The 57671-nt window shown below is 35.8% G+C and carries 52 protein-coding genes and 1 tRNA gene (2 of these 53 running past the window's edge); 24 read left to right on the plus strand and 29 right to left on the minus strand.

Going from position 1 to position 57671, the window contains the following annotated elements:
- A protein-coding gene (lpxB, locus tag J3U63_RS07320) for a lipid-A-disaccharide synthase (protein ID WP_267371125.1) crosses the window boundary here: on the plus strand, positions 1–582 show its 3' portion. It extends 573 nt beyond the left edge of the window; the window shows 582 of its 1155 coding nt (coding positions 574–1155); its start codon lies beyond the left edge, outside the window; the stop codon is at positions 580–582.
- The gene (gene rnhB / locus J3U63_RS07325; RefSeq protein ID WP_267371127.1) at positions 576–1166 is read left to right on the plus strand and encodes a ribonuclease HII; all 591 of its coding nucleotides are present in this window, start codon (positions 576–578) and stop codon (positions 1164–1166) included. The genes lpxB and rnhB overlap by 7 nt, the downstream gene beginning before the upstream one ends.
- A gap of 2 nt (positions 1167–1168) precedes the next feature.
- Here rnhB and J3U63_RS07330 read toward each other — a convergent pair whose 3' ends face one another.
- Together J3U63_RS07330 and J3U63_RS07335 are read right to left on the minus strand one after the other, a co-directional pair.
- Positions 1169–1768: a YiiX family permuted papain-like enzyme gene (locus J3U63_RS07330; protein WP_267371128.1), complete on the minus strand. Its 600-nt coding sequence runs from the start codon at positions 1766–1768 to the stop codon at positions 1169–1171.
- Between the two features lie 103 nt (positions 1769–1871).
- Positions 1872–3161 carry an NAD(P)/FAD-dependent oxidoreductase gene (locus J3U63_RS07335; RefSeq protein ID WP_267334020.1) on the minus strand — a complete coding sequence of 430 codons (1290 nt, stop codon included), beginning with the start codon at positions 3159–3161 and terminating at the stop codon, positions 1872–1874.
- A gap of 338 nt (positions 3162–3499) precedes the next feature.
- On the opposite strand from J3U63_RS07335, the gene J3U63_RS07340 reads away from it, so the two are divergent.
- The 5 genes from J3U63_RS07340 (at position 3500) to rraA (ending at position 8333) form a co-directional block, all read left to right on the plus strand.
- Complete coding sequence (locus J3U63_RS07340) at positions 3500–4471, plus strand: HlyD family secretion protein (RefSeq protein ID WP_267344471.1); 972 nt, start codon at positions 3500–3502, stop codon at positions 4469–4471.
- The gene (locus tag J3U63_RS07345; protein WP_065633777.1) at positions 4453–5592 is read left to right on the plus strand and encodes an ABC transporter permease; all 1140 of its coding nucleotides are present in this window, start codon (positions 4453–4455) and stop codon (positions 5590–5592) included. Before J3U63_RS07340 ends, J3U63_RS07345 begins: the two co-directional genes overlap by 19 nt.
- A gap of 58 nt (positions 5593–5650) precedes the next feature.
- Entirely contained in the window at positions 5651–6766 is a 1116-nt protein-coding gene (locus J3U63_RS07350) for an ABC transporter permease (protein WP_416379604.1), read from the plus strand.
- An 87-nt stretch (positions 6767–6853) separates the two neighbouring features.
- Entirely contained in the window at positions 6854–7756 is a 903-nt protein-coding gene (locus J3U63_RS07355; protein WP_416381300.1) for a 1,4-dihydroxy-2-naphthoate polyprenyltransferase, read from the plus strand.
- 85 nt (positions 7757–7841) lie between these two features.
- Complete coding sequence (gene rraA / locus J3U63_RS07360; RefSeq protein WP_267334102.1) at positions 7842–8333, plus strand: ribonuclease E activity regulator RraA; 492 nt, start codon at positions 7842–7844, stop codon at positions 8331–8333.
- Between the two features lie 86 nt (positions 8334–8419).
- Here the strand turns inward: rraA and dprA are convergent, their stop codons facing one another.
- A complete protein-coding gene (gene dprA / locus J3U63_RS07365) occupies positions 8420–9523 on the minus strand; it encodes a DNA-processing protein DprA (protein ID WP_267371133.1) in 1104 nt (367 codons plus the stop codon).
- Between the two features lie 159 nt (positions 9524–9682).
- On the opposite strand from dprA, the gene def reads away from it, so the two are divergent.
- On the plus strand, positions 9683–10195 hold the full coding sequence (def, locus tag J3U63_RS07370) for a peptide deformylase (protein WP_065633774.1): 513 nt from the start codon (positions 9683–9685) through the stop codon (positions 10193–10195).
- A gap of 36 nt (positions 10196–10231) precedes the next feature.
- On the opposite strand, the gene grpE is transcribed toward def, so the two are convergent.
- Positions 10232–10816: a nucleotide exchange factor GrpE gene (gene grpE, locus J3U63_RS07375; RefSeq protein ID WP_267334015.1), complete on the minus strand. Its 585-nt coding sequence runs from the start codon at positions 10814–10816 to the stop codon at positions 10232–10234.
- A 153-nt stretch (positions 10817–10969) separates the two neighbouring features.
- Between grpE and nadK the strand changes: the two genes are divergently transcribed.
- A complete protein-coding gene (gene nadK, locus J3U63_RS07380) occupies positions 10970–11848 on the plus strand; it encodes an NAD(+) kinase (RefSeq protein ID WP_267371136.1) in 879 nt (292 codons plus the stop codon).
- A gap of 107 nt (positions 11849–11955) precedes the next feature.
- Here the strand turns inward: nadK and J3U63_RS07385 are convergent, their stop codons facing one another.
- A complete protein-coding gene (locus tag J3U63_RS07385) occupies positions 11956–12459 on the minus strand; it encodes a phosphatidylglycerophosphatase A (RefSeq protein ID WP_267334013.1) in 504 nt (167 codons plus the stop codon).
- Positions 12460–12553: 94 nt separating this feature from the next.
- Positions 12554–13564, minus strand: a complete 1011-nt coding sequence (gene argF / locus J3U63_RS07390) for an ornithine carbamoyltransferase (protein WP_267371138.1) — start codon at positions 13562–13564, stop codon at positions 12554–12556.
- Positions 13565–13831: 267 nt separating this feature from the next.
- On the opposite strand from argF, the gene carA reads away from it, so the two are divergent.
- The 3 genes from carA to J3U63_RS07405 are packed head-to-tail and all read left to right on the plus strand — an operon-like array spanning position 13832 to position 19097.
- Positions 13832–14992: a glutamine-hydrolyzing carbamoyl-phosphate synthase small subunit gene (gene carA, locus J3U63_RS07395; protein WP_267371141.1), complete on the plus strand. Its 1161-nt coding sequence runs from the start codon at positions 13832–13834 to the stop codon at positions 14990–14992.
- Position 14993: 1 nt separating this feature from the next.
- Positions 14994–18209 carry a carbamoyl-phosphate synthase large subunit gene (carB, locus tag J3U63_RS07400; RefSeq protein ID WP_267371143.1) on the plus strand — a complete coding sequence of 1072 codons (3216 nt, stop codon included), beginning with the start codon at positions 14994–14996 and terminating at the stop codon, positions 18207–18209.
- A gap of 42 nt (positions 18210–18251) precedes the next feature.
- Positions 18252–19097, plus strand: coding sequence for a fumarylacetoacetate hydrolase family protein (locus tag J3U63_RS07405; protein ID WP_267371146.1), 846 nt, complete (start codon positions 18252–18254; stop codon positions 19095–19097).
- Between the two features lie 43 nt (positions 19098–19140).
- Here the strand turns inward: J3U63_RS07405 and J3U63_RS07410 are convergent, their stop codons facing one another.
- The 5 genes from J3U63_RS07410 to J3U63_RS07430 all read right to left on the minus strand — a co-directional run bounded on the left by J3U63_RS07410 (position 19141) and on the right by J3U63_RS07430 (position 23135).
- Entirely contained in the window at positions 19141–19638 is a 498-nt protein-coding gene (locus J3U63_RS07410) for an NADAR family protein (protein WP_267334008.1), read from the minus strand.
- Positions 19639–19763: 125 nt separating this feature from the next.
- Positions 19764–20183, minus strand: a complete 420-nt coding sequence (locus J3U63_RS07415) for a GFA family protein (protein WP_267371148.1) — start codon at positions 20181–20183, stop codon at positions 19764–19766.
- 139 nt (positions 20184–20322) lie between these two features.
- Positions 20323–21582 (minus strand): MFS transporter, encoded by a 1260-nt coding sequence (locus J3U63_RS07420; RefSeq protein WP_267344485.1) that lies wholly within the window; start codon positions 21580–21582, stop codon positions 20323–20325.
- Between the two features lie 73 nt (positions 21583–21655).
- Positions 21656–22306, minus strand: a complete 651-nt coding sequence (gene eda / locus J3U63_RS07425) for a bifunctional 4-hydroxy-2-oxoglutarate aldolase/2-dehydro-3-deoxy-phosphogluconate aldolase (protein ID WP_267344486.1) — start codon at positions 22304–22306, stop codon at positions 21656–21658.
- 22 nt (positions 22307–22328) lie between these two features.
- Positions 22329–23135 (minus strand): IclR family transcriptional regulator, encoded by an 807-nt coding sequence (locus J3U63_RS07430; protein WP_267344488.1) that lies wholly within the window; start codon positions 23133–23135, stop codon positions 22329–22331.
- Positions 23136–23318: 183 nt separating this feature from the next.
- Here J3U63_RS07430 and J3U63_RS07435 point away from each other — a divergent pair, with 183 nt between their 5' ends.
- Both J3U63_RS07435 and J3U63_RS07440 read left to right on the plus strand, forming a co-directional pair.
- Complete coding sequence (locus J3U63_RS07435) at positions 23319–23897, plus strand: AAA family ATPase (RefSeq protein WP_267371151.1); 579 nt, start codon at positions 23319–23321, stop codon at positions 23895–23897.
- Between the two features lie 175 nt (positions 23898–24072).
- A tRNA-Met gene (locus tag J3U63_RS07440) sits at positions 24073–24149 on the plus strand.
- Positions 24150–24172: 23 nt separating this feature from the next.
- Here the strand turns inward: J3U63_RS07440 and metF are convergent.
- The 3 genes from metF to J3U63_RS07455 form a co-directional block, all read right to left on the minus strand.
- Positions 24173–25048 (minus strand): methylenetetrahydrofolate reductase [NAD(P)H], encoded by an 876-nt coding sequence (gene metF, locus J3U63_RS07445; RefSeq protein WP_065633764.1) that lies wholly within the window; start codon positions 25046–25048, stop codon positions 24173–24175.
- 110 nt (positions 25049–25158) lie between these two features.
- Positions 25159–27432 carry a 5-methyltetrahydropteroyltriglutamate--homocysteine S-methyltransferase gene (metE, locus tag J3U63_RS07450; protein WP_267334006.1) on the minus strand — a complete coding sequence of 758 codons (2274 nt, stop codon included), beginning with the start codon at positions 27430–27432 and terminating at the stop codon, positions 25159–25161.
- A gap of 188 nt (positions 27433–27620) precedes the next feature.
- Positions 27621–28172 (minus strand): YagU family protein, encoded by a 552-nt coding sequence (locus J3U63_RS07455; protein ID WP_267344490.1) that lies wholly within the window; start codon positions 28170–28172, stop codon positions 27621–27623.
- Between the two features lie 407 nt (positions 28173–28579).
- On the opposite strand from J3U63_RS07455, the gene J3U63_RS07460 reads away from it, so the two are divergent.
- The 6 genes from J3U63_RS07460 to J3U63_RS07485 all read left to right on the plus strand — a co-directional run bounded on the left by J3U63_RS07460 (position 28580) and on the right by J3U63_RS07485 (position 35060).
- Positions 28580–29932: an Nramp family divalent metal transporter gene (locus J3U63_RS07460; RefSeq protein WP_267334004.1), complete on the plus strand. Its 1353-nt coding sequence runs from the start codon at positions 28580–28582 to the stop codon at positions 29930–29932.
- Between the two features lie 261 nt (positions 29933–30193).
- Positions 30194–31855, plus strand: coding sequence for a DNA repair protein RecN (gene recN / locus J3U63_RS07465; protein WP_267344491.1), 1662 nt, complete (start codon positions 30194–30196; stop codon positions 31853–31855).
- A 52-nt stretch (positions 31856–31907) separates the two neighbouring features.
- The gene (gene coaBC / locus J3U63_RS07470; RefSeq protein WP_267371154.1) at positions 31908–33131 is read left to right on the plus strand and encodes a bifunctional phosphopantothenoylcysteine decarboxylase/phosphopantothenate--cysteine ligase CoaBC; all 1224 of its coding nucleotides are present in this window, start codon (positions 31908–31910) and stop codon (positions 33129–33131) included.
- Complete coding sequence (dut, locus tag J3U63_RS07475; RefSeq protein ID WP_065633758.1) at positions 33115–33573, plus strand: dUTP diphosphatase; 459 nt, start codon at positions 33115–33117, stop codon at positions 33571–33573. Before coaBC ends, dut begins: the two co-directional genes overlap by 17 nt.
- Before the next feature lie 2 nt (positions 33574–33575).
- Entirely contained in the window at positions 33576–34163 is a 588-nt protein-coding gene (gene slmA, locus J3U63_RS07480; protein WP_267371156.1) for a nucleoid occlusion factor SlmA, read from the plus strand.
- Positions 34164–34223: 60 nt separating this feature from the next.
- Positions 34224–35060, plus strand: coding sequence for a mechanosensitive ion channel domain-containing protein (locus tag J3U63_RS07485; RefSeq protein ID WP_267348591.1), 837 nt, complete (start codon positions 34224–34226; stop codon positions 35058–35060).
- A gap of 53 nt (positions 35061–35113) precedes the next feature.
- On the opposite strand, the gene cysE is transcribed toward J3U63_RS07485, so the two are convergent.
- Both cysE and J3U63_RS07495 read right to left on the minus strand, forming a co-directional pair.
- Positions 35114–35875, minus strand: a complete 762-nt coding sequence (cysE, locus tag J3U63_RS07490) for a serine O-acetyltransferase (protein ID WP_065633811.1) — start codon at positions 35873–35875, stop codon at positions 35114–35116.
- Positions 35876–36051: 176 nt separating this feature from the next.
- On the minus strand, positions 36052–37293 hold the full coding sequence (locus tag J3U63_RS07495; RefSeq protein ID WP_267334000.1) for an oligosaccharide MFS transporter: 1242 nt from the start codon (positions 37291–37293) through the stop codon (positions 36052–36054).
- A 199-nt stretch (positions 37294–37492) separates the two neighbouring features.
- On the opposite strand from J3U63_RS07495, the gene J3U63_RS07500 reads away from it, so the two are divergent.
- Complete coding sequence (locus tag J3U63_RS07500; RefSeq protein ID WP_267348587.1) at positions 37493–38497, plus strand: LacI family DNA-binding transcriptional regulator; 1005 nt, start codon at positions 37493–37495, stop codon at positions 38495–38497.
- A gap of 47 nt (positions 38498–38544) precedes the next feature.
- On the opposite strand, the gene J3U63_RS07505 is transcribed toward J3U63_RS07500, so the two are convergent.
- The gene (locus J3U63_RS07505) at positions 38545–40014 is read right to left on the minus strand and encodes a glycoside hydrolase family 32 protein (protein WP_267371157.1); all 1470 of its coding nucleotides are present in this window, start codon (positions 40012–40014) and stop codon (positions 38545–38547) included.
- A 308-nt stretch (positions 40015–40322) separates the two neighbouring features.
- Here J3U63_RS07505 and J3U63_RS07510 point away from each other — a divergent pair, with 308 nt between their 5' ends.
- Positions 40323–41282, plus strand: coding sequence for an aminoimidazole riboside kinase (locus tag J3U63_RS07510; RefSeq protein ID WP_065633752.1), 960 nt, complete (start codon positions 40323–40325; stop codon positions 41280–41282).
- A 4-nt stretch (positions 41283–41286) separates the two neighbouring features.
- Complete coding sequence (locus J3U63_RS07515) at positions 41287–41841, plus strand: sugar O-acetyltransferase (RefSeq protein WP_267344499.1); 555 nt, start codon at positions 41287–41289, stop codon at positions 41839–41841.
- 8 nt (positions 41842–41849) lie between these two features.
- Here J3U63_RS07515 and ispC read toward each other — a convergent pair whose 3' ends face one another.
- From ispC to miaB, 12 genes are all read right to left on the minus strand, one after another.
- On the minus strand, positions 41850–43028 hold the full coding sequence (gene ispC, locus J3U63_RS07520) for a 1-deoxy-D-xylulose-5-phosphate reductoisomerase (protein ID WP_416381302.1): 1179 nt from the start codon (positions 43026–43028) through the stop codon (positions 41850–41852).
- Between the two features lie 2 nt (positions 43029–43030).
- A complete protein-coding gene (gene deoR, locus J3U63_RS07525) occupies positions 43031–43792 on the minus strand; it encodes a DNA-binding transcriptional repressor DeoR (protein ID WP_267333995.1) in 762 nt (253 codons plus the stop codon).
- Between the two features lie 55 nt (positions 43793–43847).
- Positions 43848–44513, minus strand: coding sequence for a deoxyribose-phosphate aldolase (deoC, locus tag J3U63_RS07530; RefSeq protein WP_267333994.1), 666 nt, complete (start codon positions 44511–44513; stop codon positions 43848–43850).
- Positions 44514–45112: 599 nt separating this feature from the next.
- Complete coding sequence (gene frr, locus J3U63_RS07535; RefSeq protein WP_323849501.1) at positions 45113–45670, minus strand: ribosome recycling factor; 558 nt, start codon at positions 45668–45670, stop codon at positions 45113–45115.
- A gap of 29 nt (positions 45671–45699) precedes the next feature.
- Positions 45700–46434: a UMP kinase gene (gene pyrH, locus J3U63_RS07540; protein WP_065633747.1), complete on the minus strand. Its 735-nt coding sequence runs from the start codon at positions 46432–46434 to the stop codon at positions 45700–45702.
- Positions 46435–46553: 119 nt separating this feature from the next.
- Positions 46554–47414, minus strand: coding sequence for a translation elongation factor Ts (gene tsf, locus J3U63_RS07545; protein ID WP_065633746.1), 861 nt, complete (start codon positions 47412–47414; stop codon positions 46554–46556).
- Between the two features lie 85 nt (positions 47415–47499).
- The gene (rpsB, locus tag J3U63_RS07550) at positions 47500–48237 is read right to left on the minus strand and encodes a 30S ribosomal protein S2 (protein WP_065633745.1); all 738 of its coding nucleotides are present in this window, start codon (positions 48235–48237) and stop codon (positions 47500–47502) included.
- 1058 nt (positions 48238–49295) lie between these two features.
- A complete protein-coding gene (locus tag J3U63_RS07555; protein WP_267371159.1) occupies positions 49296–50477 on the minus strand; it encodes a serine hydrolase in 1182 nt (393 codons plus the stop codon).
- A gap of 14 nt (positions 50478–50491) precedes the next feature.
- Positions 50492–51598 carry a peptidoglycan glycosyltransferase MrdB gene (mrdB, locus tag J3U63_RS07560; protein WP_267333993.1) on the minus strand — a complete coding sequence of 369 codons (1107 nt, stop codon included), beginning with the start codon at positions 51596–51598 and terminating at the stop codon, positions 50492–50494.
- A gap of 2 nt (positions 51599–51600) precedes the next feature.
- Positions 51601–53469, minus strand: a complete 1869-nt coding sequence (gene mrdA, locus J3U63_RS07565) for a penicillin-binding protein 2 (RefSeq protein WP_267371162.1) — start codon at positions 53467–53469, stop codon at positions 51601–51603.
- Between the two features lie 87 nt (positions 53470–53556).
- Positions 53557–54579 (minus strand): PhoH family protein, encoded by a 1023-nt coding sequence (locus J3U63_RS07570; protein ID WP_267333991.1) that lies wholly within the window; start codon positions 54577–54579, stop codon positions 53557–53559.
- 119 nt (positions 54580–54698) lie between these two features.
- The gene (gene miaB / locus J3U63_RS07575) at positions 54699–56126 is read right to left on the minus strand and encodes a tRNA (N6-isopentenyl adenosine(37)-C2)-methylthiotransferase MiaB (RefSeq protein WP_065633739.1); all 1428 of its coding nucleotides are present in this window, start codon (positions 56124–56126) and stop codon (positions 54699–54701) included.
- Positions 56127–56750: 624 nt separating this feature from the next.
- Between miaB and J3U63_RS07580 the strand changes: the two genes are divergently transcribed.
- Positions 56751–57671, plus strand: the 5' portion of a protein-coding gene (locus J3U63_RS07580; RefSeq protein WP_323849460.1) for an N-acetylmuramoyl-L-alanine amidase. It continues 315 nt past the right edge of the window; only the first 921 of its 1236 coding nucleotides appear in the window; it begins with the start codon at positions 56751–56753; its stop codon lies off the right edge, out of view.

Below are 57671 nucleotides of genomic sequence, written 5' to 3' on the forward strand. Positions count from 1 at the left end.
TGTTTAGCGCTATTGCCGGGAAGCCGCCATGCTGAAGTCACGCTATTATCGGCGCCTTTTTTACAAGCTGCTCAGTTGCTAGAGCAACGTTTTCGGGATTTACATATTGTTGTGCCTTTAGCAAATGCAAAAAGGCGACAAGAGTTTGAACAAATTAAAGCGCAAATCGCCCCTAATCTTAAGGTTCAATTATTCGATGGTCAGGCGCGTGAAGCAATGATTGCAAGTAATGCAGCTATTTTGGCATCAGGAACGGTTGCTTTAGAATGTATGTTGGCTAAATGCCCAATGGTGGTTGGGTATAAAATGAAAGCCTTTACGTTTTGGCTAGCTAAAAAATTAATCAAAACTCCTTATGTTTCATTACCTAACATTTTAGCCGGTAAAGCGATTGTACCTGAATTACTTCAGCATGACTGTACACCCGAAAATATCGCTAATCACGTTATTCCTCTCTTAGAGAGTGATAATACAGAATTGAAAGCAACCTTTTTATCATTACATAAGCAAATTCGTTGTAATGCCGATGAACAAGCCGCTCAAGCAGTACTTGATGTTTTAGAGGACTCACCTTGTTGTTAGAATTTACCTACCCTGATGCCACATTAATTGCCGGTGTTGATGAAGTTGGACGAGGACCATTATGCGGGGATGTCGTTACCGCGGCGGTTATTTTAGATCCCAATAAACCGATTAAGGGATTAACAGACTCCAAAAAACTGTCAGAAAAAAAACGCGAACAACTATTTGACATTATTAAAGAAAATGCATTAGCTTGGTGTGTTGCAAGGGCATCTGTTGAAGAAATAGACAAGTTAAACATTTTACACGCTACCATGTTAGCTATGCAACGAGCTGTAGATGGATTATCGATTAAACCCAATTTTGTTTTGGTAGATGGTAACCGTTGTCCTAAATTCGGCATTCAAACACAAGCCGTGGTTAAAGGTGATTTACTTGTTGCTGAAATTAGTGCTGCGTCAATTCTTGCAAAAGTGACGCGTGATCGTGAAATGGTTGAATTAGACAAATTGTATCCACAATATGGACTGGCTCAGCATAAAGGTTATCCAACTAAAGCCCATTTAATTGCCATTGAAGCGCACGGTATTAATCACTTATACCGAAAAAGCTTTGCTCCGATAAAAAAATTACTGTTAGTTTAACACTACCAATGCTTATCAACAGTAATCAATAATGGCGAGTTAAACATAGCGACAGGCGAAATCACTTTTTCTTGATAAGGAATATTATTCCCATAGCGCTCTTTCAATTTTTGTTTAACTGCTGGTGCTGACAGATTAAAATCTTTAATTCTTTGTAATTGTCCAATTTTCAACGCTAATGCTCGGTCATAAATTTTCCAAACTAATTCTGAGCAATAAATATATGTATCATCCCAACCAAACCAAATATCATAAGGCTTATTTTCAAATGAATGAGCAACTTGTTTTAAATGAGAAATTTCTTGCTGTGATAAAGGGTGATCTTTTAGACGTTTAATTATATATTTTCTGTTTTTTCCTCGATTTATCCATTTCTCAAACGGTGTATAGACCACTTTATTTGCCGCTTCAAAGACATAAGGTTTTCCATTTTTAATAAAAATTATTCCCATATGACTATAAGGTGAGTTAGTAGCTTGTTGAACAGCAAGACTTTGACGGGATTGAGAGAATTGAAAGATAATATCCCCATCTTGAGGTTTGTAGTCAGCAACACAAATAAAACTGGTTAATAATAACACCAGTACAGAAACAAAACGCATCAATAAAAACCCAAACAGCTAAACTCATTAGCTGAAATTATATAAAAAAATAGCTACTTATAATTTTTATTCTTATAAGTAGCTATATGTTTTTATGTAAAAACTAATCTCTGTTAGTAAAAATCGACGATGCTTTAGCTTTATACATCACTTTACTTGCGCTAGCAAACCGAATGGTTTTAAATACGCCAAGCAAACTTGCCTGATGTGTACGATAAAGTAACCGATGAATCATTAACGCTAAAAAGCCTTTAACACTCATTTCACTTTTACTGCCCAATTTAACCACTCCTTGTGCAGTATCGTGCAACGAAATTATGGTACCTTTGTCAGAATATTTAAATGACTTCATTGGTTGATTATTAAACAAGTTAACAATGTTTTCATAACATATTTTTGCCATTTGATGTGCGGCTTGCGCGGTAGGAGGAGATGCATGGCCGTTATCTTGCATAGCATAGGCACAATCACCAATAACAAAAATACTATCATCTCGCGTAGTTTGTAATGTCGGTTTGACGACCAATTGATTAGAGCGGCTCGATTCTAAACCGGCAATCTCTTTTAAAAAGTCAGGGGCTTTAACACCAGCAGTCCAGATCATAATATCGGCTTTAATCTCGTCCCCTTCTTTAGGGTAAAAACCGTCACTTTCAGCTTTGGTAATCATGGTTTTAGTCAACACATGTATACCACGTTTTTGTAAAGTTTGAGTAATACTTTCCGCTGTTTTTTCTGGTAAGGCTGGTAGAATTCGATCTGTTGCTTCAATTACCGAAACATCTAACAAATCAGAACACATTTTATTGCGCCCACAAGCACCGAAGGTTTCAACCATATGAGGTAGCTCCGAGGCTAATTCAACACCTGTTGCGCCACCACCAACAATAGCAATACGGATTTTATCTTCATCTTTTGTTTCGCTCTCATCAATAATAGAGCAAAAACTGGTAAATTTAGAAATTAAGGTTTCACGTAACTTAATTGCCGCATTTTGATCATCTAAAAAGATACAGTGCTCTTTCACACCTGGCGTACCAAAATCATTAGAAGTGCTACCAATCGCTATCACTAAAAAATCATACGCAAGGGACGTTGTTTCATTATTATTGTCGATAATTTTAACTAATTTGTTATCACGATCTATATCGGTAAACGTACCTTGAGTAAATCCAAAACCATGATCTTGCCCTTGAGAAGAGTAATAAATATTATCAACTTGTTCATCAAGAACACCAGTTGCAACTTCATGTAATAGTGGTTTCCAAAGATGATAACTATTTTTATCGATCAACGTTATCTGTGCTTTATTACTTTTTCCCAGCTTATCGCCTAGGTCTGTCGCTAGCTCTAAACCACCAGCGCCACCACCAATAATAATTATTTTTTTCATAAATTTTAGGCCTTAGTATTTCAATTTTAAATATCATACTAAATAAGTCGGTTTTTATCTATTTCTTTTAACTAATCTCATTCATAAATAAAATCTATTAAAATAGTAGTTTAGAATGATTGAAATTTATATATCGTCCAAATAAAATAATAGTAAAATCAATAAAAGTGCCAATATTTACGTATTCTTTAAACAAAGAACGTGCTTTCGTTGTTTAAATAAAACACATTTCGTATAATATAAAGAATAGTTACAATTTACGTATGTAAAATCCATATTGCATACAATTATCCTAACTCTTTAGGCCTTATCTAATTACTGTCACTCTTAAAAAATTTATGAATAAAAGAACTTTTATTATTATTGCATTAATTGTTATTTTAATTTCAATGACAATTTTAATTCGATCACACAATAATCAACTCATATTACAAGGTGAGGTTGATGCGCCTAATGTCAGTATCTCGTCAAAAGCGAAAGGTCGGGTACAAGTCATCAATGTCAATCGAGGCGATGATGTTAAGCCAAATCAGATTGTTATTACCCTTGATAGTCCTGAGCTTTTAGCGCAAGTCAAAGCGGCCGAAGCGGCTCGCGATCAAGCTCAGGCACAAGTCGAACTTTCAGAACATGGCACACGGGAAGAAAGTATTCGTTACTACGAAGCACTACTTAAACAAGCCACAGTAGATTACAACAATGCATCAAAAGAGTATGAACGTAATAAAGCCATTTCAAGCAAAGGATTTGTCTCTCAATCAATATTAGATAATGCTTTAAAAACTCGCGACGCTGCTTTTCAACAAGTTCAATCTGCGCAAGCTAATTTAGATCAAGCCAAAAATGGTGACCGAGTTGAACAACGTCAAATTTATGATGCGCAATTAAAGCAAGCAGAAGAACAACTTAAACAGTTACAAATCCAATACGATGACTTGAAAGTTAAAGCCCCAGTTGAAGGTGAAATTGGCTCTATCCCGGCTGAAGTTGGTGAGTTATTTAATGCAAATAGTCCATTATTAACCATAATTCGATTACCCGAAGCCTATTTTGTATTTAATCTTCGTGAAAATATTATGCCTAATATCCACAAAGGTGATCACGTTAAATTAGAAGTACCTGCACTTGGCAATAAAGAGGTTGAAGCGGAAATTCGTTATATCGCGCCTATGGGTGATTACGCAACTAAGCGCGCAACTCGTGCCACCGGCGACTTTGACTTAAAAACATTTGAAGTTAGACTTTATCCAACTACACCTATTGCAGGTTTACGCGCTGGCATGAGCACCTTATGGAAATTAGACAACTAATTTTAGACTTTTGGCAGCGTTTTAAACAAGCATTTAACGCTGAAATACCAGTCATATTTAGACGGTTTACCTTCCACTGGTTAATGTGGATTTTACCGCTGATTATTTTCATATTAATCAGTAGTATCTTCCATCGTGGGGTATTATTTGATTTGCCAGTTGGCTATATTGATAATGACAAAAGTAGTTTATCACGTGAAATAGTGCGCGATCTCAATGCTGGCGCACATGCTAATCTTATCAATTATGATAGCCAACTTTCTATTGCTGAACGTGATTTACAAAAAGCTAAAATTTATGCCATTTTGTATATTCCACCCAATTTTGAAGCGGACGTATTAGCCGGTCGTCAACCTACGCCTATGCTTTATTATAATGCGTTGTATTATAGTGCAGGGCTGTATTCAATTATGGATTATTCAGGTTTGATTGCCACATTAAATACTCAATATCGAACCACAATGGCAACCAGTGTTGGCTTACCTGTTCCAACGTTGGCAAAAGTTAACTTCAATTATGATGGGCTATTTAATGCGAGCGGTAACTCGATGTACTTCCAACAGTTCTCTGCTGTCGTGCATTTGTTACAACTATTTGTAGTCACAACCACAATTCATATTTTAGCGCAGCTACCTAAACGTACCCGCCCAAATTATCCGTTTGTGCTCGGTAAGTTAGCACCTTATACCATTTGGTATACCATGTTACTCATTTTCGAAATCGCCATGTTGGTGCTATTTTCGCATGCTCGCGTATCAGGTTCACCCTTTGCGATGATTGTGGTGGTGTTCTTTTATGTTATTGCTGCACAAAGTATTGGTATTTTGCTTTACACATTTACCAAAACCTCTTTAGATGCCTACACCTATATTGGTGTCTTGGTTGGTTTGGCACTCACTTATTCTGGTGTAGTTGTACCCGAATTATCGATGCCTTGGATTGCAAGATTTATCTCATCTCTTGAGCCGTTAACCTATGCTCTAAATAAATTGTTTGATCTATTTTTGCGGCATTCTAGTTATCTTTCAGTACTAAAAACCTGTAGTATTTTAATGATTTACCCAATAATTATTACAGTGTTAGTTCGAAAACGCTTAGTTAGACGGCTACATTCACAGTAAGAGGAAACATTTGGTGGTTAAAATATTTTGGTCTTCATTTGCAAAAATATTTTTATTTATGCTAATACGCCCGATGTGGTTGTTGCTCTTAGTATCTGTCTCGTTGATGAGCTTAGTGTATAGTAATGGTACGATTACGAGTTTACCTGTAGCAATTGTTGATCAAGATCATACCGCAACCAGCCGTAGCCTTATTCGTTCTTTAAATACCAGTTCCAAGATTGAAACAATTATATACGAAGGTTCATTAGAAGCTTATGACGATATCAATAATCGTAAACTGTTTGCTGTTTTCACCATTCCCCGAGATTTTGAAAAACGGATCTTAAGTGGTCAAGAAGTGACAATCCCAGCTTATGGTGATGCTTCAAGCCGTTTAGCTAATGGCTTAATACAGGTGGACATAAAGGGCATTTATCAGCAAATATTAACGGAATTTAACAGCCGAATTATGCGAAATAATGGTTTTTCAGACAAACAAATCAATGTCATTCTTTCACCAATAAATGGTCAAACTGAGCCTCTTTATAATGCTGGAATTAGCTTTGCTGCAATAACGTTCCCGGGTTTATTAGTGATGTTATTACAACACTCATTTTTGATTGCTTCAACGCGCACGAATATAACTTTAAACTCACTGCCTCAAGGAAAACCACCCAAAATCGCGGTAATAGGTAGTTTATGCGGTTTAATTCCAATTTGGTTATTCTTATCAATTGTGCTATTTGGTTTATGGCCTTGGGTTTTAGGATACAGGCAATTGGCAAACATACCAGAAATTTTAATTATGACATTTCCATTATTGCTTGCAGTTTTAGGTCTCAGCAAATTACTGACCGAGTGTTTACGTAGAGCAGAAATGATCTATTTAACACTGGCATTTTTAACAACGCCTGTATTTTACTTATCTGGTACAATTTGGCCGCTCGATGCCATGCCTCTTTGGGTGCAAACAGTTTCAAGAATGTTACCCTCAACTTGGGCAACCAATATGATCGCCGGCGTTAATCAAATGGGTTTAGGCCTAACAGATAATTGGTTTAATGTATTTATGATTTTAATGCTTGGCGTGATGTACGGCTCGCTTGGTTTTTTTATTGCCGCATTAAGACAAGGGCAAGTAAGACGATTCTTTAAAAAAATGAAAAGAACTTATATTGCTAAAATTAGATAAATAAAATTCACTTAGTTCATCATTAGCAGTTAATATCAATTACTGTTATGATGACTACAAATTTTTTAAATTTAAATAACATGTTAAATGTCAATGAAATGTTATCCGTGGATGATTAGTTTACGTCCAAAAACATTAGTACTTTCGCTTTCTGCAATTCTTATGGGTAATGCGCTAGCTTATTGGCAGCACGCATTCAATCTATTTATTATGCTGTTTTCAATCACCACAGCTGCTCTATTACAGATATTATCTAATTTAGCCAATGACTATGGTGATGTCATTAAAGGGAGTGATAAGCAAAATCTCAGCGCACATGCTCGAGGCATTCAATTAGGTTTAATTACCTTAAAGCAATTAAAGATAGCATTATGGATTAACATTTTGTTATGTATCTTATCGGGATTAATTTTAATTATTGTTGCCTGTAATAGTGTTTATCAATTATTAAGCTTTATCCTGTTAGGACTTTTGGCGATTATCGCAGCCATCACTTACACTATTGGCAAAAAACCTTACGGTTATATTGCACTAGGTGATTTATCCGTATTGCTCTTTTTTGGCTTAGTTGGGGTAATGGGCAGTTATTATTTACAAACTAAATTATTATCTGTATCGATTATCTTACCATCTATTGGAAGCGGCTTATTGGCCGTAGCGGTTCTTAATATTAATAACTTACGCGATATTGACAGTGATCGGCTCAATCATAAAACAACGCTTGTAGTTTTGATGGGAAACACGCTTGGACGATACTATCATATATTGTTATTGCTCTGTTCTCTAAGCTTTTTTAGCTTGTTTGCTTATTATCAACTACACACTATTTACAGTGGATTATTCTTAATAATCTTACCACTATATGGCAAACATATTTATGCGGTTTTACAATATCGCAATTCAAATGAAGCATTACCTTTGTTAATACAGATGGTCAAACTTGCTTTATTAACTAATTTACTTTATTGTTTGGGTATTATTTTGAGCTAGCTCACGTTTATTTAAATTTTATATCGTGTTAATCAATGTTAGCGTTATACTAAACACAATTTAAAATGCAAAAGGAGACTCGATGATGGAGTTTGATACTTCAATTCTTTGCGATTATTACCCAGAAGATGTTAACGTCGTTGAACCAATTTTCAGCAATTTTGGTGGTGTATCGTCATTTTCAGGTCAAGCTGTAACAGTAAAATGTTTTGAAGATAACGGCTTATTATACGAAGTCTTACAATCTAATGGTACTGGCAAAATATTGGTGATTGATGGTGGAGGATCGGTTCGACGAGCACTGATTGATGCAGAATTAATTGATATTGCTATTCAAAATCAATGGGAAGGCATAATTGTTTATGGTGCGGTTCGTCAAGTTGATTATCTTGCTGATGCTGAAATCGGTATTCAAGCTCTTGCATCAATTCCTGTCGGCTCAGAAGATCAAGGTGTGGGTGAAGTCGATATCCGCGTTAACTTTGGCGGTGTAACTTTCTTTTCAGGTGATTTTGTCTATGCCGATAACACCGGTATTATCCTATCTGAAATTGCATTAGAAATTGAAGAAAAATAAAAAGTATATTCCCCCACCGATTCATATCGGTGGCAGTTATTCTTAGCCTATAATCCAGCTAAATATTTACGACAATATAAAATGTATTAGCAAGTTCTTGTACGAATAAAACCGCCAGTTACTGTCATAATTAATCCAGCAATTTCCATCTCTAATAGTTTACTGGTTAGTTCTGGAATCGGTAAATCAACTAATGAGGCTATCACATCAACAGCTATAGGTTGGTGATGGATCACAGCAAAAATTTCGGGATACAAAATATTATTGTTAGTGTCATCATGTTGTTTTTTTACTTGCCGATCCATTGTTGATAAATAACCACTATAGTGTTCTAAAATATCGATAGGTTGAGTCACTAAATAGGCACCTTGTTTAATTAAATAATGGGTTCCACTACAGTTTTGATTATCAATATCCCCAGGTAAAGCAAACACATCACGATTTTGTTCAATAGCATAACGCGCAGTAATTAACGATCCACTTTTTTCAGAGGCTTCAACCACAAACGTAGCTAAACTTAATCCACTAATAATTCGATTGCGTCTTGGAAAGTACTCAGATCTCGCGTTTTCAAAGGGCAAAAATTCTGATACTAATGCCCCATTTTGGGCCAAAATATCTTGCGCAAGTTTAAGATTAGATACGGGCGCAATCTTAGCTAAGCCACTACCAAGAACGGCTAGAGTATTACCCGCGACTTCAAGTGCCCCTCGATGACAAATTGCATCTAAACCAAGCGCTAAACCACTGGTTATCGTTAAACCATTAATCGCAAGTTCACCGGCAAAATATCGTCCCCATTGTGCGCCATATTCACTAAATTCACGGCTACCGACCATCGCAATTTGGGGAGAAGATAACAGCTGAGCGTTTCCCATCACAAATAAAAATATAGGGGGAGAACTGATTTGTTTTAGTAAAGCGGGATAGTGTAGATCACAATAAGCGATCAACGATCTAGGTGGAAAAGAATTATTTAACCATTTGAGTATTGGTTCAAAATGTAAATAAGAGATAGATAAGCAATGTGCTTGTTGAGTTTGGCTTAAGCCTAATTTTTCTAATAAAAAAGGCACATCCTTAATTTGATTAGGTAGACCAGATACAAAAAACTGACTCAATTTTTTAAAAATAGCCAGTTTTCCGTGACCAAGCATTGAAATTCGAAGCAAGAATTCATATTTACTCATTACATTCCTCTTGATTCACATCTAAAACAGATGCCTTACCTTGAATTGATAAGATATATTTTATCAATAGCCAACTAAGGCTATTCATTACCAAGATAAATGTTTACAATGTGAGCAAGTTGATAAAACCTAACAAATGAGGAGTAGATCGAACAATTTATGGCTATTTTACCGGTATTACGTTTTCCTGACGAACGACTTCGCAAAGTTGCAAAACCTGTAACTAATTTTACACCTGAGCTACAAACCATCATTGATAATATGATTGAGACAATGTACGCCGAAAATGGTATTGGACTTGCGGCAACTCAAGTCGATGTACATGAACAAATTATTGTTATTGATGTTTCGGAAGACAAAAGTCAAGTTTATGTCATTATTAATCCAGAGGTTATTAGTCAAGAAGGTGAAACAGGTATTGAAGAAGGTTGTTTATCAGTTCCTGATTGCCGTGGATTTGTACCAAGAGCAGAAAAAATTAAAATTAAAGCACTTGATCGTCATGGTAACCCTTACCAAATTGATGCCGATGAATTATTTGCTATTTGTATTCAACATGAAATGGATCACTTAAAAGGTAAATTATTTGTTGATTACCTTTCACCATTAAAACGTCAACGAATTGAACAAAAAATGAAAAAATTGACGCGAGAAGAGCAACGCAATAAATAAGTTTAGCCGCCTTTTTAAGGCGGCTCATTTTTTACTTTATTTAGCAACAATTACCATAGCTGGACGAATTAATCGACCATTTAACGTATAACCTTTTTGAATGGTATTTACGATTTGACCTGATTGATGTTCAGGTGACTCAACCATACTAATCGCTTGATGTAAATCTGGATTTAATTGTGAATCTTGGGTGTTAATCACTTCAATACCAAATTTTTTCACGGTATCTAAAAATGATTTTAAGGTCAGCTCTAAACCTTCAACCATTGCTTGATGCTGTGGATTATCCTTATCAGTTGATTCTAAAGCACGTTCTAGATTATCAATGACAGGTAATAATTCATTCGAAAACTTTTCAAGCGCAAATTTACGGGCTTTATCAACATCTTGCTCTACACGTTTGCGCACGTTGTCGATCTCGGCACGAGCACGAATCATGGCTTCGCTTTCATTCTTTTTAGCAATTTGTAATTCTTGTTCAAGCTCGGCAATTCGTGCATCTTTCGCTTTTAATTGCTCATCAACATTAGGTTGAGCTTGTGTAGCTTGCTCGGTTGATGATTCGGTTGCGGTATCAATGTTAGATTCATTTTCTGACATATTCTTATCTTGCTCTGTCATACGGTACTCCAAATGTAGTCGAAAACTTAGTTAATAACGGTTATTATGGGGACAAATTTTATTATTACAAGCTTAACAATAAGTTGATAGATATTTTTTTGGCTGTTATAAAAAAATACAGCGATTTATATCTAACAATAACAAGGATATTCTATGCGTGCACCATTTAAATGCATTGGCTTAATTGGCATTCCAAGAAAACTTGAGGCAATCGAAACACATAGCGTACTCTATGATTGGCTGGTTAAATTGGGAATTGAGGTTTTAGTTGAAGACCGATTAGCGGAATATATTAAATTCCCGAACAACATTTATGCTTCACTAGATAAAATCGGTGAACAAGCAGATTTGGCTATCGTGGTAGGTGGCGATGGTAATATGTTGCGTTCAGCACGTTGCTTATCACACTATAAAATTAAGGTAATTGGCGTCAATCGTGGTAATCTGGGTTTTTTAACCGATATTTCACATGAAAAAGTGATCGAGCAGTTAAGCCCAGTGATTGCAGGTGAATATGATGATGATCCTCGCTTTTTAGTCGAAGTCTCTATTTATGATAATGGCAAATTAACCAACTCGGGTTTTGCCGTTAATGAAATTGTCGTTACCCCTAATACGGTTGCGCATATGATTGATTATGATGTCTACATCAATGAACGTAATGCCTTTTCACAGCGGGCTGATGGCTTAATTATTGCCACACCAACTGGCTCAACAGCCTATTCTTTATCTGCGGGCGGACCTATTTTAGCCCCACATTTAGATGCTTTAATTATTACACCTATGTTTCCGCATTCATTAGCAGTTAGGCCATTAGTTATTAAAAGTGACAAACCTATTCATCTTAAATTTCCAACCACCGCACTCGATCTAAATATCGCCTGTGACAGTCAAATAATTTTACCGGTGAAACCAAGTCAGGATGTGATTATTCGCCGTTCAGAGTATGAATTTAACCTCATTCACTCTAAAGACTATGATTACTTTAATAATCTTTCAACTAAACTTGGCTGGTCACAAAAAATGTATTAGCCAATTTAAATGGCTCTTTTTTAGCTATCATCGTTATGAAAGACAACTCGCTTGTTAAGATAAAAACAAGCGAGAATAAGAGAAAGCAAAACAATATTGTTTTTAAATCAGCAGTTAATCAGATAAGTGAATAGATAAACAGTAATAGAAGAAAAAATAGCGGCGATAACATCATCGACCATAATCCCAAATCCACCTGGTACACGCTTATCAAACCAACGAATAGGCCACGGTTTTGCCATATCGAATATTCTAAATGCAACAAAAGCAATCATGACCCAGAGAATAGAAACTTGTGGAATAAAAAATAAAGTTATCCACATGCCGACAAACTCATCCCAAACGATATGTCCCGAATCATGAGTATGCGTATCATCAGATGTTTTTTGACATAAAAAACAACCAAATATAAAGGCAACGACCATCAATACCCAGTATAAAATGGGTTGCAAGCCATTAAATAATAACCAACACGGAATTGCCATTAATGAGCCCATGGTTCCTGGCATAATAGGCGATAAACCACTGCCTAGCCCGACCGCTAAAAAATGGATTGGATTGGTAAGTTTTAGGTATTTTTTAAAATCTTTATTGCGATCTTGTTTAGTCATTATGTCGTGATTCTTATTGATAAAATTTTGCCGACTAAAGTCGGCAAATTATAAAAAGCTAATGCCTTATAAGCATTAAGTCCAGATAGGTATATTATTCGTCTTTAGTTAAGGTTGCAACCATGACAGCTTTAATGGTGTGTAGCCGGTTTTCAGCTTCATCAAAAACAATACTATGCTCGGATTCAAAGACTTCATCAGTCACTTCTAATCCATTTTTCAAACCATATTGGGCAGCCATCTGTTTTCCTACAGTTGTATTCATATCATGAAAAGCTGGTAGGCAATGCATAAATTTAACTTTAGGGTTGCCGGTTAATTTGATCACATTTTGGTTGACTTGGTATGGAGTTAATAATTTTACTCGCTCATCCCATACTTCTTTCGGTTCACCCATAGATACCCAAACATCGGTATAGAGGAAATCAACATCTTTTACACCTTCGGCAACATCTTCTGTTAAGATAATTTTAGCACCAGTGGTTTTGGCTATCGCTTGGCATTTTTGCACCAGTTCAGCTTCAGGTTGGCAAGCTTTCGGCGCAACAAGGCGAATTTCCATTCCCATTAATGCCGCGCCTTCCATTAATGAGTTGCCCATATTATTACGAGCATCTCCCAAGTAAGCAAATTTAACACTATTTAAAGCTCGATTTCCAATATGCTCTTGCATGGTCATAAAGTCAGCAAGGATTTGGGTTGGATGCGCTTCGGTAGTTAAACCATTCCAAACTGGCACACCAGCATATTTTGCTAAGGTTTCAACAATATCTTGCCCATAACCTCGATATTCAATACCGTCATACATTCGACCAAGCACTCGTGCAGTATCAGCAATCGACTCTTTATGACCAATTTGACTACCACTTGGCCCCAAATAAGTCACTTGTGCACCTTGATCGTAAGCACCAACTTCAAATGCACAGCGAGTACGAGTAGAGTCTTTTTCAAAAATTAAAGCGATATTTTTACCTGATAAATGTTTTTTTTCCGCTCCTTGGTCCTTAGCCTGTTTTAATTCAATAGCAAGATTAATTAATTGATTAATTTCTGCTGGTGTGAAATCGAGTAATCTTAAGAAATGGCGCTGATAAAACCCGTGCATGCAATACCCCTTTAGTTATCATGATTTAAATAATTTTATTTGAATAATTATTCACTTTCAAGCCAATTTTTCAAAAATCAATACCAAACCCCAAAACCCAGCTAAAATCTCAAAAATTAGACATTATTATTTAGTTATTTTTAATAATAATACTTTTTTTATTTAAAATATTGTAATAAACTAGCCAGGTGCTGTATATGGAAAGATAAGCAAGATTGAATTTTTATTCAATTTAAATATATTTTTATTCAAAAGGTCTTTTTAATTATGCAAACTTATGCCCTCCTTATGTTACAAGATGGTTCAACATTTATTGGTAAATCAATCGGCGCTGACGGACAAACAGTTGGCGAAGTCGTTTTTAATACATCAATGACTGGCTATCAAGAAATCCTAACTGATCCCTCTTATTGCGAGCAAATCGTTACCTTAACTTATCCACACATTGGTAATGTCGGTACGAATGATGCCGATGCCGAATCTAATCAAGTTTATGCTAAAGGTTTAATCATTCGTGATTTGCCCCTAATAACTAGCAATTACCGTAGTAAGCTTGATCTTTCAAGCTATTTAAAAAAGCATAATGTCATTGCTATTGCAGATATCGACACCCGTCGTTTAACCAGAATATTACGTGAAAAAGGTGCACAACATGGCGTAATCATAACAGCAACAAATAAACAAACCTTATTGGATAATGCTCAATCAGCCAAGCAACAAGCAATAAATTTTAAAGGATTATCAGGGTTAGATTTAGCGAAAGAGGTGACCTGCGCTAAAAGCTATACATGGACACAAAGTGTATGGACAAGCGAGAATGAAAATCCTATGCCGAAAGCAGAGAACACACTACCTTTGCATGTTATTGCTTATGATTTTGGCGTAAAACGAAATATTTTACGTATGTTAGTTGAGCGTGGATGTAAATTAACAGTGGTACCCGCTAAAACACCCGCGGCTGAAGTATTAGCACTAAACCCAGATGGCATATTCCTATCAAATGGTCCTGGTGATCCCGCCCCCTGTAGTTATGCTATAGATGCGATTAAGGCATTTTTAACTACCGATATTCCTATCTTTGGTATCTGCTTAGGCCATCAACTGTTAGCACTGGCGTGTGGTGCTAAAACCGTCAAAATGAAATTTGGGCATCATGGCGGTAATCATCCTGTCAAAGATTTAGAAAATAATCGCGTCATGATCACTGCGCAAAATCATGGTTTTTCTGTCGATGAAGCCAGTTTGCCAAGCAATTTACGCGCCACACATAAATCTTTATTTGATGATTCATTACAAGGTATACATCACAATCAAAAACCGGCTTTTAGCTTTCAAGGCCATCCTGAAGCAAGCCCAGGCCCCCATGATGCCGCCCCACTTTTTGATCACTTTATTGAATTAATAAAAATTTATAAGCAGGAGCAATAATATGGCTAAGCGAACAGATATCAAATCGATTTTAATCATTGGCGCTGGCCCAATTGTTATTGGTCAAGCTTGTGAATTTGATTATTCAGGCGCCCAAGCCTGCAAAGCCCTACGTGAAGAAGGTTACCGCGTTATTTTAGTCAATTCCAATCCGGCAACCATTATGACAGATCCAGAGATGGCTGATGCCACCTATATAGAACCTATTCACTGGTCAACTGTTGCCAAAATCATCGAACAAGAAAGACCTGACGCTATTTTACCAACTATGGGCGGGCAAACGGCACTAAATTGCGCTTTAGCGCTTGAAAAGCAAGGTATTTTAAAACAATTTAATGTTGAAATGATCGGTGCCACCGCTGATGCTATCGATAAAGCAGAAGATCGTAAGCGCTTTGACCAAGCGATGAAAAAAATTGGACTTGATACAGCACGTTCAGGTATTGCGCACTCATTAAAAGAGGCTTATGCCGTACTTGAACAAGTTGGCTTTCCTTGCATTATTCGTCCTTCATTTACGATGGGTGGAACTGGCGGTGGTATCGCCTATAACACCGAAGAGTTTGAAGAGATTTGCGTTCGAGGATTGGATCTTTCTCCCACCAATGAACTATTGATTGATGAATCTTTGATAGGTTGGAAAGAGTATGAAATGGAAGTTGTTCGAGACAAAAATGATAACTGTATTATTGTTTGTTCTATCGAAAATTTTGATCCAATGGGCATCCATACGGGTGATTCTATTACCGTTGCTCCTGCTCAAACCTTGACCGATAAAGAATACCAAATCATGCGTAATGCCTCGATTGCGGTACTGCGTGAAATCGGTGTCGAAACCGGCGGTTCCAATGTACAATTTTCGGTCGATCCTAAAACAGGGCGACTCATTGTTATCGAAATGAACCCACGAGTATCACGCTCATCTGCACTAGCATCGAAAGCAACTGGCTTTCCTATTGCCAAAATCGCCGCTAAGTTAGCGGTTGGTTATACGCTTGATGAACTTTCCAATGACATTACTGGCGGTAAAACACCTGCATCATTTGAGCCGTCTATCGATTATGTTGTGACAAAAATACCTCGCTTTAACTTCGAAAAATTTGCCGGATGTAATGACCGCTTAACCACCCAAATGAAATCAGTGGGCGAAGTGATGGCCATTGGTCGAACTTTTCAAGAATCATTACAAAAGGCACTACGAGGACTTGAAGTCGGTGCGTGTGGTTTTGATCCGAAAATTGAAAATTATGATGATGAAAAAAATCTCAGCAAAATACGTTATGAACTGCAAGAAGCGGGGGCTGAACGTATTTGGTATATCGCAGATGCTTTTCGAGCAGGCTTTAGTTTAGATGAGATCTTCACACTAACAAATATCGATCGCTGGTTTTTAGTGCAGATTGAAGAACTTATTCGCCTTGAAAACCAACTAAAATCACAATCATTAGCTAGCCTTAATTCAGAATCATTATGGCAACTTAAGCGTAAAGGTTTTTCAGATTTACGTATTGCTAACCTGTTGAATGTTAAAGAACAAGACGTTCGTGATCGACGAAACCAATACGATATTCATCCGGTTTATAAACGCGTTGATACTTGTGCCGCTGAGTTTGCAACCGACACCGCCTATCTTTACTCAACTTATGAGCAAGAGTGCGAAGCTAAGCCGCAATTTAGTCGTCCTAAAATCATGATATTAGGTGGTGGACCGAATCGAATTGGGCAAGGAATTGAGTTTGATTACTGTTGCGTACATGCAGCGCTGGCGCTACGTGAAGATGGCTATGAAACCATTATGGTGAATTGCAATCCCGAAACGGTATCAACCGATTATGATACTTCAGATCGACTCTATTTTGAGCCTGTCACGCTTGAAGATGTATTAGAAATTGCTTATGTAGAAAAACCAAATGGGGTTATTGTGCAGTATGGTGGACAGACACCTTTAAAACTGGCTCGTGCGCTTGAAGCGGCTGGCGTACCGATTATTGGTACCTCACCGGATTCGATCGATAAAGCGGAAGACCGAAAACGCTTTCAAGCTATTGTTGAAAAATTAACATTAAAACAGCCCGTTAATGCTACTGTTACCGATATTGAAGATGCGGTGATTAAGGCTGAACAAATTGGTTATCCCTTAGTGGTTCGGCCATCTTATGTTTTAGGTGGACGAGCAATGGAAATTGTTTATAACGAACAAGATCTACGACGTTATTTTAAAACTGCGGTCAGTGAATCGAATAATGCACCGGTATTACTTGATCACTTCCTAGATGATGCCATTGAAGTTGATATTGATGTGATTGCCGACGGTGAACAAATTGTCATTGGTGGCATTATGGAACATATTGAACAAGCCGGCATTCACTCGGGGGATTCTGCTTGTTCATTACCAACGTATACTCTCAGTCCAGAAATTTTAGATAAATTACGCAAGCAAGCCAAACAATTAGCACAGGAACTTCATGTTAAAGGTTTGATGAACGGTCAATTTGCGATTAAAAATAATGATGTGTATCTAATCGAGATCAATCCTCGAGCCGCACGTACAGTACCATTTGTATCGAAAGCGACTGGTTTGCCCTTAGCAAAAATTGCAGCTAGAGTAATGACAGGACAATCACTTGCTGAACAACATATTACGAAAGAAATCATCCCGTCTTATTACTCAGTTAAAGAGGTGGTATTGCCGTTTAATAAATTTAGCGGCGTTGACCCCATTTTAGGACCTGAAATGCGATCCACTGGTGAAGTAATGGGAATTGGTAAAACCTTTGCCGAAGCCTTTGCTAAAGCACAGTTGGGTAGTTTATCGAATATGAAAAAATCGGGGAAAGCGCTCTTATCAGTTCGTGATCAAGATAAAACTCGCCTACTCCAAGTGGCTAAGCGACTTGTTGCCCATGGCTTTACAATTGATGCCACCATCGGCACAGCTAAAATATTGCAACAAGCCGGTATTGCTTGTCAAATCGTTAAAAAAGAGAACGAGGGTCGACCCAATATTCATGACCACATTAAAAATGGTGAATATAGTTATATTCTTAATACCACTTCGGGACGCGCAGCCATTGAAGCATCAAAAATCCTGCGTCGAAGTGCAATACAATATAAAGTACACTACGATACAACGATGAATGCAGCCTATGCCACCACCGCTGCACTCGATTGCGATCCGGCAAAAACCGTTATACCATTACAAGCACTGTACCAATAAGTTTTGGGCAAAATCAGCCTGTAAAATGATAGGGAGAGTAATATGCGATTACTGCGTTATGGTTTGAAAGGAAATGAGAAACCAGCCATCTTAGATGATAAAGATCAACTGCGCGATCTCAGTGCAGTAATTGCCGATATTGATGCACAAACATTAGCCTATAATGTGCTAACAAAAATTAGCCAAATGGAAATTGATACGCTACCAATAATTAATCGTCCTGAGCGTATAGCCCCTTGTGTTGGTAAAGTCGGTAAATTTATCTGTATTGGTTTGAACTATATCGATCATGCAAAAGAAACTGGCGCGCCAATTCCTAACGAACCAGTTATTTTCAATAAATGGACCAGTGCCATTAGTGGGGCTAATGATAATATTGTATTACCCCGAGGCTCAACCCATACCGATTGGGAAGTAGAACTAGGTATTGTCATAGGCAAAGAAGGTAAATATATTCAAGAGCAAGATGCATTAACTTATATTGCTGGTTATTGCGTGGTTAATGATGTTTCTGAACGTGATTATCAAAAAAATCGTGGTGGAACTTGGGACAAAGGTAAAGGTTGCGATAGTTTTGGTCCTATTGGACCTTGGCTAGTCACCGCTGATGAAATTAGTGACCCACAAAATCTTGAATTATGGTTAGAAGTCGATGGCAAGCGCTATCAACACAGTCATACCAGCAACATGATTTTTAATGTTAAACAGATCATAAGTTATGTCAGCCAGTTTATGAGTTTACAAGCCGGTGATATTATCGCAACCGGTACACCCGCTGGCGTTGGTCTTGGTATTAAACCTAAACCAATCTTTTTGAAAGCGGGACAAAAGGTTCGTTTAGGCATTGCCCAATTAGGTATTCAAGAGCATTTAATTGTCAGTGAATAATTGTGTTTATTGCAATAACGAGCTTAATACCAAATAAAAAACATTAAAGCTTTGATGTTTTTAATGCCTCCCTAACTTGCATTAAAACTTCACCCAATAAGTTTTGACCTCGCCATTTAGTCATATTAAAGCGCATCTCATCATCCATACTTAAACCTATTCCCCAAATTTTATCGTACGGACTTGCCTCTGCTAAGACTTTACCTTTGGTCGATAATAAATAGGTTTTGAGCTCAGCATTTTGCGAAAACTTAGCTAAATTCCCTTTAAAAACTATCTCTTTTTTATGAATATTCCAAATATTATCATCAAAATTAGTTACCTTTTTACCCAGATTTTTCTGCATTTTGGCAGAAGACGTTGCTAAAATAGCATTAGCACAATCCAAATCTTGAAATAACATTGCCTTGGCATACATCATCCATTGTTCGGTACTGGTAAACTCAATATCATCAATAACAAAACGACAAGGATACCATTGTGACAAGTAATGATCTGGGCTAAAAAAGAAAATCATTTTCTTTTTTCCTACTGGTTTCATGTATTAACATCACTTTTTAAAAATAAGTTTATCGTCAAATTAACCAATAAAACCACACCATAATAATGCGTTTTATTGGCTAATTATTGATGATCGATAATTACGTTAACAATTAACTTTTTGTACTATTTATTAGCCGCAGCCATGGCTAAGATATCAGCCTCTGTCAATTTATGGGTAGGATTAGCAAACGCATAACAAGTTGGTTTTTTGTCGATAAATACTTCAGTAGTAAATTGTAGATCGTTAATATCTTCAAAAATCCAAGTAGAAATATAATAGTGTTGTGTATCTTTCATATGATAATAAAGGTGAGTACCACATACTTGACAAAATGCTCTTTCTGCCCATTGAGATGAATTATACACACTAATGTTTTCTTGCCCTTCAACTGCTATTTGTCCATCATACATTAATGTCATAAATGGCCCCGCACCCCATTTAAGGCAAGTATGACAATGACAAGCACTAAATTGGGTATTTTTAAAAGGTACCGTTAATTTAACCTTTCCACATAAACATGATCCATGATATTGATTAGACATAAATATTCCTTATTTTAAATGGCTAAAAATGTTTAAAATTTAGGTTAATATAGTAAAGTTTTGTCGATATAACAAGCAAGAGCCCAACGAACATCGTTGAGCTCATTAAACAATGGGCATATAGTTTTAATAATAAAACCTAATCCTGCTTAGTGATCGGTTTTCTTAAAAAGATACCATAAGAAATAGCACCTAAAATAAGTAAGCATGCCCCTAAGATAAATACATAGCCAAAACTACCTGTAATATCGAGAATAATACCCGTTACAATGGGTGCCATTGCCGCACCTAAAAAGCCACCAAAATTTTGAATTGCGCCAAGAGAGCCAACTTGATGACTAGGAGCAACGTCAGCAGCTAATGTCCAAATAACACCAGAAGGTAATTGAGAAGCAAAATAACCTACTGATAATAAGATAATACTTAATGTGGTATTATCAATAAAAGCAATAGGAGCAACAGAAGCTGCAGCAATGATCGCTCCACCAACAATAGGAATTTTTCTAGCATTAATTGGTTTAAAGCCATGTCTAATAGCATAATCAGAAATGATCCCCCCCAATAAAACACCAATAATGCCACAGAAAAACGGAATTGAAGCGATCCATCCCATTTGTTTTATAGTAAAACCTTGTTCTTTTTCTAAATAGCTCGGTAACCAAGTTAAGTAAACCCAAATGGTAAACATGATGCCAAAATTACCCAGAATCATAAACCAAGTCATTTTTTGTTTTAACAAATCCCCCCAAGACGATTGAACTTGTTTAGTTTCAGGCTGTTCTGGATTATTTTCACCTTTAATAATGCTCATTTCTTGCGGTGTTGGATTACGATAAATTTTTAACCAAACTAGCATAACCAGTAAACCGAATACGCCAATAATGACAAACATACCACGCCAACTCATAGTTAACATTAAAATGGTTAATAAGGGCGGAGCTATCGCATTCGCTATTTGCGAACCAGTATTAATAATAGAAACCGGTACCCCTCGCTCCTCTTTTGAAAACCATGTTTGTGTTGTTTTCAATCCCGAGGTAAAAAATGGCGATTCAACCACACCTAATACCACTCGCATTGCATAAAACATAGAATAGCTATTGAGAAAACCACAAATAATAGTTACGATAGACCATAAACCAGACGCCCAAGCAAACATTTTTTTAGGGCCAAATTTATCAACTAACCATCCTGCAGGTAAATTGGCTATAGCATAAGGCCAAAGGAATGCTGATAATAGAAAACCCATCTGAGTTTGAGACAAACCAAACTCTTGTGCTATGGTTGTGTTGGCAATACTTAAATTCGATCTATCTAAATAATTAACGATAGCCCCAATTACAAGTAAAATAATGAATCCCCATCTTAATTTTGGTTTTGTTGTTTGTTGTATTGTCATATCTGCACCTTTTTTTAGACAAAACGATCCCACAGACATATAAAAATATGCCTTTACTTAACAAATATCGGTATTATTTATTCTTGGCGTTATTTACTGCCGCAATAAAGTTTTGAGCAGCTTTAGTTACTTTGCTATAGTCATTATCTTGTGCCGCCGCTTTTGTAATATAACTTGCAACACCAACACATACTGCACCAGCAGAAAACCATTCATGAACATTTTCTGGGGTAACACCTCCCGTTGGTGATATTGGTGCATGCGATAGCGGTGCCAATACTGATTTTACATAACTAGGATTAACAAACTCGGCAGGGAATAACTTGACTATATCGGCACCTGCTTCTAAGGTATTTTGGATTTCCGTAGGGGTATAAGCACCACTCATTGTGACAACTTGATAACGATTAGCCACTTTAATCATCTCAGGATTCAAATTGGGACTGACCAGTAATTCAGCACCAGCTAAAATTGCAGCTCTGGCAGTTTCACCATCTAATACAGTTCCTGTACCAACTAAAATTCCTTTATTTCTATATTTATCCGACAAATATTTAACTACTTGTAATGCATTAGGAACAGCCATTGGAATTTCAATAACGTTAATACCACCTTCAATGGCCGCTTCAGCAACTTTAATTGATTCACTTTCCGTTGCTAATCTGACAATTAAGACTATGCCAGAATCTACAATTTTATTAAGATTGTCTAATTTACGATACATTTATTATCTCCAATAATCTTGGTTAACCATTTACTTGATATAATTTATTTCCAGTAAATCCTAATTTTCTTGAAATTTGTACTGCAGTTTCTTTCACCAACTTAGCAATCATTTGCTCTTTATCTTTCGTCATACCGCTATACAAACTCGCTACACTAAATGAAGCCACTGGTTGATTTTCATAATTATAAATAGCAGAGCTTATACAATACATTTCTAAGTTATCTTCCCTGTCATCAATTGCATATCCTCGCTCTCGGGTTTTATATGCGTCATGCAACACCTCTTGTTGGTTGGTATGTGATAATGGTGTTTTACTTGGGTAAGGCTCTGGTCCTAAAATCTCAATAATTTTTTGATCCGAAAAAGCATTTAACAGTGCTTTTCCCAAACCTGTAGTATGTAAATTACGTCGAGAGCCTAGTCTTGCTGTTGGCTTAATTGTTGAATGATTTTCAGCCTTATCAATATAGACAATTTTACCTTTATCTTGAACACCAAGAAATACCGTGCTACCTGTCTGGCGATTAAGTTCTTGTATAAATGGTCTTGCAGCATCAGCTATACCCATATTGATAATCACAGAGCTACCAATTTCAAACGCCAATAAACTTAATCCATACGTTTTTTGCTTTACATCTTTTATCTCAATAATGCCTTTATAAACTAGCGTTTGTACTAATTCAAAAGCACTACTTTTAGGCAATTGCATCATTTCGCAAATATTATTCAGCGTTAAAAATTTCTCACTACTGACAAATAATAAAAGTAAATCGATGGTTCGAGCAGCCGATTTATTTAGTTTTAATGGTATATCTTGTCGTTTCATAATTTCGCAAATGTGAACTGTGAAGTAAGTTAAATAATTAAACTTTAATTCTGTATTAACTATAGCATGTCATATTATTATTGCATTTCCATTTTATCTTATATTATTCAATTTATTAGTTAGTTCACAATAATGGTTCGCACTTATGAACGATGTTTCGCAGATACGAAAAGGAAATAAAATATGAACAAAAAATCTAACCCTAAAGCCATCTTCTTAATTGGTTCAGCTGGAGCAGGAAAATCAACTGTCGGTAAGTTTTTAGCAACAAAACTGCATTACTGTTATTTAGATAAAGATATTATTGCTAATCGATTTACCGGAGAACTGTTAATATCTCGGGGGTATCAACCAACAGCAAGAGATGAATGTGAATATTATAAAAAGCAAGTGATGGATATTGAATACAAAACGCTGTTGGATATTGCCAGTGAGAATTTAAAACTAAATAATTCAGTGATACTTGATGCACCTTTTTTAAGTTATTTTTCAGATAAAGATTACATTAGTAAAATAATACAACAGTTTAATTTTTCTAATGTTGATACTTATGTGTTAGAAGTTTTTGTACCAGCTGAAATATTAAAACAACGAATTTTAGATCGTAATAATCCTCGCGATATATGGAAGTTAGATAACTGGGACCTATTTATTGAAGGTATAAATCAAAAAAAATGTTTATGGCAAAACGTTACCTATATAAGGTTTGATAATAGTGCAACACAAATACCCGAATTTACTCTTTTAAAAAATTTTGAATAAAACTGACTTAGTCTTTTAATTTAAAAAGTATTCATTTTGTAAAAAATTTTAAAGAAACCTATTCGTTTTAGTAAAAAAAGTGTCTATTTATAGATAATATGTTCAAAAATGGGGCAGTTGTGCCAAAAAGGTATTGCTTTATTATTTTAATACTATAATATAGCGACCTCTTTGACGCGGGGTGGAGCAGCTTGGTAGCTCGTCGGGCTCATAACCCGAAGGTCGTTGGTTCAAATCCAGCCCCCGCAACCAATTTTCTGTCTAATCTATCTTTTCTAAGCCGATTTTGGCACTGCTAATAACGTTGATACCGCTTCACTGATTCTTCTAGCGATATAACTATTGTTCATTGTATATAAATGAATACCGTCAACATTTTGTGAAACTAAATCCACAATCTGATCGATAGCATAAGCAATACCAGCATCACGGAATGCATCAGGATGATGTTCATATTTTTCCATCATCTGTTTGAACTTCTTCGGTAGATTCACACCACACATTGAAACCATACGTTCAATTTGATTTTTATTCGTTACCGGCATAATGCCTGCTTCAATTGGTACGTTAATCCCCATATCACGCGCTTTATCTAAAAACGCATAGAAATAGTCATTATCAAAAAAGAGCTGTGAGATTAACTGATCGGTACCTGCATTCACCTTCTCTTTTAAATGAATCAGATCTTGTTTAAGGGTAGCAGCTTCAAGATGTCCCTCTGGATAGCATGCGCCAATAATATTAAAATCCCCATTTTCTTTAATGAACGATACTAATTCGCTGGCAAAACGAAAATCATTTTTGGGTTGTACATTCGGACTAATATCACCACGCAACGCTAAAACATTGTCAATACCTGCACATTTTAGCTCATGTAAAATTTTACTCATCTCAGCTTTATCAAAATTAATACCCGGTAAATGGGCAACACTTTCAATACCATAAGTGTGTTTAACTGAATGTGCAATATCAATGGTGGTTTGACCATTTAAACTACCGCCTGCTCCATATGTAACACTGATAAAATCAGGCTTAAAATAGCCAAGTTCACGTAATGTGCTATAGATAGTCTCTAATGGTGATGTTTTTTTGGGTGGAAAAACTTCAAAAGAGAACACCGTTTTTTTATTAAAAAGTAAATTTGTTTTCATCTGTTTCATCCATTCGTGTGACAACGATTGTCCTTACTGACATTTCCGCCACCAAAAAAGGTGGCGGAATCTGAGGTATAACCAAGAGACCTTACTTGGCAAACAGAGTATTAATTAAGTGTTTTTCGAACTTCTAAGGTTGCTTGAACTAAATGCTCTAAGCTTTCAACCACTTCTTTTTCGCCTCGAGTTTTTAAGCCACAATCTGGATTGATCCAAAGTTTTTGCTTGTCAATTTTTGCAAGTAATTTTTCAATGGTTGTTTTAATTTCAGCAACAGGCGGAACACGTGGTGAATGGATATCATAGACACCCGGCCCAACTTCTGTTTTAAAGTTATTAGCTTTAAGTACATCAATCAATTGTAGATTTGAGCGTGAAGCTTCAAACGAAATCACATCGGCATCCATTGCATCAATATCTTTAATAATATCTGCAAATTCGCTATAACACATATGGGTATGAATTTGTGTATCGGCTTGCACTTTGCTGTGTACTAATCTAAATGATGGAATTGCCCAATCAAGGTATTCACTGTTCCAATCCGCTTTACGTAATGGTAATTTTTCTTTAAGTGCGGCCTCATCAATTTGAATGATTTTAATACCAGCAGCTTCAAGATCTAATACTTCATCACCTATGGCTAACGCAATTTGGAATACTGATTCTTTTTGTGAAATATCTTCACGTGGGAATGACCAGTTAAGAATTGTCACAGGTCCTGTCAACATACCCTTAACAGGTTTATCAGTAAGACTTTGCGCATATTTTGAATATTCAACCGTAATCGGTTTAGAACGTGAAATATCACCCCAAACAATTGGTGGCTTAACACAACGAGTACCATAAGATTGAACCCATGCTTTTTCGGTAAAGACAAAGCCATTTAAGCTTTCACCAAAATACTCCACCATATCATTACGTTCAAATTCACCGTGAACTAATACATCAATACCAATTTTTTCTTGAAGCTTGATACATTCTGCAATTTTTTGCTTATTAAACTCAGTATATTCATTCAAACAAATTTCACCTTTTTTGAATTTTGCACGATTTACGCGCACATCGGGTGTTTGTGGAAAAGAACCAATAGTCGTAGTTGGCAATAGTGGTAAATTAAAGGCTTTCTTTTGTGCTGCCTCACGTACTGAAAATTCCGGTAAACGGGTAAAATCAGACGCTTTTAACGCAGCCACTTTTTCACGTACAGAATGATTTGCCCCTTCACGTTCACGGGTAAATAATGTTTGATTTGCTTTATAAGCTGCACTATTTTCAGGATTAGCTTCTTTAAATAATTGGCCTAACTCTGCAAGTTCTTGCAGTTTTTCTTGAGCAAAAGCAAAGTAAGCACGTTGTTGAATGGTTAGTTTGGTTTCATTCTGCAACGTATAAGGTACATGTAATAATGAGCATGAAGTATTAATAACGATGTTAGCCGCTTTTTGTTTAATCTTACCAAGTAAAGCTAACGTTTTTTGATAATTATTTTTCCAGATGTTTTTACCATTAACAACACCTGCAAATAACACTTTATTCGCTGGAAAACCATTAGCTTCAAGTAATGCTAGTGATTGTTTTCCTTCAACAAAATCAAGACCAATACCATCGAATGGCAGAGCAACTAACTCTTTATAACAATCACGTACGTCACCAAAATAGGTTTGTAGAACCACTTTAGTCGCACCTTTGACAGATAAGATTGCTTGATAAAGCTCAGTAAATAAAGCGATATCATCGTGATTAAGATCAGTGACTAAAATTGGCTCATCAATTTGAATCCACTCTGCACCTAATGCCGTAAATTTTTGAATAATATCTTGATAAGCTTTAATAATATCAGCTTTAAAGTCAGTGATTTTTTTATTACCTAAATATTGGGCCAATTTAAAAAAGGTTAATGGACCAACTACAACGGGTTTAGTTTGAATACCGAGCGCTTTTGCTTCTTGATACTCATCAAATGGTTTGTTGCCAGCTAATTTAATTTGCACTGAATCTTCAATTTCAGGCACTAAATAATGATAATTGGTATTGAACCATTTTTTCATTGCTAAAGCTCGCACATCGCCTTTGTCACCTTGATAGCCACGCGCCATCGCAAAATAGCGATCAAGCTCAGGCAAACCTAAATCTTGATAACGTTTTGGAATCACATTAAGTAAACAAGCGGTATCTAAAACCGCATCATAAAATGAAAAGTCATTAGATGATATATAAGCAATGTTTTGTGCACGTTGTTGTTTTAAGTGCTCTGCACGAAGCGCTTTTGCTTCGTTTAATAATTCAGCTTGGGTTTTATTACCTTTAAAATAAGCTTCAGTTGCAAACTTAAGTTCACGAAGTTTACCAACGCGAGGATAACCAATAACAGCAGTATTCATTTTTTGTTTCCTTTTCATCTTAATCACATTTCTTTAGTGGTTAAAAAGATAACAAAAAAAATTGTTATTGAATAATTCTACTTTTTTATTGGTTAATATAGTTTTTAACTATAACAAATTTAATTTTAGCAAAAAAAATCCCGCTATTTAGCACAATAGCGGGATTGGTTTTTAATTACTTTATCTAATTACTTACGCCATTCACCACGAATTGGTCTTGAAAAATGAGCAAGTACGGCAATCATACAAATTTCAATTGATACGCCCCAATAGATGTGACCTAAAATTTCACTCCAAAGTTCATAACCATTTAAATTCCATAACCAACCCACCGTTCCTTCTGGATCATAAGCAGGATGACGAAAACCGAGTAATGGAATTAAAAATCCATGCATGGCAACGGTAATAATAATGCCGTAAAACGCACCATACCATAAACGAATATTATTCCAAAAATAAGCGATAAAAACATACACAAAGGCAAACGCAAAACTAAATAACCAATGATAAAGTGTCACCGCTCCAGATACTATTGCAGTTTGATAGACATAATCGAGAGAGTGAGAGTTAATACCTAGCCAGCCAAGCCATGCATCAATATGTGCTGCTGGTGGTGAAATTTCGCCAGGAACGCGAGGCGGCATATTGACTTCAGAGCCCCATTTTACTAATGCACTAATAAACCCACCAATAAGTGTGGTCCAAATAATAATTTGCCGATTTGTTTTATTTCCAAACATTTAGATTAATTCCTAATATTATTGTTAATATGTTTTTAAATTATATTACACATTAATCCACGAAAAAATAAAATTTAGTTAGTTGGCAAACATTCTTCAACAAAAGAGAGAAATCTTATAAATCTGCATAAAATTAACCCACTAAAATTTAATGCAACTATTTGATAATTAATAAAATATAAATCAATCTTACAATAAGAGTGATAAGCATTTAAAAAATATATTAAAGGGATTATATTAGTTATTAATAAAAATTATTCGAATATAAAAATATGCATTGTGAGCTAAATCGAGTATTTATATACTATAGGTAACTGGCTTAATGGAATGAAAGGTTATTTTTATTTGATAATGATTCTCATTATCAATATAATAAAAACATACACTTTACTGTAGAGATCTTAGTTATGTTAAAAACGTCGACAATAAGCCTTGAAGAAATCAATAATACAGTCCAAATTCCGGATCCTCAGTCTGGTTTTTTTCGAAAACTCTGGGCTTTTTCAGGACCCGGCGCATTAGTTGCTGTCGGTTATATGGATCCGGGTAACTGGATCACCTCTATACAAGGAGGCGCCCTTTATAGTTATCTGTTACTGTCAGTTATATTAATATCGAGTTTAATTGCTATGCTTTTGCAAGCGATGTGCGTCAAAATAGGCATAGTCACTGGTATGGATCTTGCTCAAGCAACAAAATCGATGGTAGGCAAAAAATTTTCTTTTTGTTTATGGATATCAACTGAATTGGCGATTATCGCTACAGAAATAGCAGAAGTGATTGGTAGCGCTGTCGCATTAAACCTTTTATTTGATATCCCGCTATTGATCGGTGTGTTATTAACAGTCTTCGATGTTGTCATTTTATTAATATTAATACGGTTTGGATTTAGAAAAATAGAAGCTATCGTATTTTGCTTAATTGCCACTATATTTATTATTTTTTCTTACGAAGTTTTACGGGCCTCGCCTCAATTTAGTGACATAATTAATGGGTTTATTCCTAAAATAGATATTTTTACTCAATCCATTAAAGGCCATGACTCAGCATTAGTAATTGCACTAGGTATTGTTGGCGCAACGGTCATGCCACATAATTTATATCTACATTCATCTATTGTCCAAACCCGAAAATATAATAGAACAAAAACATCTAGCCTAAAAAATGCTATCAAATATGCAACTATTGACTCTAACATACAATTATCTTTTTCATTTATTATCAATTGTCTGTTATTAATTCTTGGCGCTTCGCTTTTTTATGGTAATGATCCTGACAATCTTGGTCGCTTTACTCAGCTTTATGACGCTTTAAAAAATCCGCAAATGGTTGGACCTGTCGCCAGTTCAATAATGGCAACATTATTTGCTGTTGCTTTACTTGCATCAGGTCAAAACGCCACAATAACAGGCACACTTACCGGACAAATAGTAATGGAGGGTTTTATTAATCTATCTATTCCTCTTTGGGCTCGTAGAATGATAAGCCGAGGTTTAGCGGTCGCCCCTGTTATTTTATGCATCTATATATGGGGTGAAAAAGAGAGCATTGTTGAAAATTTATTAATCTATACTCAAGTATTTCTCAGTATCGCCTTACCGATATCAATGGTTCCTTTATTGTTAGTTACTTCCAACAAAAAAATCATGGGCGAATTTGTTAATTGCAAATTAACTATCATATTAGGATGGTTAGCGGCTATTGCACTGGTTCTACTCAACCTACAGTTAATTTATGAAGTTATGAGTTCACTATTTTAAATAGATCACTTTAAAGCCATAAATAGACAACTATTCATGGCTTTTTATCATTTTATCCCACTAATTAATAATCATTTACTTTTTACCAAATTGCATTATTAATAACATAAACAGCCCAAAAGCAATTAAAATAAAGCTTAGCACACATTATTGATTAACTAATTAATTACACGTCTTTATTTCACCAAAAAACTGTATTTATTTACAGTGTTTTTACTGTTATACTGCCTACATTATAACTAGTCTTATGTATTCATTATTATGATAACGCAATTAACTATTAATAATTTTGCTATTGTTGATCAGCTACTGGTCGACTTTACCTTAGGTATGACAGCAATAACGGGTGAAACAGGTGCCGGTAAATCTATTGCTATTGATGCTTTAGGGTTGTGTTTAGGTAATCGTTCTGACGCTTCATCTATTCGCTATGGTGCAGAGCGTGTTGATATTTCAGCTTGTTTTGTACTTGATGATACACCAGCCGCCTTTAATTGGCTTACTGAAAATCAACTTGATGAAGGTAATGAATGTATATTACGAAGAGTAATTAACCAAGATGGCCGTTCTAAAGCATTTATAAACGGACGAACTGTTCCTATTTCACAATTAAAAGATTTAGGGCAAATGTTAATTCAAATTCATGGACAGCATGAACATCAACGTTTGCTACGTAGTGACTATCAACAGCTTCTATTAAATCATTATATGAACGAGCCAATATTACTTGCACAAATGCAACAAGCTCACAAACAATGGAAAGTCGCTCGACAAGCTTATCAACAATATGAAACATCACGGCAAGAACGTGATGCTCATATGCAACTGTTACAATATCAACTTAAAGAGTTAAATGAGTTTTCGCCAATTGAAGGTGAATACCAACAAATAGACGAAGAATACAAACGATTATCTAATAGCGAGCAACTGATAAATCTAAGTCAACAATCAGTTATGCTATTAGACGAAGCTGATGATTACAATGTGAGCAATCTGCTCAGTAGTGTCAAAAATAGCGTTCAGCAGTTAACTGAACTCGATCCGACGCTAAATAATATTTATACCATGTTAGAAGAGGCTTCCATTCAGATTAAAGAAGCAAGCTATGAACTGCGTCATTACAGTGAAAATCTAGATCTTGATCCAGCTCGGGTTATGCAACTCGAACAACGCCTATCAAAACAAATAGCGTTGGCTCGCAAACATCATGTGGCGCCTGAAGCACTACCAGAATTACACCAACAGTTATTGGCCGAATTCAAACAAATTAACCAACAAGATGAACAAAGTGAACAACTAAAAGCGGATATTAAAAAGTATCATCAAATCGCCATTGAACTTGCAGAAAAGTTACATCAAAAACGATTAACAGTAAGTAAAACCCTAGCTAAAAAAGTAACAGCATTGATGCATGAGTTATCTATGCCAAATGGACAATTAAGCATTGAAATTGCTTATGACGAAAATCGTTTAACTGAAGATGGTGCGGACTTAGTCACTTTTTTAGTGACGACAAATGCAGGGCAACAAGCACAACCTTTAGCTAAAGTAGCATCAGGCGGGGAGTTATCACGTATCGCACTTGCTATTCAGGTTTTAACTGCACAAAAAATGGAAACACCTGCACTAATATTTGATGAAATTGACGTTGGGATTAGTGGACCGACTGCGGCTAAAGTGGGTCAATTATTAAGGCAACTTGGCGAGTCAACACAAGTGATAACTGTTACACATTTACCACAAGTCGCCGGACAGGCTAATCAACACTATTTTGTTAGTAAGCAAACAAAGGGAAAACAGACTTCAACCGACATGCAAAAATTAGATAATAATGGCCGTGTAAATGAACTCGCTCGATTATTAGGCGGTGATAAAATCACTGATGCAACGTTAGCCAATGCGAAAGAGTTACTTATTATCTAACTGAATTGTGGTAATATAGCGATTTAGACTGAATTATGGGGAAAGCTTGAGCATGAATCTATCTGGTAAACATATTTTATTAGGGATTACAGGTGGTATTGCAGCTTATAAATGCCCTGATCTTGTTCGCCTTTTAAAAAAAGCGGGAGCTGAAGTTCGAGTCATTCTTACTGAATCAGCAAGTCATTTTGTCACACCAATGACACTACAAGCTGTGAGTGCTAATCCTGTTTCCAGCGATCTGTTTGACCCGTCGGCTGAGCTTTCAATGAGCCATATCGAACTGGCAAAATGGGCAGATATTGTATTAATTGCACCGGCAACAGCCAATATTATTGCCAAAATCGCCAATGGCATTGCTGATGATTTATTATCAACAGTGTGTTTAGCCACGCCGGCTCAAATTGCTATAGCACCAGCTATGAACCAACAAATGTATAAAGCTATAGCCACACAGCATAATTTATCGGTATTGAATGATAGAAACACCTTAATTCTTGGTCCTGATGAAGGGTTCCAAGCTTGTGGTGATATCGGCCCAGGTCGAATGCTTGAACCACACGTGATTGTCGAAAATCTCAATAGCTATTTTACCCACTCATCATTATTAGATGGGATATCAATTACTATTACTGCTGGGCCAACGGTTGAAGAAATCGATCCTGTCCGTTATATCAGTAACTACAGTTCAGGAAAAATGGGCTTTGCTATTGCTAAAGCTGCGGCAGAAATGGGCGCAAATGTTACACTTATTAGCGGCCCAGTTAATTTAGATACGCCAAAGCATGTCACACGAATCGATGTTAAAAGTGCAAATGAAATGTATAATCAAGCATTAACTGCAGCGCAAAAATCGTCTATTTTTATTGCTTGTGCAGCAGTTGCTGATTTCCGTGCGGCAACAATTGCCACTCAAAAAATAAAAAAAACGGACGATAATGAACTTGTGATTAAATTAGCCAAAAATCCAGACATTGTTGCAAGTGTTGCCGCATTAAAAAATTCAAGGCCTTTTGTTGTTGGTTTTGCCGCAGAAACCAATAATGTTGAAAAATATGCCTTAAAAAAATTAATCACCAAAAATTTAGATTTAATCTGTGCTAATGATGTTTCAGATAAAAAAATTGGTTTTAATTCCGATCAAAATGCATTAACCCTTTATTGGCAAAATGGCGAACAAAGGTTACCATTAAGTAGTAAACAACAATTAGCAAAACAATTACTTGAAGCTGTGATAACACGATACAAAGCGAGTGATAATGAAAAGAAAAATTGATATTAAAATATTAGATAAACGTTTAGGTAATGAGTTTCCACTCCCCACTTATGCAACTGAAGGATCAGCTGGTATTGATTTACGAGCCATGTTTGATAAAACAACCGAAATTAAACCCGGTGAAACCATCTTAACGCCTACCGGTTTATCCATGCATATTGCCGATCCAAATCTAGCGGCATTGGTCTTACCTCGTTCAGGTTTAGGATCTAAAAATGGGATTGTACTCGGTAATTTAGTCGGTTTAATTGATTCTGATTATCAAGGACAGCTTTTTGTTCCGGTATGGAACCGCAGCCAAACCCCTTTTATAATTGAAGCCGGTGATCGAATTGCACAATTGATTATCGTACCTGTGGTACAAGCCGAATTTAATATTGTTGATGAATTTACACTCTCAGCACGAGGGGAAGGTGGATTTGGGCATTCGGGTAAAAAATGATTGTGACCAGCAAAAATAAGAATCGTAAAGAAGACATCTTGCAAGCATTGGCAACTATGCTTGAGTCCAATGAAGGGACGCAACGCATTACCACGGCGAAATTAGCCGCCACTGTCGGTGTTTCAGAAGCAGCACTTTACCGACATTTTCCAAGCAAAACCAAAATGTTTGAAAGCTTGATTGTTTATATTGAAGATATATTACTTTCACGCATCAATACCATTATGCAAGATGAGCCTAAAACATTCACCCGCTTACAGCTTATTTTAGCGCTGATATTAGGTTTTTCAGAAAAAAACCCTGGATTAACTAGGATTATGACTGGGCATGCGTTAATGTTTGAACAAGAACAATTACAAGAGCGAATCAGTCAATTATTTGAACGAATAGAAACTCAAATAAAACAAGTTTTGCGAGAACGAAAAATTCGCGAAGGGGTTGCATTTACTACTGATGAACGTATTTTATCTAGTCAATTATTAGCATTTTGTGAAGGGATGATGTCACGTTATTCTCGTTCAGGCTTTAAATATCTTCCTACCACCAATTTTGATACACGTTGGGCGTTACTAGCAAAACAGTTAGTTTAAATGCTATGTATGTATGACTTTTTAAACTAACTTTTTATCGCTCTCAAATAGGATTATGTGATGAATTTTGAAAATATTTTAACTCAAACTACCGCATTTATTGATAAATATGATGGCATTGTGCTTAGCTATATAGCGCATTTTTGTTTTGCCATTATTATTTTTATAATTGGTCGAGCAATTTCTAAGTTTATCAGTCGTCAATTAAAACGCATTTTAAGCAGCCGCCATGTTGATCCAACAGTGGTGAAATTTGTCAGCGCATTATCTTATTATGCCGTTATGGTCGTGACACTGGTTGCAGTTTTAGGACAGTTAGGCGTACAAACAGCCTCAATTGTCGCAGTTATCGGTGCTGCAGGTTTAGCTGTTGGTTTGGCACTGCAAGGTTCACTGTCTAACTTTGCCGCTGGCGTCATATTAATAATATTTCGTCCGTTTAAAGTGGGTGAAACCGTTGTTATCAACAGTCAAAGAGGCGTCATTGACTCTATACAGATTTTTTCAACAACGATTGTTACACCAACTAACGAACTTGTTGTTATTCCTAATAGTCAGGTAGTTAGTGCCAATATAATCAACTTTACCCGTTTACCAGAAAGACGTTTAGATTTGGTTATTAATGTGGGTTATGATTCAAATATTCAAAATGTTTACCAAGTGCTAAGACAAGCAGTAAACCAAACCAACAATATTTTGACAAATAAAGAATCAATTATTCGTTTAGATCTGTTAGATGCATCATCAATGAACTTTAATGTTTTGGTTTGGACATCAAACGAAAATTACCCGTCAGTGAAAGCAGAATTACTGGAAAATATTAAAAATCTACTAACTGAAAATGGTATTAATATTCCATATCCAACTATGGATGTGAATGTTAATTCTAACCACTAAATTTTGGTTTTGACCTACCGTCGACTATTGTCGACGGAAATCTTTTCACGCAATCAAATTTCTTGATCCATATTCAAAGCTGGTTTATCACAATCAGGGCAGCCGACCACTTTTGCTGGTACTCCAGCAACAGTTGTATGGGCTGGCACTGGCTCTAATACGACTGAACCGGCACCAATTTTTGCCCCTTTACCAATTTCGATATTACCTAAAATCGTTGAATGAGCACCAATCATGACGCCTTCTCGAATTTTTGGATGACGATCCCCATTCTCTTTACCTGTACCACCCAGTGTTACCGATTGTAAAATCGATACATCATTGTCTATGACGACAGTTTCACCAATGACAATACCTGTCGCATGATCGAACATCACACCACAGCCAATTTTTGCAGCTGGATGAATATCAACGCCAAACACAATAGCAATCTGACTTTGTAAAAATGTGGCGAGTGATTGACGATTTTGTTGCCAAAGCCAATGTCCAATACGATAAGCTTGCAACGATAAAAAGCCTTTATAATAAAGTAAAGGAGTTGAATAATAATTAGTGGCGGGATCACGCACATAAACCGCAATAATATCAGTAATAGCGGATTGAATAAGATGCGGATCAGCCTTATAAGCCTGCCGTGCAATTTCACGAATTTCAATTGCTGGCATGACTTGGGTAGCAAGTTTATTGGCTAAAATATAGCTTAATGCATTACCTAAATTTTCGTGATTAAGCAAAGTGGCATGGAAATAACTGGCTAGCATCGGTTCACTTTCTACTAATTTTGATGCTTCTTGCCTGATTGTTTGCCATAGCATATCAGGCGTAACTACTGTTTTGGTAATATTCACAACAACAACCTATAGACATTAATCATAGTGATTATCTATTGTTTCGCAAACTCATCATAGAAGCAAGCTTTGTATTTATTGATCATAAACTAAATAGCAAAATGGAAACTTCCGTTTCCATTTTATAAAGTGGATAACAATAACTATTGTGATTGAAGTCTATTTTTTCGATCATTGGTTAAGGTAAATATAGCAACAATTAAAATAAATAGCACAATACTAGCAAGCACATAAAACGTTGTTGAATAGCCAGTATTATCAAATAATTTACCCACCACCCATGACAGTGCAATCACACCAATATTAGATGAAATATTAAAGCCAACTAAATAGAGGGTTGATGATAATCTAGCATCAAAATTAGCTACAACATATTTAAATACCGCCAAAATAAACAGCGGCGTTTCAATGGCATGAAATAGTTTTATTAATGATATCAGATAAACATTATGTAGTGATGCAGATAAAGCAATTCGGCAAATCATCACGAGTGCAGCAATTAATAGTGACTTTTTAGCACCCACTTTATTAATAAAATAGGGTGCTAAGATCATACAGGCCGCCTCTAAAAAAACTTGAAAAGAGTTTAAATAACCATAAACGCGGTAACCATCTTCATTTTTTTCAAAAAAACTTGTGTAAAAATTTGGAAACAGTTGTTGATCATAAATGGTATAAAAACTATTTGTCCCAATAATAAAAAATACAAATAGCCAAAATTTTTTCATACCAAATAATGAGAAAATTTCACTTAATGTTGGAATGGTTGAGGTTTTTTCAATAACCCTATCCTTGTTTGCATCCACTGGATAACGTTTTGGCGTAAAGGTCAAATTAATAATAAAAAAGATAACAGCAACAGCAGATGCCATCCAAAAATTAATATGAGGATCGATACCAAATAAAATACCAGCAACAAACGTCGCGGCAGCATAACCAAACGATCCCCAAAAGCGAGCTGGACCAAACTCAAAACCAAATAAGCGGCTAATGCGCTCAATAAACGAATCAATTAAAGCACATCCAGAAATAAATCCGGCACTCAACACTGGTGCACCAATACAGACACCGATAATAAAATCACTTTTTAATAACGGCTCATAAACATAAATTAAAAACGGACCAATTAATATCATCACGATACTTTGAAAGGTAATAACAGCTTTGCCGATTTGTAATTTATCTTGAATGATGCCGTAAAATATCATAAAAAACATGGCAGCAGCCGAGTTTGCCGCATAAACCGTTCCAAGTTGCTCACCCGATAAGCCAATTTTACTTTTTAACCATATTGCATAAAAAGACCACCAAAGAGACCAAGCTGCATAAAAGGTAATAAGATAACCAGATGAAAACCAATAATTTCTATTTGCTATTATATTCATATTTATTACTCTTATATTGTGAAGTTTAACGTTAACATGTTAATGTTAACATTATTGTCACAATTGACAGAAAATAGATACAACCGGTTATCATAAATGATAACTCCCTCACACTTTTTATCATTTTTATTTGTGGTATCATCATTTGAAATAATTATTAGAAAAAGATTTTTTTAATGCTAAACAAAAGGATTTAATTATGGCTTCACTTAAGGATGTTGCAAAGTTGGCGTCGGTTTCGTTGATGACGGTATCACGCGCAATTAATAATCCTGAAAAATTAAATAAACAGACTTATAATCGGGTTCAAAAAGCAATTGAGCAACTTGACTATGTGCCGGACTTGTCAGCACGTAAAATTCGTGGCGATAACTCTGGCCCTCGTGCAATAGGTGTTTTAGCATTAGAAACAGCAATGACCCCTTTTTCTGTAGAATTATTACAAGCGATCGAAAAAACAGCACAACAACACGGTTGGAATACTTTTATTGTTAATCTATTTGATGATAAACAAGCTAATCATGCCATTAATACTCTGCTATCTTATCGACCTAATGGCATTATTTATACCACTATGGGACTAAGAAAAATTGAACTTCCGACAAAGTTACTCGGGAAAAACGTGGTATTAGCCAATTGCATCTGTGATAGTGAAGATCTAGCGTGTTATATTCCGGATGATTACACAGGTCAATACTACGCCATGCAACAAGTGATTAAAAAAGGCTATAAAAAACCATTATGTATTTATTTGTCAAATACCAGCTTAGCTGGTAAAACTCGCCGTAAAGGTGCCGAGCAAGCATGGTTAGACGCAGGTCGTAATTTAAATGACATTATCAGTTACCACACCACAACGGTAGAAAATAACCTTACCCAAGAATATATGATGACAGTTGATATATTAAAACAGCACTGTAACAAAAAACCAGACTTTGATGTGTTAATTTGTGGCAATGACCGTATTGCATTTGTTGCTTATCAATTTTTGTTAAGTCAAGGTTTTCATATTCCAACAGATATCGCAGTTGTAGGTTATGATAATATGGTCGGCACAGGAGAACTTTTTTATCCACCGCTAACCACCGTACAATTACCTCATTATCAGATAGGCGAACAAGCCGCATTACACATCATAAACAACCAAACTAACAAAAACGTAATCTATGTACCTGCGCCATTTTTGCAACGAGATTCATTATAAACAAAAACTGTTATCCCACTACACTAAAGTAGTGGGATGATTAGCAATTATTCATAAATTGATTTTAACTGCCAACTATCTAATTTTATAATTTTTGCTTGGCCATTTTCAGCAAATAAGTTAACGATTCGTTTAGCCGGTAATTTTGGATAAATACGACTCGATAGACTATATAAATCACCATTAACAAAAACCTCAACAGATGAAGCATCAACATAAATATGCAAATTTAACTTTTTAGTTTTAGGTAACCGAACACTGCGATATCCCTTTAATGCTAATCCTGAAAGACTACGATCAAGTACAATACGATTCGATTGCAGATCCACATACAATAGTGTGGCTTGCTTACCATCTGGCGTTGCCGCTAGCTGTAAACCGAAACGTTCAGCATTACTTTGGGTTAAATCAATATCGACATTAATCTCGCAACTAATTGATTCAATATCGGTATTTTTCAATTCATTATTGAGTGTTATTTCACTCAGGTTTTTAGGCTTTTCTCGTAATGCTTCAAGCTCTTTAATTGGACGGTTACGGACATTATTATTGCGATCTAAAACTAATTCGCGCGGAAGCGTAAAGGCGCCCATCCATTTATCTTGTTTACTTGGCATCATTGATTCCCACATATCCATCCAAGCAAAAATAATGCGCCGACCATCTTTTGCAACAAACGATTGTGGTGCATAAAAATCATGACCAAAATCCATTTCTTGAAATGGTTTAACTATCGAAAACGTTTTCCCAGGTTGCCAATCACCGACAATATAGCCTGATTGGAATCGGTTACGGTATTGATAACCTTTTGCTTTCATACCTTGCGGTGAAAACATCAAGATCCATTTATCACCAAGCGGGAAAAAATCAGGGCATTCAAGCATATAGACATTAGGATCGATATGACTAACCACCACGTGATCAAATTGCCACTTTTTAAAATCGTGAGAGCGATACAATAATATTTGTCCAACATCATTGTTATCCCTTTGCCCTACCACCATCCACCATTGACCTGCTTGTTGCCAAACTTTGGGATCACGAAAATGCATAATGCCATCTTCTGGAGTTAAAATAGTGCCATGTTTTTCAAAATGAATACCATCTTTACTTGTAGCAAGGCATTGAGTTTGACAAATGTGTTCATCATTCCCTTGACCTTGTAACCAAATATGACCGGTATAAACTAAACAAAGCTCACCATTTTTATCTATTGCCGATCCAGAAAAACAACCGCTTTTGTCAAACGCATCACCCGGTGCTAGCGCAATAGGTAATCTTTTCCATGTGACTAAATCATCACTCACCACATGCCCCCAATGCATCGGTCCCCAGTTTTCATCAAAAGGATGATGCTGATAAAAAGCATGGTACTGACCTTTAAAATAGATAAGACCATTAGGATCGTTCATCCATCCAGACTGTGGTGCCAGATGAAAACATGGATAGTACTGTTTATTCATTACCTTTTCTAACTGTTTAACAGCTTGATTTGCTTGATCGATTGCAGTAGACATAAACTCCCCTTTATACATTCCGCATTAAATATAATTTTCATCAATATGATGACTTTAATATAGCCACCTTTCTTATCAAGCTATATTACCCTAACTTAATTGTTAACGTTAACTTTTGATCAATTAACAGGCAAAATATGTGATAATAATCACACATTTTTAACGTTAACAATGAATTTTTTTGTAAATGCTTTAGTCTATTGTTAATGACTAATTATAAAACTTCGTTTAAGCTGACTTAACTGTTTAAATAAACCAGCCATAAAGTCACAACACTTAAACCTATTAACTTTAAATTGAGTAACAAAATGAATAAAACTAAAGTCTGGTCGCTTGGCGATGCTGTTATCGATCTTTTACCATTTGGTGATATGAATTACAAAGCCTGTGCAGGAGGAGCACCTGCAAATGTCGCTATTGGTGTAGCGAAATTGGGACTTCCTTCCGCATTTATAGGTCGTGTTGGTAATGATCCTTTTGGTCACTTTATGGAAAAAACATTTAATCAATACCACGTTGATTGCCAAAGTTTAGAAAAAGATGATAACCATAGAACCAGTACGGTGGTGGTTGATCTGGGTAATAATGGCGAAAGGAGTTTTACTTTTTTAGTGTCGCCGTCTGCCGATCAGTTTCTATCTCAGCAGGCGATTCCTGATTTTAACCAAGATATTTTGCATTTTTGCTCGCTAGCTTTAGTTGGGCAGACTTGCCGTCAAACATTAAAAACAGCGATTGAAAGGTTGAATGGTAAAAAGGGTTTAATCAGCTTTGATGTCAATTTACGCGAACAAATGTGGCATGATAAAAATGAAATGCGCACAATTATTACGCAATTTTGTCATGATGCCGACATACTAAAACTTTCCGATGAAGAGCTATTTTGGTTAACCGAATCTAACGATTGGAGTGCCGCTTTAAATAAGTTACAACAACATTATGATGCAACACTCAAATTAGTTACAAAAGGTAAAGATGGCAGTGTAGTTTTATGGCATGGTAAAACATTTTCGTTCGATTCCTATCATGTTAACAGTATTGATACAACCGGTGCAGGCGATGCTTTTGTTGCAGGATTACTCAGTAGTATTGCAACGTCCGGAATGCCAGACGATAAACTTATGTTAGAAAGCATGATGACTATTGCCAGTGCTTGCGGCGCGTTAGCAACAACTCAAAAAGGGGCGTTAACTGCACTTCCTGATAGCGCTTTTTTACAATCATTTATTAGTGATAACCCTGCATTAACAGCAAAACAAATGGCGTAGCAACATGAGCGAAAAAGAGAAAATGCTAGCAGGTATGCTCTATAACCCAGAGATCGATTTACTGGCTAACGAAAGGCTTTATGCACAAGATATTTGTTTTCAAATAAACCAATTATCGCCACTAGCCAAACAGCAACGACAACAGTTATTCCAAATCCTATTAGGCAAAACTGGGCAACAGTTTACGATCATGCCTGGTTTTCAATGTGATTATGGCTACAATATTGAAATTGGCGAAAATTTTTTTGCTAATTTCAATTGCATTATGTTAGATGCGGCTAAAATTACTTTTGGCGATAATGTATTAGTTGCACCCAATTGTGGATTTTATACCTCAGGACACCCATTAGATAGTCAAATTCGCAATAGCGGACTTGAATTTGCAAAACCAATTACAATCGGCAATAACGTTTGGATCGGCGGCAATGTGATTGTATTACCTAATGTGACCATTGGCGATAACACCGTTATTGCAGCTGGTAGCATAGTTGATCGTGATATACCAAGTAATGTCATTGCGATGGGCACACCTTGCCGCGTCTATAAAACACAGCTATAACACTTAAGTTATAGCTTACTACACTGTTGTCGAGCCCACTTATCAATTACTAACACATCCTCGATAGTCTTGGGTTCGGGTAAATTGAGTTTATCTAAGGTTGCCGCAACTTGATTTGCAATATCCATAAAACCGATTTTGCGTTGTAAAAAAGCCACGACAGCGATTTCATTGGCGGCATTTAAAGCCGTCGTTGCCGCTTGCCCTTGATTAAAAGCATCTATCGCTAATTTTAAGCAAGGATAGCGATTAAAATCGGGGGCAGTAAACGTCAATGCCGAAACTTTTGTAAAATCTAAGGGTGGTACAGTTGACAAAATACGCTGTGGATATGACATAGCATAGGCAATAGGTGTACACATATCCGGTACACCTAGTTCAGCGATGACACTACCATCTTGGTAACGTACCATAGAGTGAATAATCGATTGAGGATGAATAATAATTTCCATTTCATCGAAACTGGCATTAAATAGCCATCTGGCTTCAATATACTCTAAGCCTTTATTCATCATCGTTGCTGAATCAACTGAAATCTTTTTTCCCATTGACCAATTAGGATGCGCAACCGCCTGCTCGGGTGTAACTGAAATGAGCGAGTTTAAAGGTAAATCTCGAAATGGACCACCCGAGCCGGTTAGTACTATTTTAGTTATGCCATAATCGGCTAAATGAGCAAAGCCTAATTGTTCTTGAACGGCACAGGGTAAACTTTGAAAAATAGCATTATGCTCACTATCGACCGGTAGTAACTGTGCGCCATATTGCTTCACCGCCTGCATAAATAAATGACCACAAGTCACTAATGACTCTTTATTTGCCAGTAATATACGCTTACCTTTTTTAATAGCAGCAAGGGTCGGTTTTAATCCAGCCGCGCCGACAATAGCCGCCATAACGTAATCGACTTCCGGTAATTGAGCTAAGTCACAGATAGCTTGTTCACCACTCGATACCTCAATATCTAAATTCAGATTTAGCAAATTAGCCTTAAGCGCTATGGCAGCTTGCTCATCAGCCATAGCCACGTATTTAGGTTTAAATTCTTGGCACTGTTCGGTCATTTTGCTGACATTTTTACCGCCGACTAAGGCATAAGCTTTAAATTGTGACCAATTTTGCCGAATAACGGCCAACGTACTACAGCCAATTGATCCTGTTGAACCTAAAATTGTAATATTTTTCATCATCAATAAATTAAACCGATATTATTATCGTTAAAAAAAGTAAGGTACTGAGCGCTTGGCGCTTTATCCGTAATCACTTGATAGAACTGATTAAGTTCAGCAATAAAAGCCGGCTTAACCTGATTAAACTTGGTATGATCAGCAATTAAAATATTCTGACAAGACTTATTTAAGGCTTGATGCTTCATACTCAGTTCATCAAAATCATAACAAGTAACACCTTGTATAAGATCTATACCTGCAGCCGAAATAAAAGCTTTATTAGGGCATATAAAATCTAATTGATTATGTGGACTAATACTGGTAAAGATGGCATTGTTAAGCTGATAATGCCCACCGCATAAAATAATTTTGCATTTCGGTTTATGTTGTAACGCTAAAAAGGCATTAAGCGAATAACAAATTGCAGTGAAGGATATATCCTCATGAATTGCATCGATAATAAAGGGGATGGTAGTACCACAATCAAAAAAAAGAGTATCGTTTTCGTTAACTAGTTGACTAACAAGCTTACCTATGTAACGTTTTTCTTCTACCTGTTTATCTTGCTGATCGCTAACAAAGTATTGGGTAATTTGATTTTGGGACTGATTAACAATATAACCGCCTAATACCGTTAAAGGTGAAGGTTGATTGTTAATATCACGCCGAATCGTCATTTCAGATACAGCTAACATTTGAGCCGCTTCTTTTAAATGAATTTTATCGGTCGATTTTAGGTACTCAATAAGTGCGTTAACTCTTTTTTGAGGTTGTGTTTCCATTGCCATTCCATTAAATAGCAATAAGCTACTTTGCAGTAGCTTATGAAAGGATCAATTAATAGTTGCTTGATGAGGTAGAATTGCCTGAAACAATTGCAATGCCTGCACTAGCGCCTAACCGTGTAGCACCAGCTTGAACCATTTTCTCAGCAGTTTGCCGATCGCGAATACCACCTGATGCTTTAACACCCATTTTATCACCAACGGTGTCTCGCATCAATTTGACATCTTCAGCCGTTGCGCCTGATGTACTAAATCCTGTAGAAGTTTTAACAAAAGCAACACCAATTTCCTTGCAAATTGTACAAACTTTTACGATTTCATCTTTAGTTAATAAACAAGTTTCTAAAATTACTTTCAATGGCACTGAATTACATGCTTTAAAGACCGCATCGATATCTTTTTTAACGGCATCCCAATCATTGCTTTTTAGCCAACCAACATTGATAACCATATCGATTTCTTGCGCACCCGCTTTAACCGCCATTTCAGTTTCAAATGCTTTTGCAGAAGTTAACATCGCACCAAGAGGAAAACCAACAACCGAGCAAACTTTGACGTCGCTACCTTTTAATAAGCTAGCGGCTAAAGGTACATAACCAGAATTCACACACACGGAATAAAAATGGTACTGCTTTGCTTCATCACAGAGTTTACGTATTTGATCTTCTGTGGCATTCATTGCAAGTAGAGTATGATCAATATACTTTGCATAATCCATAAGCTTTCCTTTAATTATTGTTAATGATGTCTAGTAAATATTGTTAGTCATTTATAAATGTTAGTAAATGTTATAAAAATAACAAATATAGCCCTATAATGTTATTTTCATCACATTATATACTTAAATTATGATAATTAGAAACAAAACTAATCACACAATATAGACAATTTAAACCAATAATTACTAAATAAAACCTCAGTTATAATTAACCGTTTTTAAGCTTGGTAATATCAATATCAACCAGTCGTGTTTACAGTCGCTCATCCATTTGATCGAAGCATAACGATAAATCATGCCTAAAACTCTTTTCTATTTAGGATTAGTACTTTTACCATGATTAGCACTCAAATTAACTTTTTTCCGAATTTACGGTTAATTAGGCATAATACTGAACTACCTATAATGGATTGGAATCATTAACCTGCTTTTGCGATGCTAACGGTGAATAGGAATTATCACTGCATCCAACAAATAAAATAATAAAACAGTAATTATCTATTTTTATGAAACATTAATTGAAAAAACCGATCTTAAGAAGCAAATTATTTACATAAAAAAAAGCCTAGTTGTTATAACTAGGCTTATAAACTCACAAATTAAAATTCCATTAACTCTTTTTCTTTATCGGCGAGTACCGAATCTAACTTTTTAATTGCCGCATCGGTAGCTTTTTGAATCAAATCTTGTGATTTACGTTCATCATCTTCTGAAATTTCTTTATCTTTTAACAGTGCTTTAATCTGATCATTGGCATCACGACGAATATTACGAATAGACACGCGACCTTGTTCAGCTTCATTACGCACGATTTTTGTTAAATCACGACGGCGTTCTTCAGTTAATGGTGGCAGAGGCACTCGAATTACTGTACCTGCTGATGCGGGATTAAGTCCTAAGTCTGAAGTTAAAATTGCTTTTTCAATTATTGGTGTTAATGATTTATCAAATACTGTAATAGCAAGGGTTCTTGCATCTTCTGCAACCACGTTCGCTAATTGACGTAGTGGTGTTGGACTGCCGTAATATTCAACCATAATACCATCTAATAAGCTTGGTGATGCACGGCCTGTTCTCACTTTAGAAATATGAGTTTGAAACGCATCAATACTTTTTTCCATGCGCGATTGCGCTTCTTTTTGAATCTCATTTAGCATAATAAAAACCTTATTTAAAATAACAAAGACTAACAGCTAACTGTTGCCTGATTATTAATTAATGTTCCTTCTGGTTCACCTAAAATGACACGGCGTAATGCACCAGGTTTATTCATATTAAACACACAAATAGGTAAATTGTGATCACGCGCTAATGTAAATGCGGCAAGATCCATAACTTTTAGTTCATCATCTAATACTTTTTCATAATTTAATGTTTTATAAAGCGTTGCATTTGGATCTTTAACAGGATCAGCAGAATATACACCATCAACTTTAGTCGCTTTTAGAACCACATCTGCTTCAATTTCGATACCACGTAAACAAGCAGCAGAATCGGTTGTAAAAAACGGATTACCTGTACCTGCTGAAAGGATAACCACCTTACCATGACGAAGTAAGCTAATTGCTTCAGTCCAACGATAATCATCACACACACCATTTAAAGGTATAGCAGACATTAAACGCGCATTAACTTCTATTCGATGCAGAGCATCACGCATTGCAAGACCATTCATTACCGTTGCTAGCATCCCCATGTGATCGCCAACTACTCGATTCATACCTGCTTTAGCAAGACCTGCACCACGAAATAGGTTACCGCCCCCAATAACAACAGCCACTTGAACATTCATTTCGATTAGTTCTTTTATTTCTTGTGCCATACGGTCAAGAACGGTGGGATCAATACCAAAACCTTCATCGCCTTGTAGTGCTTCACCACTGAGTTTTAGAAGAATACGTTTATAGAAAGGGGTTACCATATGAAGTCTCACTATTTCGTTATTTAATTACCTGACAAACTAGGTTAGCTAGCGGGTAATAATTTTAAAATATTTTGTAGATAAACAAAACCGCCTTTACGGCGGTTTTTATAAAACAATTAAGATTGTTTCGACATCGCAGCAACTTCGGCTGCAAAATCAACTTCGACTTTTTCGATACCTTCACCCACTTCAAAGCGGATAAATGTCGCAACTGTCGCTTTTTTCTCAGCAAGTAGATCACCTACAGTTTTACTTGGATCCATTACAAATGGTTGACCAGTAAGCGATACTTCACCCGTGAATTTACGCATACGGCCTTCAACCATTTTTTCAGCGATTTCACGTGGTTTACCTGATTGCATTGCAATATCGATTTGAATATTGCGTTCATGTTCAACCACATCAGCCGGAACATCACTTGGATTAACATATTCAGGTTTACTTGCAGCGATGTGCATAGCGATATGTTTAACTAATTCTTCATCACAGCCACTGTTAGCTGCAACTAAAACACCGATACGAGCACCATGTTGGTAACTACCAACCACATCACCAGCGATTGCTTGAACACGACGAATACCAATGTTTTCACCGATTTTAGCAACTAACGCTGTTCGCTCTTCTTCAAATTTAGCTTGTAAAGCAGCAAGATCAGTAATGTGATCATTTAATGCAGCTGTTGCTACTTTTTCGCTGAATGCGATAAAACCAGCATCTTTTGCAACAAAGTCTGTTTCACAGTTGATTTCTAAAATAATACCTGATTTTTTATCAGCAGAAATTTTAGAAATAATTACACCTTCAGCAGCAACACGGCCAGCTTTTTTAGCCGCTTTTGCTTGACCTGATTTACGCATATTGTCGATAGCAAGATCAATATCACCATTCGCTTCAACTAATGCTTTTTTACATTCCATCATGCCTGCGCCTGTTCTTTCACGCAGTTCTTTTACCATAGAAGCGGTAACTTCAGCCATTTTTTAATCCTCTATTTAACCATTGTGATGATTTTCATTAGAATGGGTCGATACTGATTATCGACCCTGAAAATATTTGAGTTTATTACTCAGCTGCTGGCGCTTCTTCAACAAAGCTTTCTTCAGATACTGGAGATTGGTTTTGTTCACGACCAGAACGTACTGCATCAGCAACCGCATTTGCATATAATTGAATAGCACGAATTGCGTCATCATTACCTGGAACAATATAATCAATACCATCTGGATCTGAGTTTGTATCAACAACAGCAATGACTGGAATACCTAAATTGTTAGCTTCTTTGATTGCGATATGTTCATGGTCTGCACCAATAACAAAAATCACATCGGGTAAGCCACCCATATTTTTAATTCCACCCAAGCTATTTTCTAATTTAGCCATTTCGCGAGCACGCATTAGTGCTTCTTTTTTGGTTAATTTGTCAAATGTACCATCACTAGCTTGTGTTTCTAAATCTTTTAAACGTTTGATTGATTGACGTACTGTTTTCCAGTTAGTCAACATACCACCTAACCAACGGTGATTTACGTAGTATTGCCCACAGCTTTCTGCTGCTTGTTTAATCGCTTCGCTAGCTGCACGCTTTGTACCAACAAATAAAATTTTACCTTTACGAGCGGCAATCTTGTTTAATTCAGCTAACGCTTCGTTGAATAAAGGAACTGTTTTTTCAAGATTGATGATGTGAACTTTATTACGAGCACCAAAAATAAATGGTTTCATTTTTGGGTTCCAATAACGAGTTTGGTGTCCAAAATGTACACCCGCTTGTAACATATCGCGCATTGATACTGTAGTCATGATTTCCTCATTTTGACGTTGGGGTTATGCCTCCACATATCCGCTTTATCCGACCTTATGACTTAAAGTAAAAGGCACCCCGGCAAAGAGTAGTGATATGTGTGTGTTATAACGTTAATTAAATTTTAAAATTTTTGCTTTACCTCACAAGGATTTTTTGAAAAATGAATGTGAAGAGTTGCGCGCGTTTTATACCATATTTAGATAAGGTTTGCTAGCGTTATTTCTATAAAAATAGCAACAATAGTGTTATGCATTAAAAAGAAAGTAACCTCAAAAAATAAAAATTTGAATAAATTTCGTGAACTTACTAAGTATTTTTTTAATCCACAAATATAAACGCTAGCTTTATTAATACTGTGTGTTTACACGTTAAAAATTAGCTTTACTGTCATCTTGTTAGCTTATGTCGTTAGTCTTCATTCACTTTTTAATTATGCTTCTATTCTAATCGTATTAAGAATATACAATATCAACCGATAAAAAGATGTTATAACGAGTTAAAAGAGATATTACTAAGAGTAAGTTATATTAAAAAGCTTTTGTATCCTCATGCGTTAAAGATAAATTACCGTTATTTGCCGATTTTAGTGATTAAAAATTACGTGTAACAAATGACTTTTATCCCGACTTTAGCCACGCATAAAATAGTTAATATTTAGGCTAAACCGGCCAAAATTACTTTAGAAAAACGAGAGCTTATAGTAGATGAGCTAGATGTAACATCAATAGTTGCTGATCTTAAAAGTTTTAATGCGTTACATCTGGTAGATTTTTATACCGTTTGACATCGTAACGCTCTTCTTTTCAAAACGTTGTTGGTAAAATAATTTTATAATACCAGACAGTTATCTTTTTAAAAGGGATAAGTAATAAACAGGCAATGCTCGTAAATCAAGCAAGATAGAATAAATATTGTCGCGTGACTAACAAAGTAATAAGCGCTGTAAGAACGTTACCTTTGTGCTGTGAATAAGTTGACAAATTGTTTTATGTTATAAAAAACCATTCAATAAGTTTTGACTTATTAAATGGTTTAATAAAATTTAGTTAGATACTTAGTTAAATATTTGATTGAATTTTAAACAAATCCAATCCCATACCGATCCAAAGAATCCTGTTTCTTCAACATCTTGTAATGCAACTAATGGTTGTTCATTAATAATTTTGCCATCTAATAAAAACTGAATTTTACCTACACTGGTCCCTTTAGTAATAGGTGCGTAAATATAATCATCAATAATATATTGTACTTGTACATCAGCCGAACGCCCTTTTGGCACAGTAACATAAGCACCTTCAATTGCACCCAACTGAATTTTATTTTGATCGCCATACCAAATAGATTCTGTTGTTAATGGCGTACCTGCTTTGACTGGATTAGCTGTTTCGAAGAAACGAAATCCCCAAACTAATAACTTTTTACTCTCTTCTTCACGTCCTTTAAACGTGCGTCCACCTAATACAGCAGAAATTAAACGCGTATTACCATCAACAGCTGAGGCAACTAAATTATAACCAGCAGCATTGGTATGCCCAGTTTTAATACCATCAACATTTAAAGTGGTATCCCAAAGTAAACCATTTCGGTTTAATTGTGGTTTAGATAATGTGTAAGTAAACTCTTTTTCTTTATAAATAGCGTACTCGGAAGGTAAATCATGGATTAATGCTTTTCCTAAAAATGCCATATCTTTTGCTGTTGTATATTGCCCGGGTGCATCTAAGCCATGTACAGTTTCAAAATGCGTATGCTCTAAACCTATTTTTTTTGCATATTCATTCATTAAATTAACAAAAGCACCTTGGCTACCCGCAATATGTTCAGCCATTGCGATACAGGCATCATTACCAGATTGGATGATTATTCCTTTATTTAAATCAGAAACCGAAACCGTTTTACCCACTTCTAAAAACATCAATGATGAGCCTTTTAAAATAGGATTTCCTGTTGCCCAAGCATCTTTACTCACTACAACCATATCATCATTTTTGATACGCCCTGATTGTAATGCTTGGCCAACTACATAACTGGTCATCATTTTCGTTAAACTTGCTGGATCGCGTTGTTGTTCAGCATTATATTGCGCTAAAATTTCACCAGATTTAGCATCAATTAAAATATAAGATTCAGCATCTAATTGAGGAATAGCAGGAATAGGAAAAGCCATTTCAGCTGATGCCGAAGAACAAATTGCAAGCGCTAACAAAGCAAAAGATAATTTAAATTTCTTTTTCATTTAATTCAATTCCGTTAAATATTTTTAGATAACATGTATCGATGAGTGTGAATAGACATCATAATGCCAAAACTTGCCATTAATACGACTAAGGAAGAGCCACCATAACTTATTAGCGGTAATGGTACACCAACTACCGGTAAGATTCCACTAACCATACCAATATTAATAAAGACATAAACAAAAAACACTAAAATTAAACCACCCGAGAGTATACGACCAAATGTGGTTTGAGCTTGCGCCGCAATAACTAATCCACGGATAATTAAGCATAAAAATAACACTAATAGTATTATCGTGCCGATAAAACCAAACTCTTCAGCAATAACGGAAAAAATAAAGTCAGTATGTCTTTCCGGTAAAAATTCTAACTGAGATTGCGTGCCTTCAAGCCAGCCTTTACCCCAGATCCCGCCAGAGCCGATAGCGGTTTTAGATTGAATAATATGATAACCTGCACCACTAGGATCGAGTTCAGGATTAAATAACATTAATACTCGAAGTCGCTGATAATCATGCATAAGAAAAAACCACATTATCGGTAAAAATATCGCAATTAAAATAATAGCAATAAAAATAAATCGCCAATTGATGCCAGCTAAAAATATGATAAAAATACCTGACATAACAATTAAAATTGCAGTACCTAAATCTGGCTGCATAGCAACAAGTAAAGCAGGAACAGCAATAATAATTAAAGTTTGAAAGGTATTTTTTAATGGTGGTGGACAACCATCACGATGAATAAATTTAGCGACCATTAATGGGACAGCTATCTTAGCAATTTCAGAGGGTTGAAAGCGTAAAATACCTAAATCCAACCATCGCTGCGCACCTTTACTTACATAACCAAAAATATCGACCAATAACAACATCAATATACAGAACAAATATAAATATGGCGCCCATTTTTCAAAGGTTCTAGGCGAAAATTGCGCAATTGCAATCATGACAACATAACCAAGTAAAATTTGAATTACCCGTTTTTGCATCATATCAAAATCTTGACCAGTAGCACTCCAAAGAATATAAAGGCTATAGCCAAGTAATAGTGTAATAAATAAAAAAAATAGTGGATCGATATGGATTTTTTGCCAAAAAGTTTTTTTAATATTATTCATAATTAATCTTCATGCCCTGCATGTGATGGAGTTTCATCTAATTCCGTTGAATTATCGCCTAATAGATAGTAATCCAATATTTTTCGCGCGACGGCTCCGCCATTTGAGCTACCACCACCACCATTTTCAAGCACAATGGCTAACGCAATAGTTGGTTTATCAAAAGGAGCATAAGCAACAAACAACGCATGATCACGTAAGTGTTCAGGAATTTTATGGGCATTATAAACTTCATCTTCTTTTAAACCATAAACTTGTGCAGTGCCCGATTTACCAGCTGCTTGGTATTTTGCATCAGCATAAACTTTTCGAGCTGTTCCCCGTGCACCAAACATTACCCGATGCATGCCTTCTTTAGCTAATGCCCAGTAATTGGGATTAACATCAACTAAACTATTAGTTTCAATATAATTTTGTTGATTAACTGCAGGTGGATTCGAATTGGTATTTAAAATATCGCTCTTTTTATATAATAAAAAATGTGGCGTATAAGTTTTACCATTATTAATCAAAATAGTAAGTGCTTTAGCTAACTGTATAGGTGTTGCTGTCCAATAACCTTGGCCAATCCCTACCGGAATGGTGTCACCTTGTAACCAAGCTTTTTTATAACGTTGCATTTTCCATTCACGACTAGGCATAACGGCTTTATTTTCTTCATTTGGTGAAATATCAATACCGGTTCGTTCACCATAACCGAATTTAGTCATCCATTGATGTAAACGATCGATACCCATATCATAAGCAACTTGATAAAAATAGGTATCAACTGATTCTTCAATTGCTCTTAACACATCAACGCGCCCATGTCCCCATTTTAACCAGTCTCGATATCGTCTATCGGTACCAGGTAGTTGCCACCAACCCGGATCATTAATAGTCGATTTGGGTGTGACAACACCTTCACTTAAAGCGGCAATGGCAATATAGGGTTTTACTGTTGAAGCAGGCGGATAAGAGCCAAGTAATGCTCGGTTATAAAGAGGTTTATTAGGATCATTGAGTAATTCGCTATATTTAGCATTCGATATTCCACCAACAAACGGATTAGAATCGTAACTCGGACTTGAAACCAATGCTAAAATTTCACCATTATTAGGATCAATAGCAACCACTGCTGCTTTTCGGCCAGCAAGTAACTGTTCGATATAAAGTTGTAATTTAAGATTGATAGACAGGTAAATATCTTCACCAGCTTGTGGTGGATGCTGATTAAGTTGACGAACAATGCGCCCTCGACTATTAACTTCAACTTTTTCATATCCTGGCGTACCATGTAATACATCTTCGTAGTATTTTTCGATACCCATTTTACCTATATTAAAGGTTGCCACATAATCACTGGTTTTATTTTCATCATCTAAACGTTGTTTATCAGCAGTATTAATTTTTGAAATATAACCAATAATATGCGTTAATGATGCGCCAAATGGATAATAGCGATGCTGTATACCCACAATTGAAACATAAGGGAAACGATGTTGATCAACAACAAAACGCGCAATTTGCTTTTGAGTTAAATTGTCCTTAAGTGGCACCGCTCGATGAGCTTTATAATTACGGCGTTCTTTTTGAAAATTTTCAATATCTTCGTCAGTCAAATTAACAATATTTTTTAATTCATTAAATTGCTCATTAAGATTTTTGATTTTATCAGGAATAATATTGAGTTGATAAGTTATATTGTTAATGGCTAAGGGTGTGCCATTGCGATCATAAATCATTCCACGGCTAGGTGGAATGGGAATAATTTCGATACGATTATTATTCGATTTTGTACTGTAATAACTAAAATTAGAAATCTGCAAATCAGCTAAATTACCGAGTAAAACCGATATTAATAATAAGATAATAACAAAAGCAAATAACACTCGCCGCAAAAACAGGTTTGTTTCTGCCGAGTGATCTCGAATATTGCTTCTCTTTTTTTTACTTGAGATAGGGATAATATGACTCCTCTAAATACTTCTTTCGCCAGATTGATGCTTATGTTGTTCTTCCCAATTTTCATAAGCATTGACGATTCTTGCAACCACAGGATGACGAACAACATCTTCACTATTAAAAAAATTGAAGCTAATTTCGTCAACTTGGCTTAATACTTCAATTGCATGACGTAATCCAGATTTTTGATGGCGAGGTAAATCAATTTGCGTGATATCACCAGTAATGACTGCTTTAGAATTAAAACCAATACGGGTTAAAAACATTTTCATTTGTTCAATAGTCGTATTTTGGCTTTCATCCAAAATAATAAATGCGTCATTAAGAGTACGTCCACGCATATAAGCTAGAGGCGCAACTTCAATAACACTTTTTTCAATGAGTTTTTCAACCTTTTCAAAACCTAACATTTCAAATAAAGCATCATAAAGAGGACGTAAGTAAGGATCCACTTTTTGACTTAAATCGCCGGGTAAAAACCCCAGTTTTTCACCGGCTTCAACCGCAGGGCGAGTTAATACAATTCGACGAATTTGTTGCTTTTCCAAAGCATCAACCGCTGCGGCTACCGCTAAATAGGTTTTACCTGTTCCTGCCGGACCAATACCAAACGAGATATCATAATCTAACACATGCGCAATATATTGCGCTTGATTTGCTGTTCTGGGTTTGATTACACCACGCTTAGTTTTTATCATAACAAGCTTACCTGCTTGATAATCAACATAAGCAGGTAAGTGTTCACTTGCTTTTTCAAGTGCCCCAGATTCTTTGATAGCTAAATGAATCTGTTCTGGTTCAATATCAACTATTTTATTTTTTAATTTAGTTTGCTTATAAAGTACTTTTAAAATATCGTTGGCCGCAGTAACACAAATAGGATCACCGGTAATTGAAAATAGATTACCACGATGGTTAATTTCAATACCCAGTCGACGCTCTAATTGTTTTATATTGTCATTATAAGGACCACAAAGACTATTTAACCGCTGATTATCAGCCGGCTCAAGTAAAGTTTCACAAGTCAAAATATTCAATGATAAGTCCTCTAATAATTAAAATTAACTGCCAATGCGTTATTGATATAATATTTAATATTTTAACGCATTAAAAAGTGCACAGCATAGTGATAACACTTCACGATATTTTCTTATAGTTATGGATGATAAATACCCACCCCTAAATCATTTTCTTTACGCGTTCGTGAAATTACTGACATTGGCGATTGATTGACTCGTAAATCCATTTCATCTTCAGTACGAACCACTCTTCCTCGTAAGGAATTAGGATAAATATCAGTTATTTCTACATCAACAAATTTTCCAATCATATCTGGTAAACCTTCAAAATTAACAATACGATTATTTTCAGTACGTCCTGTTAATTCCATTAAGTTTTTCTTCGAAGGTCCTTCAACCAAAATACGTTGCACAGTATTTAACATGCGGCGACTAAATTGCATCGCTTGTTGATTAATGCGCTCTTGCAATATATATAAACGCTGTTTTTTCTCGTCTTCAGAAACATTATCTTCCATTTCGGCTGCTGGCGTACCTGGTCGTGCTGAATAGACAAAGCTATAACTTAAATCAAAATTTACATCAGCAATGAGTTTCATGGTTTGTTCAAAATCTTCTTGGGTTTCACCAGGGAATCCAACAATAAAGTCTGAACTAATTTGAATGTCAGGACGAACTTTGCGTAATTTACGAATAATTGATTTATATTCAATAGCGGTATGTGTGCGTTTCATCAGATTTAACACACGATCTGAACCACTTTGTACCGGCAAATGTAAAAAGTTAACTAATTCTGGCGTATCACGATAAACATCGATAATATCATCAGTAAATTCAATTGGATGACTGGTTGTAAAACGAATACGATCAATACCATCAATAGCCGCAACTAAGCGTAGTAGTTCAGCAAAAGAACAGATATCACCATCAAATGTTGGACCGCGGTAAGCATTTACATTTTGACCGAGTAAATTGACTTCACGAACACCTTGTTCAGCAAGTTGAGCTATTTCATAAATAACATCATCACATGGCCTACTGACTTCTTCACCTCGAGTATAAGGTACCACACAGTAAGTACAATATTTATTACATCCTTCCATAATCGATACAAAAGCTGTTGGCCCTTCACTGCGCGGCTCTGGCAAACGGTCAAATTTTTCAATTTCAGGAAAGCTGACATCAACAACATGATTACCTTTACCACTACGAACTTGCTCAATCATTTCAGGCAGACGATGGAAAGTTTGTGGTCCGAAAATAATATCAACAAATGGTGCGCGTTTACGAATATGTGCACCTTCTTGTGAAGCAACACAACCACCTACCCCAATAATAATATTTGGATTATGTTGTTTTAAGTTTTTCCAACGACCTAATTGATGGAATACTTTTTCTTGGGCTTTTTCACGAATAGAGCAAGTATTGAGTAATAAAATATCTGCTTCTTCTGCATTTTCTGTTAAAGTTAAACCGTGGGTGGATTCAAGGAGATCTGCCATTTTAGTTGAATCATATTCATTCATTTGGCAGCCCCAAGTTTTGATATGTAGTTTTTTGCTCATCAATAACTCAGCTATATTTAATTGTTAAAATGAAAACGGGTTTAAATCCGCGATTTTAGCGTGCCATATTGTAATCCTTTGTAATAGTAGGGTCTATAATAAAAATGAAAAATAACAAAACAAAGTAACGTATTGGATTTTTTTATTGAATATAGCAATATGTTAGAAAAAATTTAACAGTAAAAAATAGGCTATTTTGCTAACTAAAAACATTACCAATCAATTTACTATTTAGCGTTTAGTCAAAATTTATCGTAAAGATAATTTTGCTATAACTGATTTATTAATAACGTAATTTTTAATTTTTCTAGTCGTGTAAAATAAGTAGGTAAACTGAAAAATGCATGATAACGCCAATTTGATTACTTCCTATTTTCATCAAAAATATAAATTTCATTATTTAAAAGTTTTAACAGACAGCACCAACAGAACCAAATTGATTAAACCTGAGTTAAATATAATCCTAACCTGAATAAAAAATATCAAGGCCGCGGCTATAACATAATCAATTGATAACTTATCACATAAAAAAGCTAATTAAAGATGAGAATCATTCTTTTTAATATCAATATATTTTATGCTATTATTCACGATCAATTTATTTAGAAAATAATGTGTTTAGATATGTCAAAAACATTTAGTCCAACAAAACGCCTACTCATTAAAGGTATTATTGCGACATGTTTATTATCTGTCACAAAAGTAGGTTTTGCAGCAAACTTAGCTCAGGTCATAGCTGTTAGAGTTTGGCCTTCATCGACCTATACTCGAATAACATTAGAATCGAATGTAAATTTAAAATTCAAACACACTTTATTGACCAATCCAGACAGGCTTGCCATTGATATTGAGAATATTAATTTAGATGCTACTTTAAAAAAGATTTCATCTAAAGTATTACCTCGAGATCCCTATATCAAATCAATAAGTGTTGCCCAACTTGATTCAAAAAAAGTTCGAATCATGATCAATTTGAAGCAAGGTATTCAACCCAATACCTTTAGCTTATCGCCTGTAGCTGAATTTAAACATCGTTTAGTCATCGATCTTTATCCATCTAAACCTTCATCAGCAACAGATGATGATCCTTTGCTTGCATTATTAGAAGAGTATAAAAAAGGCGATCTTAATAAAAAACAATCTCAGATCAAAACAACAGCCAATAAAAGCAAAAACGCACCTATTATTGTTGTTCTCGATCCTGGACATGGAGGTGAAGATCCTGGTGCTATTGGTAATAATAAGACGCGTGAAAAAGATGTCGTATTACAAATTGCCCGTCGAGCTTACAGTTCTTTGAAAAAAGAACCTAATATAAAAGTCTACATGACTCGTAATGAGGATGTCTTTATACCATTAAAAGTAAGAGTAGCCAAAGCTCGATCATTACACGCTGATATTTTTATTTCTATTCATGCCGATGCCTTTGCCAGCCCATCAGTAAAAGGATCGTCAGTATTTGCCTTATCCACACGCGGCGCAAGTAGCTCAGCAGCTAGCTATTTAGCACAAACACAAAATGAAGCCGACCAAATAGGTGGCGTT

It is taken from the genome of Gilliamella sp. B2838 (assembly GCF_026536185.1).
GTDB lineage: Bacteria > Pseudomonadota > Gammaproteobacteria > Enterobacterales > Orbaceae > Gilliamella.

Bases quoted from the DNA above. Each gene is read 5' to 3' on its own strand.
- J3U63_RS07330 (WP_267371128.1), bottom strand. From the start codon at position 1,768: ATGCGTTTTGTTTCTGTACTGGTGTTATTATTAACCAGTTTTATTTGT.
- J3U63_RS07335 (WP_267334020.1), bottom strand. From the start codon at position 3,161: ATGAAAAAAATAATTATTATTGGTGGTGGCGCTGGTGGTTTAGAGCTA.
- J3U63_RS07340 (WP_267344471.1), top strand. From the start codon at position 3,500: ATGAATAAAAGAACTTTTATTATTATTGCATTAATTGTTATTTTAATT.
- J3U63_RS07345 (WP_065633777.1), top strand. From the start codon at position 4,453: ATGGAAATTAGACAACTAATTTTAGACTTTTGGCAGCGTTTTAAACAA.
- J3U63_RS07350 (WP_416379604.1), top strand. From the start codon at position 5,651: ATGCTAATACGCCCGATGTGGTTGTTGCTCTTAGTATCTGTCTCGTTG.
- J3U63_RS07355 (WP_416381300.1), top strand. From the start codon at position 6,854: ATGTCAATGAAATGTTATCCGTGGATGATTAGTTTACGTCCAAAAACA.
- rraA (WP_267334102.1), top strand. From the start codon at position 7,842: ATGGAGTTTGATACTTCAATTCTTTGCGATTATTACCCAGAAGATGTT.
- dprA (WP_267371133.1), bottom strand. From the start codon at position 9,523: ATGAGTAAATATGAATTCTTGCTTCGAATTTCAATGCTTGGTCACGGA.
- def (WP_065633774.1), top strand. From the start codon at position 9,683: ATGGCTATTTTACCGGTATTACGTTTTCCTGACGAACGACTTCGCAAA.
- grpE (WP_267334015.1), bottom strand. From the start codon at position 10,816: ATGACAGAGCAAGATAAGAATATGTCAGAAAATGAATCTAACATTGAT.
- nadK (WP_267371136.1), top strand. From the start codon at position 10,970: ATGCGTGCACCATTTAAATGCATTGGCTTAATTGGCATTCCAAGAAAA.
- J3U63_RS07385 (WP_267334013.1), bottom strand. From the start codon at position 12,459: ATGACTAAACAAGATCGCAATAAAGATTTTAAAAAATACCTAAAACTT.
- argF (WP_267371138.1), bottom strand. From the start codon at position 13,564: ATGCACGGGTTTTATCAGCGCCATTTCTTAAGATTACTCGATTTCACA.
- carA (WP_267371141.1), top strand. From the start codon at position 13,832: ATGCAAACTTATGCCCTCCTTATGTTACAAGATGGTTCAACATTTATT.
- carB (WP_267371143.1), top strand. From the start codon at position 14,994: ATGGCTAAGCGAACAGATATCAAATCGATTTTAATCATTGGCGCTGGC.
- J3U63_RS07405 (WP_267371146.1), top strand. From the start codon at position 18,252: ATGCGATTACTGCGTTATGGTTTGAAAGGAAATGAGAAACCAGCCATC.
- J3U63_RS07410 (WP_267334008.1), bottom strand. From the start codon at position 19,638: ATGAAACCAGTAGGAAAAAAGAAAATGATTTTCTTTTTTAGCCCAGAT.
- J3U63_RS07415 (WP_267371148.1), bottom strand. From the start codon at position 20,183: ATGTCTAATCAATATCATGGATCATGTTTATGTGGAAAGGTTAAATTA.
- J3U63_RS07420 (WP_267344485.1), bottom strand. From the start codon at position 21,582: ATGACAATACAACAAACAACAAAACCAAAATTAAGATGGGGATTCATT.
- eda (WP_267344486.1), bottom strand. From the start codon at position 22,306: ATGTATCGTAAATTAGACAATCTTAATAAAATTGTAGATTCTGGCATA.
- J3U63_RS07430 (WP_267344488.1), bottom strand. From the start codon at position 23,135: ATGAAACGACAAGATATACCATTAAAACTAAATAAATCGGCTGCTCGA.
- J3U63_RS07435 (WP_267371151.1), top strand. From the start codon at position 23,319: ATGAACAAAAAATCTAACCCTAAAGCCATCTTCTTAATTGGTTCAGCT.
- metF (WP_065633764.1), bottom strand. From the start codon at position 25,048: ATGAAAACAAATTTACTTTTTAATAAAAAAACGGTGTTCTCTTTTGAA.
- metE (WP_267334006.1), bottom strand. From the start codon at position 27,432: ATGAATACTGCTGTTATTGGTTATCCTCGCGTTGGTAAACTTCGTGAA.
- J3U63_RS07455 (WP_267344490.1), bottom strand. From the start codon at position 28,172: ATGTTTGGAAATAAAACAAATCGGCAAATTATTATTTGGACCACACTT.
- J3U63_RS07460 (WP_267334004.1), top strand. From the start codon at position 28,580: ATGTTAAAAACGTCGACAATAAGCCTTGAAGAAATCAATAATACAGTC.
- recN (WP_267344491.1), top strand. From the start codon at position 30,194: ATGATAACGCAATTAACTATTAATAATTTTGCTATTGTTGATCAGCTA.
- coaBC (WP_267371154.1), top strand. From the start codon at position 31,908: ATGAATCTATCTGGTAAACATATTTTATTAGGGATTACAGGTGGTATT.
- dut (WP_065633758.1), top strand. From the start codon at position 33,115: ATGAAAAGAAAAATTGATATTAAAATATTAGATAAACGTTTAGGTAAT.
- J3U63_RS07485 (WP_267348591.1), top strand. From the start codon at position 34,224: ATGAATTTTGAAAATATTTTAACTCAAACTACCGCATTTATTGATAAA.
- cysE (WP_065633811.1), bottom strand. From the start codon at position 35,875: ATGCTATGGCAAACAATCAGGCAAGAAGCATCAAAATTAGTAGAAAGT.
- J3U63_RS07495 (WP_267334000.1), bottom strand. From the start codon at position 37,293: ATGAATATAATAGCAAATAGAAATTATTGGTTTTCATCTGGTTATCTT.
- J3U63_RS07500 (WP_267348587.1), top strand. From the start codon at position 37,493: ATGGCTTCACTTAAGGATGTTGCAAAGTTGGCGTCGGTTTCGTTGATG.
- J3U63_RS07505 (WP_267371157.1), bottom strand. From the start codon at position 40,014: ATGTCTACTGCAATCGATCAAGCAAATCAAGCTGTTAAACAGTTAGAA.
- J3U63_RS07510 (WP_065633752.1), top strand. From the start codon at position 40,323: ATGAATAAAACTAAAGTCTGGTCGCTTGGCGATGCTGTTATCGATCTT.
- J3U63_RS07515 (WP_267344499.1), top strand. From the start codon at position 41,287: ATGAGCGAAAAAGAGAAAATGCTAGCAGGTATGCTCTATAACCCAGAG.
- ispC (WP_416381302.1), bottom strand. From the start codon at position 43,028: ATGAAAAATATTACAATTTTAGGTTCAACAGGATCAATTGGCTGTAGT.
- deoR (WP_267333995.1), bottom strand. From the start codon at position 43,792: ATGGAAACACAACCTCAAAAAAGAGTTAACGCACTTATTGAGTACCTA.
- deoC (WP_267333994.1), bottom strand. From the start codon at position 44,513: ATGGATTATGCAAAGTATATTGATCATACTCTACTTGCAATGAATGCC.
- frr (WP_323849501.1), bottom strand. From the start codon at position 45,670: ATGCTAAATGAGATTCAAAAAGAAGCGCAATCGCGCATGGAAAAAAGT.
- pyrH (WP_065633747.1), bottom strand. From the start codon at position 46,434: ATGGTAACCCCTTTCTATAAACGTATTCTTCTAAAACTCAGTGGTGAA.
- tsf (WP_065633746.1), bottom strand. From the start codon at position 47,414: ATGGCTGAAGTTACCGCTTCTATGGTAAAAGAACTGCGTGAAAGAACA.
- rpsB (WP_065633745.1), bottom strand. From the start codon at position 48,237: ATGACTACAGTATCAATGCGCGATATGTTACAAGCGGGTGTACATTTT.
- J3U63_RS07555 (WP_267371159.1), bottom strand. From the start codon at position 50,477: ATGAAAAAGAAATTTAAATTATCTTTTGCTTTGTTAGCGCTTGCAATT.
- mrdB (WP_267333993.1), bottom strand. From the start codon at position 51,598: ATGAATAATATTAAAAAAACTTTTTGGCAAAAAATCCATATCGATCCA.
- miaB (WP_065633739.1), bottom strand. From the start codon at position 56,126: ATGAGCAAAAAACTACATATCAAAACTTGGGGCTGCCAAATGAATGAA.